The following is a 51401-nucleotide window of genomic DNA, read 5'->3' as shown; positions in this document are numbered from 1 at the left end:
ACGACAGCACGGCCCTTCGAGCGCATGAGAAGATAAAGAATGAAGAGAAAAACACCGGCACTAACGGCTGCAACCGACCCAACCAGCATGCGGGACACCTCCAGTTCGGGAGTATCGCTGTCGATCAGCATGATTGAACCCAGCACAAAGGCGGTGGCGCCACCCAGTCCGAGTACGCCAAAGCTGGGCGCAAACGCTTCACCGACCATAAGACCAAGTCCGACAAGAATTAAAGCCAGTCCGGCATAGCTGACTGGTAGCAGCTGAAAGGCGTAGAGCGCTAAGAGCAGGCAGATTACACCTGTGATCCCGGCGATGAAAATGCCCGGACTGTAAAATTCTAGGACAATGCCGTAGATGCCGATAAGAAATAGGATATAGGCAACATTCGGATTGGTGATGACAGAAAGAAACTTTGTTCGCCAATCTGGCTCCAGCGGAATAATCGTCACACTATCAGTATTGAGGCTAACCTGTCCTGCCGGCAATTCCACAGACCGCCCATTTATTTGCCGCAAAAGATCGGTTTGATTATCGGCAATCAAATCTATGACCCCTTCGTCAAGAGCATCGACCGCGGTTAGGCTGGCAGCTTCGCTGACCGCCTTTTCCGCCCACTCTGAGTTTCGGTTCCTAAACTGAGCGAGGCTCTTGATGTAGGCCTTCGCATCACTGATAGCTTTGACGGAGGAGGAAGGGGCCGTACTTGTCTCTTCATCCTCTTCGTTGTCGGAGCTTCCAGATCCGGGAAAACCACCGCCTATTTGAACCGGTGTTGCTGCACCTAGATTGGTCCCCGGTGCCATGGCAGCAATATGGCATGCGTAGAGAATGTAGGTTCCAGCACTGGCCGCACGTGCACCGCTTGGTGCAACATACCCAACAACTGGAACCGGAGATGCCAGAATGGCATGAACGATGGTGCGCATCGCGGTGTCGAGGCCGCCAGGGGTGTTTAAGGTGAGGATGACAAGCGTGGCCCCATTTTCCTGAGCGGATTGGAGGCTACGTGTCACATAGTCAGCAGTGGCCGGTCCTATAGGCCCTTCAATACGGATGAGCGAAGCTGTCCGATCCGTTTGGGCGGCACCGTAGCTCGTGGTGCAAAGCGCAAAAATGAAGAAACCGCCAATTAGAATTACCTGAAAAAAGACACACCGAATACACGCAAATCCTAAATCTTTAAGATTTGCAATCTGCCATTTCGTTCTTGTGGCCGTTAGTAACATTTCACGGTGCGTTCTGCTTTTAGATGGTTACATTCAGATACCTACGCCACGTACATAAGGAAACGTGGTAACGACATAATCAAGTAAGAGTTGCTGGTATGGTGCTCAGCAAATTATCTGCACCTATACTGACATATAACGCAGAGAATAGAGAAGTTGGTGAATATGACAGTTTCTGAGGACTTAAGACATCTCCAAACTGTTTGCATTTGAACGGTAATTTATTTGTTCTCAAATCAGTTTGATTAGGTGTCAGAGGAAAGAGTTTCAAACTTCCAAGCATCGACCAAGCCCGTCCAAATGATAGGCATAGTCCAGCACTTGCCTAAATGAGGCGTATTCAAGAGACGTATAAAATAGCCCAGACTTCTGCCAGAGCAATGAAGCCTCAAACTTATTAGGCGCCTATTGATCCCCAAAGTGAACTCTCTATGAGGTGCGCTTGAACAACTGTTCTGCAGACTTTGTTGCCGTTCGCTGCGACGCAGAAAACCAGTTCAACCTCAAGCTATTGCTGACTTTAGGGCTATGAGCAGACATCTGAGTATTTCGATCAAGGGTTGAGGCGACCGTTATAGAGGGTGCTGTTGTTTCTTTCGTATTTGGAAATAACTTACTTTCTATCTTGAATGAATGTGAGAATTGTCCGCTCCAGCTCTTCTGCTGCTGGGGATGAAGGTGTTTCTGATTTTCTGATAAGTTCAATTTCTCGTTGAAAGCCTGCTCCTGGGAGCGGAACAAAACTGATCTCGTTTGTGTTGAGTATCTGAGCACTTGTCTCAGGTAGAATAGTAATGCCGACCTTATTACGGATCATTGCTATCAATGATGTTATGTTATGGACTTTTAGACCAGATTCAGCGTGTAGCCTCTGACAAGCTGAAACCTGAATCGACTGAGACAGATTGTTTGCAATCAAGCGTTCCCCTTTCAAGTCTTCCCAACTCAAGTCTTGATCTTTTAGAAGCAAATTACTCGACTTGTGACACAGAATACCAAAGCGGTCAGAGAAGAGAGTTTGAGTGTGAAACGAAGTGGCGTGGCCCTGTGTGGAGGCAATGCCCAGATCAAGACGGTCTTTTGCCAGCTCGCGTAGGATGGAAGCAGAATCCATATCGCGGAGTTCGATGTGAACATCAGGGCGCATAGAAAGGAACCGTGCAATGACTTCCGGCATGATTGTGTTTGCAACAGATGGAACGGCGGCCAACCGCACTTTTCCGCTTTTTGCTTTTGCGAAGTTCACAATGTCCTGAACCATGCCGTCAAATTGATAAAGTTCCCGCTCTGCCTGCTCCAGAACGAAAGATCCAAGCGCTGAGAGCCGGTTCTTACGATCAGTCTCAAACAATGATTGTCCCAGATTTTCTTCCAGTTGTTTTAGCATCATGGAGAGTGCTGAAGGTGTGCGCCCAAGAACCTCGGCTGCATCACTAAGGTTGCCGGTTCGTGCAACAGCGACGAAGCAACGAAGCATCTCAATTTTGATCTGCATTTCAATTTTCCTGAAACAAATTACAGAAATTTGATTTTGACTGAATTTGAGTCATGTGTCCATAGTCTGCTCAGTAATTCTACGGGTGAATAGGCAGCAGATCACATGGTCGACACAAAACTGAATCTCATTGCAGGAAACTGGACCGCTGGCACAAGCGAAGTTGAGAACCGGAACCCATCGGATCTGAGTGATCTTGTTGGTCTGTTTGCGCAGGCATCTGCTGATCAGCTGGAAGCGACCTTGGACCAGGCACGCATTGCTCAGGCGGAGTGGGCCGCTTATGGCATTGAGCGCAAATACAACGTGCTGAATGCGATTGGTACAGAGATGATGGCGCGTGCAGAGGAACTCGGCACTCTGCTTTCTCGTGAAGAAGGTAAACCGCTCGCCGAAGGTAAGGGCGAAGTCTACCGAGCGGGCCAGTTCTTCACCTACTATGCAGCTGAAACACTGCGTCAGATCGGTGACAACGCAGATTCAGTGCGGGATGGTATCGAGGTTGATGTCCGTCGGGAAGCTGTTGGCGTTGTTGTGATCATCTCTCCGTGGAACTTTCCAACAGCAACGGCTTCCTGGAAGATTGCTCCAGCGCTTGCATTTGGAAATGCTGTTGTCTGGAAACCGGCAAATTTGACGCCTGCTTCTGCTGTCGCTCTGGCAGAGATTATTGAGCGACAAGACATACCCAAAGGCCTCTTCTCATTGGTCATGGGCTCTGGTCGTGACATTGGTCAGCGTTTGGTTGAAAGCCCAAAGGTCGATGCGATTTCCTTTACGGGCTCTGTTCCGGTTGGTCGCGGCATAGCATCAGCAGCTGTTCAGAATTTCACACGTGTTCAGATGGAAATGGGCTCCAAAAATGCTCTTGCAGTCATGGATGATGCCGACCTTGATCTGGCTGTATCTTTAGCAATCGGAGGGGCGTTTGGCGGAACAGGGCAGAAGTGCACCGCTTCTTCCCGTCTGGTTGTCCACGAAGCCATTCATGATGCATTTGTTGAGAAGCTCATTGCTGGCACAAAAGCCATGAAGGTTGGCCATGCATTGCAGACGGGAACTCAGATTGGTCCGGTCGTTTCTGAACAACAACTCAACGAAAATCTGGCTTATGTTGAGCTTGGTAAGTCCGAAGGTGCTGAGCTCGCATGTGGTGGGCAGCGTCTGGAGATGCCGACACAGGGTTTCTATATGTCTCCCGGTGTCTTCCTGAACTCGAACAATTCCATGAAAATCAACCGTGAAGAGATGTTTGCTCCATTGGCGGCAGTCATAAAGGTTGGCAGTTATGATGAAGCGCTCGCAACCGTTAATGACACCAATTTCGGACTGACATCAGGCATCGTGACGCAAAACCTTGCAAGGGCAACCCATTTCCGCAGAAACGCACGTACAGGGTGTGTGATGGTTAATCTGCCGACAGCTGGTACTGACTATCACGTTCCATTTGGTGGTCGTGGAGACAGCTCGTATGGCCCACGAGAGCAGGGCTCCCACGCGAAGGATTTCTACACCATCGTCAAAACTTCCTACATCTCATCCGGAGTTCCTGTGTGATGTGGATCGACAATCTTCAATATGCCAACTGGTCTGAGAAAATCTTTCGGCAAATGCGGGCAGGGGGATTAGACGCTGTTCATGTAACGATCGCGTATCATGAGAATTTTCGCGAGACAGTGCTCAATTTTGAGCAGTGGAACCGCTGGTTTGAGCAATACTCTGACCTCATTATGCCCGCTTATGTGGCCGCTGATATTGATGTTGCACGCGAAACCAACCGCACAGCAATCCTCTTTGGGTTCCAAAACCCAAGCCCGATTGAAGATGATATCGGCCTCGTTGAGATTGTGCACCGCCTTGGTGCGCGGTTCATGCAGCTGACATACAACAACCAGTCGTTGCTTGCCACAGGTTGCTATGAAGCTGAAGATACCGGCCTTACCCGGATGGGCAAACAGGTTGTGAGGGAGATGAACCGGGTCGGGCTTGTCGTGGATATGAGCCATTCTGCCGACCGGTCGACGATTGAGGCTGCGGATTACTCTGAAAGGCCAATCGCAATCACGCATGCCAATCCGTTTGATTGGGCACCTGCGCTGCGTAACAAGAAAGATGATGTTATTCAGGCCGTTGTGCAAAATGGCGGAATGCTGGGCTTCTCGCTTTACCCGCATCACCTCAAAGACAAATCGGCGTGCACGCTTGAAAGCTTCTGCACGATGATTGCGCGGACTGCCGAGAAGTTTGGTGCACAGCATTTGGGCATAGGCTCTGACCTTTGCCAGGACCAGCCAGATAGCATCGTGGAATGGATGCGTATGGGGCGTTGGACAAAAGAGACGGACTACGGTGAGGGATCGGCGAGCGCGCCGGGCTTCCCGCCAATGCCTATATGGTTCGAGAGCAACAAAGATTTTGGCAACCTTGAAAAAGGTTTGAGAACTGTCGGTTTCAATGAGGAGGAAACTGCAGGGATCATGGGCCGAAATTGGTACTGCTTTTATGAAAGCAGTTTTCACGCAGCGCCAGCCGAAAAGAGGCTGCTTAACTCACCCCCATCGGAGTTGAAGAAGAACTGTTCAGCTTAACTGAACATGCTGCATTGCCGTCACCAGGGAGGGAAACATGACGGACATTACCAAGCAATCTGTAGAGGACGCTAACGATACCAATATGCCGCTGCTTGCGATTACAGGTGGCTTTATCGTGCTCTTCTGCTTAGTCGCACTTATCAATCTCGATGTATTATCTGCATTTGTTGATTGGGGCTTCAATATTTCTGCAACATACTTCGGCTTGTTTTGGCAGGTGCTGCTTCTGTCGACGTTTCTATTGGGCTTGATCCTTTGTGTATTGCCGGGCGGCAAGGCAATTATGGGCAACCTGGCAAAGCCAGAGTTTACGGTCTTCCAGTGGGGCGCAATGATCATGTGCACCCTGCTGGCAGGTGGCGGTGTCTTCTGGGCTGCGGGTGAGCCAATGGCGCACTTCCTGTCATCGCCTCCACTGTTTGGCGCAGAAGCCGGCACGGATGCTGCCGTGGATGCAGCCATGGCACAAAGCTTTATGCATTGGGGCTTTCTGGCCTGGGCGATCCTTGGCTCTTTGAGTACCGTGATGCTGATGCATTATCACTATGAAAAAGGATTGCCACTCGCACCGCGGACCTTGCTTTACCCAGTGTTTGGCGACAAAGCGATCAACGGTCCAATTGGTCTCATAGCAGATGCGTCAAGTATCATTGCTGTGGTTGCTGGAACCGTGGGTCCGATTGGCTTCCTCGGGTTGCAAGTCAGTTACGGTCTGAGTGATCTGTTTGGCATTCCAGATGGGTTTACAACACAAGCCGTTGTGATTGCTGGCCTGGTCGCGCTCTATACGATTTCAGCCATCTCCGGTCTTTCCAGAGGTATCCAGCTTCTCAGCCGCCTGAATGTCATTCTGGCTGCCGGTCTGCTGCTTTTCGTCTTGCTCGCTGGCCCAACAGCCTTCATCTTCAACAGCTTCTTTTCAGGCTTTGCAACATATCTTAGCAACTTCTTTGGCATGGCGCTTTACCGCGGTGAAGCTGGTGTCTTTGGTGAGCCGGGTTGGCTTGGCTGGTGGACTGTGTTCTTCTGGGGCTGGTTTATGGGATATGGCCCGTTGATGGCAATGTTCATCGCGCGTGTCTCTCGTGGCAGATCCATTCGCTCTATCGTGATCATGCTGTCCATTGTCGCGCCGATTGTCACAAACTTCTGGTTCACGATTGTTGGCGGTTCAGGAATTGCATTTGAACTTCAGCAGGCTGGCTCTATTGCGACTGCTTTTGAAGGTTTCAACCTTCCAGCTGCACTTTTGGCGATTACACAGCAGCTGCCGCTCGGCTTCTTTGTCTCTATCCTCTTCTTGGTTTTGACAACGATTTTCGTGGCGACAACAGGTGACTCTATGACCTACGTCATCTCTGTCACCATGTCCAAGAGCGGAACACCATCTATGGCAGTTCGTGTGTTCTGGGGCATTGCAATGGGTATGATGGCAATAATCCTGATTTCAGTAGGGTCTGGCGGTGTCTCAAAGTTGCAAAGCTTTATCGTCATCACCGCAGTACCAGTATCCTTGCTACTCATTCCGTCACTTTGGGATGCATTGCGCATCACAATAGCGAAAGGAAGAGACAGCTAAGCAAATTGCCCGAGCACATATATCCAATATGGCTCGGGCAATTTAAGCTTCGGATTGTCCAGAGGATGAGATGATTATGAGTGTTTGCGAAACCGATGTAATCCAACTGCGTTCACCTGATAAGGTGATGAAGTTGAGCCGGCTCGGTTCAATCCATCAATCGCGCCTATCCTTCATGCGTATTCTTCTAAGACGCATGCAGAATGAAAATTGGCGATTTGACCGACCTGTCTTTGAAATGGATGAATGCGGTGTTGGGCACGCTGTCTATTGCGCTCATGGTCCGGACCGAACCTACTCTCTTGTTGCCTTCTCGCATGATCTTCCAGCTGAGAAACGATCAGATCGCGTGATCGCGGATGCCTGGGACGCTACGTTCACTCTTTTTGACGGTATTCCAACCTCTGAGGATATTGAACGTCTTTCTCGTAACGTACCTTTGCAAGAGGCTGGGCGCATTTGCGAGACAGAACTATCACTGTCACGCGCCAACCGTTCGGCGCGATTGTGGGAGCATATTGTAACGGCTCTGGCAAAGGGAGAGCAGCCGGATCTCCAAAAGATCGAAGCCGTCGGCTATCTCATGCGCACCACCGCTGTTTATGGGTCAGGCAAGTTCGGGGCGGCGGATCGCGAAATGATCGCGGACCGTCCTGAGTTTCAAAGTCCGTTCCAGGTGGAGATGCTTTCCGTCTTTCTGACGCGCGCTTTTGTGCGCGACCTTGTCGAGTATATGGCGCGAATGAAGGGGGGAGAAAAAGCTGTAAAGTTGGATCCTGCTATCGCCCGTTCTATGGGCATCGGAAATTCAACTGGCCTCGGAATGGCGCCATTTCTGCTCAATCACCCTGTACTGTTTAACAACTGGATTGCCGCGCGGGAGCAAGCTGCTGCACGCGTACGTGCGCTCCCTCAGGCAAGTGAACAAGAGATTGAACTCTTTCGTGAGTTGTTGGCGCGCAGCATTTTATTGACCGCGTCCTGGACAACGGACCATCAGATCCAATCTGAAAAGACTGAAGGGCTGAAGCGTGACCTTGTGTCGTTGCAGCAGCAGGCAGAAAGCGTCTCTGACGCAAGTGATCACCCTTGGAACCAGCTTAACACCTGGGCAGAAAAGGAACTGTCTCTGGAAGGGCAGGAGTGCCTGACTTCCTTGATGCTGGAGCCTTATGGGGCACTTGTTGATGATCTCGCGAACACCATGGCCGCTGACAACACGCCAACATTCCGCATTGCTGGAGCGATGACACTACAGGATCTGCGAGAAGTTCTCAAACGGGTCTATGGTTGGGCATTGGAAATTGATTGGAGTGATCAGCAGAACAAAGCTAAGGCCTGGTATGTCTCAGAGGAGAAGCTGGAGCCACGTCTGGGTGAACGCTTTGAAGAGCCGATTGAAGAATACGAGCAACCTTTAGCGCCCGGACGAGATGCAGCTGCGCTTTATCATGCTCTGGGCCACTGGCCAGAAGACAAAAACATCGCTCAGTTTCTGCTGAGGCATCCTGAATACCGTCACATCGTTCGCCGCGCTCAGATTGTCAATCAGGCACCCTATGCTGAAATCCGCGACAATACGATTGCAAGCGATGTTCTGCCGATCGATATGCTGAGATGTAAACTCGCCTTTTTCGGCGCAGTGCAATTCGATCCGCGCTCTGATCGTTGGGTACGCATCAACATGTATGCAAACGCGCCTTATCCGGAGGAGTTGGCGTCACAATCTGATGATTTCTGGGTCTATCCAGCACTGAGCAGGGGCAACTAGATGAGTTATTCTCTCAATGAAATCGAAGCGATGTGCAAGCGTGCTTCTCGCGGTGCAGGGTTGCCATGGGGCTTATGTGAGGAGGCCGCCAAAGGAACGCGCTGGCTCGCGTCCTTTGGATTCCCTGGACCGGATTTACTGGTCTCGCTCTTAGAGTTGAACGACAGGTTGCCAGCGGTTGATCTGTCTCCAGTGGCACTTCAGGGCATCTGGCGTGCTCCAGCGGGCAGGCTAAGCCCACTCATTGCGGGCGCAGCGATGAGTGACTGTGCGATCAAAATGGAGCTGGGCAATATCATAACAATGCTGGAAGTTGACTATCCGTTGCTGGTTGTTCCTTTCGCCTCCGGTGCAGCCCTTCGTCTTGGTCAGCCAGTTGCTGTGGAGTGGGAAGGCACGCGCATGGTGACCAACGGCAAGGAACTCTGCGTTCAGGGCAATTCTGAGGCAATTTTATCTTCTCACGCCAAACGAGTTGAATGTTCAGCGCCAGCACAAATGCTCTCGCAAAGCAAACCTATCCATAGAGCGGTTGTTGGGGATGCATGTTGGGTGCGGCTTGGAGCATTTGCACAGCGGACCTTTGCTCCGGCGACAGAAGCATCCCGCCTACGTGGCGCTGGAGCTGGTTTGACAGACAACGACTAACCAGCCGTTGCTCCTAAATCTCAAAATCACGAAATCCAATGCAAGAGATCAGGTGTTTGATGAACACGCTGACTGATAAAAACTGGAGTAAAAATGAGCTCAGAACTCAAAAAACTAGGCGGTTCCAAGCGCTTTTCTGCAATCGCAATTCACAATGATGTTGTTCATTTGGCAGGGCAGGTGTCTCAGCTCGTTGAGGGCGATATTACCGAACAGTCGAAAGATGTTTTCGCAAAAGTCGACAGCCTGCTCGCTGAGGCAGGAACAACTCGTGAAAATGTGTTTTCCGTCCAGATCTGGCTGGCGGACATGCGCGAATATGATGAAATGAACAACGTCTGGGATGCGTGGGTCGCTGATCTCAACGCAGCCCCAACACGAGTTTGCGTCGAGGCCCGCATGGCAAAACCTCACTACAAAATCGAGGTTCTGGTGCTCGCAGCGCTTTAACTGACTTGCAAGGTTGATCAGTAGGTAGTCAGGCCTGCTGATCAATCATCATGTTTAGAAAAGCCCAACCGTTGACGACAATATCTGGTTTAATGGACATGAGCCCCACGTAGTGCTGTCACTGTTACCATTGAAGGTAAGCACCTTAGCTCTGTTAATAAGCAAAGATCCGATTTTGTGAAATGCGAGCGGATTCGTTTGCTTGAAGTGACTTTGGGTTGAAATATAGATATGCCCGTGATTGCTCAGAGATAAAACGAATGCAAGCAATGGCTCATTATTGAAGAGAGTTCTTCCTCTTTGCATGGGCTTCTTCATACTTACAAACGTGTATTGAAATTGGCATGACAGATGGGGAGTGAACTGGCTTGTCTCGATCTCACTAGCTATAGGTCCCTCCTCTGGTTGAAATGCTGAAAATCTGCACAAATGGTGAGTAGGTTCTGCAAATCAGGTTGGCACAACGGTTTGCATGAGAAAGACACTTGCAAATCATCGCGTGACAGTTTTTGGATTTGGGCTCGCCTCCGCCATTCTGGCTTTTGAACCTGCGCTATGGCTGGTTCGAACATGGCTTGATCCCTCTTATTCCTCTTCCGGCGCTTTCTATCTGGTCGCAGTCGCGGTCTTATTGCTCCGGTCGCTGTCGAGCCCCGTTGACCACTCCGCAAATCATCATCGTCAAACTGCAGCTTTGCTTCTTGTTGCTTCCGCTTTCATTCGCCTGATCAGTCAGGTGTTTGCAATCAATGTTATTGGCGGTTTGGCTCTGGCTTTTGATATCTTCGCTATTGCCACGCTTTTGAGGGTAGGGGAACGCAAGCGTGCAATCTCTCCCTTTTGGCTCTCTGTGCTTTTCCTGTTTTCCCTGCCTATTGAGCGGATTGTTCAGAGGCTATTGGGTTACCCTTTGCAGGAACTGTCTGCGAACGCGTCTTGTTTTCTTCTCAGCGGGGTCTCTCAGAACCTCTCCTGCGATGGCGTACGGCTGACACTTGAAGGCAAAGAGGTGTTAGTCGATTTGCCTTGTTCTGGCACGTCTAGTCTTATGCTCAGCATGGCATTTATCGTGGTGTTGAATGCCATTTATCGCCCACGATTGAGTACTGCTCTGCTTTGGGTCGGTATTACGCTTGTTCTCAGCATCTTAGGCAACTCTTTTCGTATCAGCACGTTAGCGCTTGGCATAGCCTATCCGCATTGGATTTTTGATGTAAACGTGATGATGGAGCCATGGCACGGCGTGATTGGGTATATCACTCTCGCCCTTACCCTTCTGCCAATCCTGAGGTTGTATCGGCCTGAGGCACGCTTGATCGTTGCTTCTCCTCATACGGTTAAAGCTCATGAACTTCCTAAGTCATTTCAAAAGTATCTGGCTCTCACCTTTGTTGGTCTTACTGTTGTCGTTGTCAGTCTACCCAGACAGGCAGTTGATGTAACGAGAACCTCTGAACGCCCTGTTTTGCCTTTGTTTTTGAATGGGCAATCCGGGCAGGCCGTTCCATTACTTCCCGTCGAGAAGAAGTATCTCGAAGAGTATGGAGGGTATGCAGTCAAAAAGCGCTATGGAGAGCATGCGCTTACTCTTGTGCATACGAGCTCCCCGCTTCGCCATCTTCATGCGCCGGACGACTGCTTGCGCGGTCTGGGCTACCGGGTTGAATTTCTTGGTTCTCGTTTTGAGGTAATGCCTTCAGCGCTTTATCGGGCCACTGCAGAAAACGGCCAGCAATGGCAGGTCTCCGTCTCTTTTTTCTCTGATGGCGGGCATGTCACGAACAACGTGGCCGAAGCGATTTGGATTTGGTTGCAAAACCCGTCGCTCTCTTGGACCAGCATTCAACGTGTTTCGCCATGGCAGGTTGCACCTTCCAACCAAAACCATTTTGAGGCTGCGGTTTTTGCTGCCTTTGATTTTCCCAAGACCTGAAACTTAGAGGATATTCTTGATGTTTGAGATAACGCGCGTTCTCTCCTTGCTTTTCATTTTTGTAGTCAGCGCGAGCTCCGATGCTGGCGCCGAGCAGCCAGACCCATTGGGAAAGAAGGCAGGTACAATTATCGCTATGTTAGATGGACAACAGGTTGAGTTGCCCTTGCTCTCTTCGCACTACGATGTCGATGTAGTTGGAGATATCGCTCAGGTTACGCTTTCACAGACATTCCTCAATCCCAATGATGTACCGCTCCATGCGACCTATCTGTTCCCCCTAAATCAGAAAGCTGCCGTGCACGCCATGGAGATGGAGTTGGAAGGGCAGCGGGTCGTTGCGCAAATCAAAGAAAAACAAGAAGCAAGTGCTGTATTCAAGCAAGCAAAGGCAGAGGGTAAAGCTGCATCCCTTCTGACACAGCACCGACCAAACATGTTTACTCAGGATATCGCCAATTTGATGCCGGGTAAGCCAATTACCGTGCACCTGCACTATGTTCAGTCCGTGTCGAAAGTAGATGGGGCCTATGAACTGGTTGTCCCCATGGTGGTTGGTCCGCGGTACGAAGGAGCAGCCGAGCCTGTCCAATTAGATAAGCCAGATGTTATGTCTGGCAGTGATGAAGTTGACGTCGTTTCCGGCTGGGAAATTGATCGGTTACCGGCATATCCTCAGGTAATAGCCGTTTCAACATCTAAGGCCATCGATAGTCGGCGGGTCTCCTTAGATATGTCCATGACCGCAGCTCTGCCCATATCCGGCCTTTGGAGCACAACACATAACTTGAGCATCTCTGGAGATGAAAACAAAAAACAGGCGACCTTTGAGAAGACTAGGGAGGTTGACAATAAAGACTTTGTCTTGCGTTACGAACTGGCTGCTGAGACGAGTGTGACTGCCGGTTTAGACAGTTACTACGAGGATGAAAAAGGTGGCTTCTTTTCGTTGCTCATCGAGCCTCCTAAAGTTCCAGTAGAAGCGACTATTGGTAAAAGAGAGCTGGTGTTTGTGTTGGACACCTCTGGCTCCATGGGGGGAACTCCAATAGCTGCAAGCAAAGCCTTTATGCGTGCTGCAATTAATAATCTACGCTCAGATGATTACTTTCGGATCCTTCGGTTTGCAAATGAGACAACCGCATTTGAAGAGCAGTCTTTAATTGCGAGTGAGCATAACAAACAGGCGGGTCTTGAGTATGTCTCCGGTCTTTATGCTGGTGGCGGGACAGAACTGAATGCAGCACTCAAAGCTGCGTTTGGTACACAACAACCTAAAGACACAACGCGCATCGTTGTTTTCCTGACTGACGGCTACATAGGGAATGAGCGCAAAGTAATCCAAACGGTTTCCAATCGCATTGGAAATGCACGTCTTTATGCGTTTGGAGTGGGCTCGTCCGTCAATCGATTTCTGCTTGAAGCGCTGGCAGCAGAGGGACGGGGATATGCGCGCTATGTTGGAGCTGACGAGAGCTTTCATGAGACTGCAGAGGTCTTTGCAAAAGACTTGAAAACGCCTGTGCTGACCGATGTCTCAATTGATTGGAACGGACTAGCAGTTGAAGAGCTAAGTGCGACAAAGCTTCCAGACCTGTTCAAGGGGCGCGCACTTCGAGTTCTGGGCCGCTACCAGAAAAGCGGAAAGCATACCATTTTCATTAATGGCCGAGTCAATGGGCAGGCGGCGCGCATGCCGCTGGAGATTGAACTATCAGGGAGAACTCAGCAACAAAGCCCAGAAAAGAAAGCGCTTCCAATCATCTGGGCGCGTGAGCAGATCTTTGCAAAAAACCGAGAATATGCGATTGGAGGCAGCTCTAATCTGGCTTTAAAGAACGAGATTACCAAGCTTGGTCTGGACCACTCCCTGCAAACCCGCTTCACTTCGTTTGTTGCGGTTTCTGAAACGCTCGCAAATCATGATCCAAAAAGCACAGTTTCAGCGTCGGTCCCGCTGCCGCAAGTTTCTGGCGTAGCGACAAAAGCTTATCCAAACTTAAACCTCAGTGGAAGCTCAGCGCCAGAACCAGAAGGGATTATGGGGCTTTTGATCGTGATCATGGGTCTTGTCGCGCGCTTCCGTCAAAACCTTGTCAGTATGGTTCGGTCATTACGTTCCTTCATTACTCGAACGGGTCAACGCTCTGTTCCGCTGGAAGGCCTGGATCGCTCACTACCTTATACACTCCGCCGAGATGGTTGGTGGTTGGACTGAGCTGTAATCCGGGGCTCATAGCGGAATATGATGTCTTCTACCTCCAGCAAGCTAAGAGCGTCTCAACTTGTCCAGTTTTGGCGCTCTTTCTGGTAGCAAGCCGGAGCGATATCGTTGCAGAACGAACTGCAGGAATAAGCCAATAAGCAGCATGCGCATGTAGGAGGATCGTGTTGCCCATTCGGAGGGTAGGAAGCCTGTTAGGATCTCTGTCATTGACCAGATCGCCCAGACGATCAATGCCCCTGCAATGGCTCCTTTGTTGTTTCCACTTCCTCCGGCAATCAACATCACCCAAGCAAGAAATGTTATCAGAATTGGCTCTGTTGCGTCGGGGCTGAAATATTTGAAGTAGTGCGCACTCAGCGCTCCTGCCAACGCCATAAAAATGGCTCCGATCACAAACGTTTGCGTGCGGAAAGAATGAGTGTCCTTGCCGATGGATTCTGCTGCATCTTCATTATCGCGGATTGCTCGTAAAGCCCGGCCCCACGGACTTTTGTGAAGGCGATGAGAAATGAAATAAGTCAGCAGCACGATCATCCAAACAAAAAGAACAAAGACAATTTCCGCTGTTTGCCCTTTGAACACTCCTTCAAAGGGACGTGGAATGTTGGAAACGCCCAAACTCCCGTTAGTCAGCCACTCCTCATTGACGATTATAAGCCGGATGATCTCTGCAATTCCAATTGTTGCCATGGCGAGGTAATCACTTTTGAGAGAAACACAAAGCCGTGCAATGCCCCAGCCAACAAGACCTGCAATGACAGCTGCAACGGCCATGCCTACAAAAATGGATTGTTGGAACCCTCCAACATTGTTTGATGCCGCCGTGGAAGTGATAATAGCCGCTGAATATGCGCCGATAGCGTAAAAGCCAGCGATGCCTGCATTAAACAGGCCGCCAAAACCCCATTGGATGTTAAGCGCCAGGCAAATTACAGCATAAATGCCAGCCATAGTGAGGAAGGAAACGAAATAGAAGAACAGTCCTGAGAGTTCCATCAAAGCACCCTTCCTTTTAGGAGGCCTTGCGGGCGGAACAACAACAGAGCTAGCATGATGATGAAGGCAATCGCACTTTTGTAGCTGGGCGAGATGATCTCTATGTCCATGATCGGGAACGTACAAATCTCCTCAGCGACACCGATAATCAAGCCTCCCAGCATAGCTCCTAAGGGGCGGCCAATTCCGCCCAACAAAGCTGCCGCAAACATAGGTAATAATAAGTTCCAACCTAGGTTTGTGTGAATGTCCGTATCCAATCCCACAAACACACCACCAATGGCAGCAAGGCCACCTCCAATAATCCAAGTCCACCGAACGATCTTTTCTGTATCAAGTCCGGCAATTCGCGCTAACTCTGGGTCATCTGCAACTGCTCGCATGGATTTCCCTGTTTTAGAATAAGACAGGAAGAAATGCAGCGTAATGGCAATAGCGACCGTAAACGCAATGATTTGCATATGCCGAAGAGCGATGCGGAGACTATCAAAAAAGATCAGCGGTTTTTGAAAGCCGACCACATAGACTTGGGAGTCCGTGCCCCACAATAACTGGATAGCCGAGCGTAGGATAAGCGCGACGCCAAAGGAAGCGATGACAGTGTAGATGCTTGGTAAATCTCGCAGCGGCTTATAGAACGCCTTATCCAGAAACACGGCCACCAGTGCCGTTCCTACAACCGCGATCGGAATAGCAGCAAGTGCCGGAAGCCCAAGTGTCCAAACTGCTGTCAGAGCAATGTAAGCGCCGGTGGTCATCAAGTCGCCATGCGCGAAATGTGCAAATCGTAAAATGCCGAAAATCATCGAGATACCGACAGCACCCAACGCATATATACTGCCAAGAGTTATGCCCGGTATGAGATAGTAGTTGATGAAATCAATCATGCTGGCAGCCCCCCGCCAAGAAATGCATGCCGCACCTCATCATTAGCTAGAAGGTTCTTGCCTGTATCCGTATATCCGTTCTTTCCGTTTACCAGCACATACCCCATATCAGCGATGCGCAGGGCTTGTTTGGCGTTTTGCTCAACCAGCAACACAGAGATGCCGGCTTCGCGAATTTGCTGGATCAGATCAAAGATCCGTTCCAGATAAGCAGGCGACAACCCGGCTGTCGGTTCATCCAATAACAACAGCTTTGGATCGCTCATCATCGCTCTTCCGATAGCAACCATTTGTCGTTGGCCACCAGAGAGCTGCCCAGCTGGCTGGTTCAGTTTTTCTCGAAGGTCTGGAAAGAGTGTCAGGATCATATCCAATGTCGCAGCTGCATTTTTCGGTGGTGCTGCATACGTTCCCACCTGCAAGTTTTCACGTACTGTCAAATTTGCAAATACATTGCTGGTTTGCGGAACGGCAGAAATGCCCATGGGAACGAGGTTCGCAGTTTTGACGCCGACAATCGAATGCCCCATGAACTCTACGGAGCCAGAAAAATATTTATTGAGAGCAAAGACTGATTTTAACAAAGTGGACTTGCCAGCCCCATTTGGTCCCACAATTACCACTATTCCTTTCAAATGAACGCACAAATCAACGCAATGAATAATAGGCGTTGCACCATAGCCTGCAGTTAGGTTTTGGATGTTCAAAATCGGATCAGGCATGGGCACCCTCATATTTGCCGCCACCGAAGTAGGCCTCCACCACGCGCTCGTCACGTTTAATTTTATCGATGGTTCCTGTCGTTAAAACAGTGGCTTGTGCCAGTACGACAACCTCGTCGCAAAGCCGCGAGACGTAATCCAGATCATGTTCAATCAGGCAGAAGGTGTAGCCGAAATCGTCATTCAGCTGTTGGATCTTCACAGCGATCTTACTGAGTAGGCTGCGGTTTACGCCTGCGCCGATTTCATCCAGCAAGATGACTTTTGGTGTCTGCATCAAGGTTCTGCCAAGTTCCAGCAGCTTCTTTTGCCCGCCGGAAAGGTTTCCCGCCAGCTCATCCTGCAACTTCTCAATCTCCAAAAAACGCAGTGTTTCCATAGCTTTATCGTATGCCGCATGCTCATGCTTTTGAAAGATGGAGGGGCGGAAAATTGCATTGAACACATTCTCTCCGATGGAGCTATCCGCTGCGACCATCAGGTTCTCAACCACAGTCATACGTGAGAATTCGTGTGCCAATTGGAAGGTCCGATAAAGCCCTTTGCTCTGACGCTTGTGTGCTGGCAAGGAAGTAATGTCTTCTCCATCAAGAAAAATTTGCCCGCTGCTTGGCTGAAGTAGGCCAGCTATCATATTGAAAACAGTAGTCTTACCCGCGCCATTAGGCCCGATAACTCCCGTAATTTGGCCTGTCGGAATTGAAAATGAGCAGTTGTGAACGGCAGTTAATCCACCAAATCGTTTTGATACATTCTCAAGCTGGATCATTTGTATTCCCAAATTCTCATTGACTGCACCGTCATGACACGGTCCAACATGACCAGGCCCAGAAGAGCCCGGTCATTACTCGGCAAAATTCAACCTCTTGTGGTAGAAGTCTGAACTAATTGAAGATTTTGGTTTGCTTGTAGCTGTCGCCTTCGACGATATACTTGCCGATATAACCTGCGACATCTCCATTCGCATCAAACTCGTGGGCCCCAGAAACGCCCTCGTAATTGATGTCTTTGCCCGCAGAGATCAACTCACGTGCTTTCGCCCATTCACCCGGACCCACAATCTCACCTGGTGCATTTGCAACAGAACGAAGCGCATTTTTTACAGCGGTACGATCGGTTGAACCAGCTTGTTGAATTGCCAACGCAATCAACATGGTAGCGTCATAGGCCTGATCTACAAATGGCTTGTCTGACCCGCCGCCAAATGTCTCGTCAAACCGAGCATGGAACGCTTCTGTAGCTTCATTTGAGCTCGGAGAACTTGGTGAGGTAAAGAAGGAACTGGCAAGAGCTTCAGCACCAATTTGCTGAATTAAGATGTCATCCCGCAGACCGTCTGTACCAATGAACTTTTCGAAGAAGCCATTTTCCAATGATTGCTTGACGATCTTCGCACCACTGCCGGCTGCATAAGCAATGACGACAAGTGCATCAGCACCGCTGGATGCCAGGGTCGCCAACTCCCCGCGGTATGAGTTTTTCTTGTCTTCATGCTTGGAGAATTTGGTGACTACCCCACCCAACTTCTCGTATTCAACCTTAAAAGTATTACCTATGCCGACGCCGTAGTCATTGTTAACATATGTAATTGCAACCTTTTTAAAGCCTTCTTCCAGAACGGCGCGCGCGAGCACTTTACCTTGATAGTTGTCGCTTGGAACAATGCGGTAGACATAGTCATTGTCTTCCAAATTGGTCATGCTTGGTGCTGTCGCTGTTGGAGAAACCTGAAGCACGCCGTTTGGAATAGCAACCGCATTTGCCGCAGCAATGGTCGCGCCAGAAGACAGTGCTCCCATGATCGCCACAACGTTCTCAATGTTTACCAATTTACCCGCTGCATCAACTGATGGCTGTGCAGATGCCTGACTGTCCGCAACAACAAGCTTCATGGTTTGCCCGTCCAACAAACCACCGCCTTTGTTCACGTCTGCCTCTGCTAATTTTGCCCCGTTGAGGATTGGTGGAATAAAGTTGGCGAGAGGCCCCGTCACGCCCATCAAAGCCCCAACTTTAATATCTTCGGCCCAAGCCGAACCTGCAAATGTTATGCATGCTGCTGTCGTCAGCATCAAAAGAGTCTTATTCATAAATCCCTCCCATTGCATTGCACCGTCGGAAGGCTTTGGCCTCATTGATTTCAGCTATCTCCCACAATATCGGAGATTCTTACTGCTACAAACGGCGTAATACGTAAAAACACTTGCATATGCGCAAGATGCTGTCAATCACCTCTCCAGAAGCGCAAGTATCCTCATAGTCTGCTGTTTTCCTGTTTTGATGACAAAGAGATATCATCAGAAATTGCCCACTCGACCTAACTTCTTGGACAAATGTTATTTTATATTTCAATTATGAAATTCTCTTGCACTAATGAAATTAGTCATTCTATTGTGTGTCACAACAATTAAATGCACGAACAAGCAAGTAAGCTAATTGAGCGAGGCATTATCTATTTTGCGACGTGAAACAAGTAATACGGCAGCGATCTCTCGGAAGCCTACGAACTCGAAGAGGCAAGAGAAATTGCACATTGGTGAGCGTGTGAAAACCTTCCGTAAAGCATTGCAGTTATCACTCAGTGAGCTCTCCATACAGACTGGGATTTCAGAGGCGACATTGTCTCGTGTGGAGAATGATCAAACGCTGATGAGCGCTGCTAATCTTTATGTTTTATCGCAAGCTCTCAATGTAGATATGTCTGCATTCTTTGAAAATCCGGGCAGTCCGGCTCGCAGTGGCATTCGCAGCATTACGCGCAAAGGGCAGGGCGTTTTTCTGGAAACAGAACGCTATAGTGCTCAGGTGTTGAGTAACGACATCACCAACAAAATGATGAACCCAGCCATTGATATTGTAGCAGGACAAACTCTGGAAGAGGTTGGCGGATTACATGCTCATCCGGGTGAAGAGTTTTTGATTGTGCTGGAGGGAAACTTGCATTTGCATTCAGAACACTATGCGCCTCTGCTCCTGGAGGCTGAAGATTCCATCTATTTCGATAGTTCAATGAAGCATGCTTACGTTTGTGCAGGCGATACTCCGGCGCGTATTTTGGTGATCGCGACGATTGATGCCACGCACCTCAAAAGTGAGGGTGAATAAGCACCACCAACTCTATTTTGATTATCACATTTGAAATTCTGGGAGGGACGTCAAGTGGCACAGTTAGAAACCAACGTAGATCACATTGCATCTGCTGAAATACGGTTGCCAACCAACGATCTAAAGGAGGACTTGCCGTTTTTCAGCAAGATCCTCGGTATGAAGCTGGATATGATTTTCCCAGCTGACAATCCTGCTATTGCGGTGATGTCTGGTCACGGTCTTCGGGTGCGCCTGGAAAAAGGTGCATCAGAACAACCAGGAACACTGCGTTTACTATGCAAAGAGCCTGCTGATTTTGCTGAAGGGCAAACCGAACTAATCGCGCCAAATGGCACTAAAATTGAGATTATTGACGCCTCACCACCACTGGAAATGCCCAAAACTCAACACTCTTTCATAGTCAGGCATATGATTGACAATGATCCTTGGGTGATTGGTCGCGCTGGTATGCAGTATCGTGATCTGATCCCGGATCGGCTAGGTGGTAGTATTATCGCCTCTCACATCCGCATTCCAGATGCAGGTCCTGTTCCGGATATGGTGCATTATCACACCGTTGGGTTTCAGTTGATTTTTTGCTATCGCGGCTGGGTCCGGCTTGTTTATGAAGATCAAGGTGAGCCATTTATCCTCAAAGCTGGCGACTGTGTTATCCAACCTCCAGAGATCCGGCATCGCGTACTGGAGTCTTCTGGTGAGCTCGAAGTAATTGAAATTGGCGTTCCGGCAGAACATATCACCAGCATTGATCACGAGATGGACTTACCGAATGGAACCGTCAATCCAGAGCGTGAGTTTCAGGGGCAAAAATTTGTTCATCATCAATTAGATAGCGCCATATGGCAGCCTCATCGCCTTGATGGCTTTGAATGCAGAGATACAGGCATTGGCTTAGCAACTAAACAGGTTGCCAATGTACAAGTCGCCCGCGCAACGACGGGGCCAACTGGGGCTGTTACCAGTCACACTTCGGATATCTTGTTTTCTTTTGTCATGGAAGGCAACGTTACGCTGGTCAATGAAGAGGGTAAAGCCCATCAAGTCAAAGCTGGAGATGCGTTTGTCATACCACCGGCGATGAAATCATCACTGCTTAATGGTTCTGATGATCTCGAGATTTTGGAGGTTTCGTTGCCGGGAGGCTTTGAGACCAAGCTTCATGACGTTACCTCCTAAACGGCTTCGCTGCCTCCATACATCCTATTGTGAAGATTGGAAATTCAGTGAATTATCAAGATATTATAGCGCTTGACGACAATGATCCGCTCAAACACTGCAAGGAGTTGTTTGAAGAACGGCCCGGCGTCATACATTTAGACGCGAACTCTCTTGGATCTATGCCAAAGTCAGTTCCGGCGCACCTTGCACAGGTGTTTCAAAGTGAATGGGCTGATGAACGCAGCGCGAGTTGGGCAGCGGCCAGCTGGATGGCCCGGCCTATGCAAATTGGTGCTGCGATAAGTCGCCTAATTGGTGCTGCCCCAGAAGATACGCTTGCCTATGACAATACCACGCTAAACCTGTTCAAGTTGCTGACAGATGCGCTGAAGCTTAATCCGGATCGCCAAGTGATTTTGAGCGAGAAGACCACATTCCCTACCAATCTTCACGTAGCGCAAGGCTTGGAGAACGCTCACAGCGACCAGCTGAAAGTTGCCTATGCGGACCCAGATTTGGACATTCTTGATGCCATCACTGAGGATGTTGCAGTCGTTTATCTGTCACAAGTGGATTACCGCTCTGGGCGTCGTTTCAACATGGAGCAAATCAACGCCAAAGCCCGTTCTGTTGGGGCATTAACACTTTGGGATCTCTCTCATTCTGCGGGTGCTATTCCGCTGGATGTTGAGGGTACACAAACAGATTTTGCGGTTGGGTGTGGTTACAAGTATTTGTGTGGCGGTCCTGGTGGTCCTGCATGGCTATACATCAACAAAAAGCATCAGAATAAGATTTGGCCAGAGATCTCTGGTTGGATCGGTCATGCAAATATATTTTCATTTTCTGAGCAATTTGAACCAGCTGAAGGTGTTCTGCGCCACATGACCGGATCTCCGCAGGTGATTGCAAATGAGATTTTTTGGTGTGCAGCAGAGATCTGGAATTCGGTTGACCCGCATCAGGTTTGGGCCAAGCATCGCTCTCTAAGCGAAACGTTTGTTACGCTTATCAAAGAACAATGCGGCGATCTTGGTGTCGAACTTGCGTCCCCAGAGAATTGTGATGAACGTGGTGGGCACGTATGCGTTTGCATTCCGGGAGATGGGAGCAAAATCGTTGATGCGCTTAAGAAGAAAAACATAACCTCTTCTTTCCGTTCCCCGAATGCAGTGAGATTTGGCCTGTCACCGCTCTATCATTCACACGCAGATATGTGGGAGGCAACACAACAACTTCGTGCTGTTTTGGAAGAGCAAGTGATGACTACGCAAGCCTGATTTGTGAGAGATTTTTTCTGCAAGACGACAATTTCGTTGATTGCAGCTCTCCTCTGATCGGGTTTGCCAATGTTTGATTACTGAGAAGAACAGTGTTCAGGCGGTGAGAACAGGTTGTTATGATCAGCAAAGATCAACTCACCACAACAGTTATCTTGTTGGGTTCTAGCAGATTTCTTCATTGTCAGAGATTAGGCAGAGAGGCAGCTCTATCAGATCGCAGAGCTGCCTTTTCTTCTTAGCAGAGTAGGGGATTAATCAAATCCATACCAAGCGCAGGCAACGGGCGTTCAGCGCTGTCACCATATCCAATCTCAAAGCGTACTTTGTTGATACACACTCTGGGAATGGTCGGCGCAAACAGCTCAAATGTCTTAAAGCGTGCACTATATTCCGGGTTAGCGGCAGTATAGCTCTTCAGCGTATCTGCAAGAATTTGGTAGAAACATGTCTCAGTCATCTGCCCAGCTTGTGCCAGCGAAGATGAAAGAAATCTAAGCACCGTGACGAAATGAGCAGTTTGAATGTCATGTACAATGTAAGCTGGCGGCTTTGCTGGTAGTAATGCGCGCAGTTCGTCAGTTAGATCGCACTGTTCAGGGTAAATCTCATTTACGAGATCGACATCTCCTTGCAAATCCTTGATTGCCATACCGACAGGTACGCTGTCTTCTAGGACAACTGTTATATTCTGTCCGTGAGCAATAAAACCAAGCCCATATACGCAGAGCATGTGATAAAGTGGCACAACGGTAACTTCAAACAACTTTTGCAGCCAATCCGTTAAATTAAGATCTGCCTTTTGCGCGAGATGAGCAGCCAGGGGAACGCCTGAACCATCTTTGTGCAACAAGACAGCGTAAAGATAAGCTCGGCGATTTGGTCCCACTTTGTAGTCTGCAGGTTCCCGCCAGATTACACCCAGAGTTTCATCATGCTGATAGGGAATATCGCGAAGCTGCTGGTAAAACGGATGGCGATACCATACACCGCGCAGTTCTTTTAGAATGCTAACCTTATTCTTCAAGTGATCATCTGCTTGAACGATGCCATCTAACCACTCAGACAAGTCAGATCCATGAGCGATGTACTTGCCAGGAATTCCTCGCCAAGCGGAAGTATTCAGGATCGTCAGAGCAACCTTTACATCCGGGCTTTCAGGACGATCCAGACTGGTGAGTGTCCGTAAAGATGGGCCAGAAACATAACGTCCGCCAAAACTACCGAGCATGATCAGATCTGCTGTTTGTAGATCATTGATGTACGTTTGTTGGAGCACGTGATCCCATTGCCAGGGGTGTACAGGAACGAGACAGTAGCTTTCTAAGGTACCTCCTTTGTTTTTCAGAGTGTCCATTAGATGCGTCATTTCAGTTGCGCCTAAGGTGTCTTTTAGAAAGCTTTTTTCTGCATGGATATCGCTATCACTGATCTCGCAATGCTCACGGCGAGCAGCAAGCCATAATAACTCGATCGGTTGTCGGCTCTCCGGCGCAAAGCGGGCGACATCCTCTGCTCCCCAGCCAAGGCGCCCTTTATTCGCTACGGCTTTTGGGTGGCCTTCCAGCAGAGCGTGTAACTCATATGGCTGCATTTGTAGGAGTGTGTCAGCATCATAACCTTCGCAGGATTGCGCCAGAAATAAATCCTGACGCAGAGTGTTGGACATTTCACGCAAAAAGGTGGCCAGTGTTTCCGGTTTCATGCCAAGTTCGGCCTGTGCATCCACTGAGAATTGAAGAGGAGACAATGGAAGTGTCGATGCGGGAGCCCGGGTGATACTAGCTGTATCCACCCAGAGGTTCCCCCAGATCATGGTTTGCGCCTGAAACGTGTAGAGGACACCAGAGGCAAGGCGTAGTTCAAAAGATTCACCGCCAGTAAAAGTGGGGTCTAAAACCTCTTCATAAGTTAGCTCGCTAAGTAATTTTGCGAGCGCTGCCCTGCAGACTTTTGGCCACAAGAACGAGGGACTCGTCGCATCCGCCACCATTGTGCTGCAATACTGTTTGTCGAGGATCATAAGCGAAGCTCCTCAAAAAAACGCTCCCGCCGACAGCACATGAGTGCTGAGCGTTTATGCGGGAAATCGAATTCCATAAGTTTTTCATAAGCAAGAGAATCTGCGTAGGAAAGCAGTTTGGCGTTATCCACCCGAGGCTCACCCATTATGTTATCAGTCAACTGGCAGTCCAAGAAAAGATAGTGTGTCAGCCCGCGCAACCAAGCGCCGGTTTTCACTTTGCCTAGATGCCTGCGTTCGCCAATCAAGCCATGCCAGCCTCTATCGTAACTTTGAGAGGCGTAATAAGGGCCAAGACGGTCCTCTCGCACCCAGTAAGTTTCGAAGTAACCTGCTTCCTCACCATTAAAACAACCAATTAGTGGATAGGTGTGGGGTTTGGCCTGTAATGTTTCCAGGTATGCTTTCAGCTCATCTTTAGATTTTGCCAGCTCCCAGAAATATGCGACACGGCCATCGTTCATCCAGCGATGAAACCTGTCCAGATCACGGTCTATGTCAACGGCACGAAACGATACGACCACGTCAGCAACGGGGTCATAACGCTCGTAGCACAACCCGGTTGGATGTGGTGGTCTTAATGGATGATCCCGACCATCTGGCCCCTCGACCAAACCGGTGCGAAGACGACCTGTGGATCTGTGAAGGAGCCAGAGTTGTGGGTTTTGATAGAAGCCAGAGCGATACACTTGATAGTGCTCATTTGCTACTGCAAGAAATGGTAAGTCTCGTGGATCAATAGTATCTGCTGGCAGGCTGATTTTCAGAGTTTCTATCTCTGAATGCGACGAAAAGCAGGCCTCCAGACACAGCAATACTGCTTCTAGTTTTTCTTCTTGAGAACCTTCCAAATAGAATGAAAAACTCAGGTTTGCCTCTGTCGCATTCTCCAGATGAGCACAGGCAAAAGCTTTGGTGTCACGCAACACGGTTAGCTGTCCATTATTCCAATCTCTGGATGTAACAACTTGAGCAAATCTGAAATCAGAGGAGCCATCATGTGTTTCATGGGCAATCGAAAGTGATGAGCCAATAGGCATCCTATGCAATGTCATCGCTATTTCTCTTGTTATTGAATGGGTTAGCTATTTTGAAGAATGCTGCGAGCTGGCCAGCTCCGTCGCCCGATGCTTCGTTTACGTTGCTAAGGCTAGTGCGATAGTTACCCTTACTGACCAATGTTGGAGAGGTCAGCAGATAGTCATAAAAGGCTGGATCGCTGGTCGTACTTTGAGCTGCAGCTTTAAATTTTCTGCGGAGCGTGTCATAGGCGCGCGCCTCGTCCATCAAGCCATCAATCACCAGAGTGCTCACGGTGTGGAGTAGGTTATTGACAATCACATAATAGCAAAGAAGCTCATCACCAATCTCCGGGGGGACCACATTTTCAGCATTTTTGCCAATGTCAGGTAGGTATGCAGATAGGACATCATGATGGGTCGTTAAGTGACCTGTACCCTGACAATCCCTGACATAAAGATGAGCGGGCATGCCATCTTTCAGTGCAATCATCATATTTTGCTGATGAGAGCCGAACAGGAGGCCATGTCTGGCGCGAATATCAAGCAGAGGCAGGATAGCCACTTCCATGAATGCATCCAGCCAGTGTTCTGCCAATCCCTGAGGGGAGAGTGTTTTTTGCGCAGCCTGCCTATAAATTAAGTCACTAAGTGGGGATGGAGCACCAAGATGAGGTTCACATAAACTGGCGAGCATGGCAGGGCCGGTTTGTGTCGGTTCATGGAACGGGTTGTCCCGCAAGACTACAAAACTATCCTCCAATGCGCCGCCGTCTTCATCTTGCAGAGCAACATATCCAGGCTCAGTAAGGATGGTAAGATGTGGGAAATCATTTGCTAGCTTATCCCCCAAGGCACCTGAGAGCAGCTCTGCCATCTGCACACCGCGTTCAACTTCCTTGCGAGCAAGTACTCTTTTTGAGTTTGTCAGCCGCATGGAAAGTGAAAACTTAAGCATGTACGGCGCCTCAAAAGCGTGTACTCCGCGCATTGAGGCGGTCGCAGTAAATGCCTTGCCAACTGGCCCATAGGGTTTAAGAAAGCCCTGCTGTATCCATTGGATGACCTGAGGACGAGCTAATAAACGTTCTGCCTGCCATGGGTGCCAGGCAATGGGCACGTAACCCTTGTCAACTTTAGTCCGCAGTGTTTCCGGCAAGGTTTCATCGCTCTTGGCAAGTTCCAGGCACATATCAAAAGCAGTTCTTTGCACACCAGAACCTGAAACTAGGATCGAACGATCTGCCAAAACCCAGAATAAAGGAAATTGCCCCTTTAATTCAGGCGATAACAACAAGGCATCGTCTTTGGTCAGTTCGTCTCTGCTGCGCGGATTTGGATGGGTCGGGTGGCCCGAAATAAGCGCCTGCTCAGCTTCCTGAAAACTCCAGTTCTCTGCAGGATGAGAAGTATTGTTAGCGTCCAGCTCATAAGCTCGCATCTGAGCCTGATGGCTATCCAACACCCTCGATAAAAGCGTAAACTGCTTTTCGCTGTGCTCACCGCTGATTGTACTATCTGTAATAAGTGTAGTCAGCGCACTCATGAGGCTGACAGGCTTGCAACGCCCTTCGCTGTTCCAGAGGTAAAAAGGCAGCTGTATTTCATATCGAGCGGCCGTATGGTGAGGGACTTGCAGCAACAAGCGATCATTGTTTTGCAGAGGAAGACAAACTGTATCCTCACCAAAACATAAAAGCTCTTTTTGCGCGTGTGATAGAAATGACCAACCTGACCATTCGCGCAAGAGCGCATTTAAGAACGCACTTGCAGTGGCATGCTCAGCCCTTTGTGAAGGTGTTGGAGGGACAGACACAGGACGATTGCTTGCCTGAGTGTAAACTAAGGTTTTGTTCATGGCGAACCTGAAGAATAGAGCAATTAATGATATGACCAGCGGTTCAGGCTGGTATGACCTGATTTAAGATTTCCGCTCGTGGCACACTTGGCCAATCGATTAATTCATTGTCTTCTTCCAGATCGAAGAGAGGCTCTCCTACAACAGCATTCAATATGGTCGCACTCCTCCACGTCATGAGGCTCATTTGCGGATCCACAATGCCGTGAGAGGAAAGGCCGAGATTTAATCCAAAAATCTGAAGGTTTCTTGGTCCATCCCATTGCAGTCGGTAGGACGCATCCAATTCCGGCAGGCCATTTTCATCTAACGAAAGGCGCGGTAAGAGCGGTGTCATAAACTCCGGAAGCGCTGGCTTTGCCCCTGTCGCTAGTATGACCAGATCCGCTTGCTGCGTTTCTGTCTGACCGCTAATCGTAGAGTTTGAGGTCAACCGATAGCCGGTTCCCTGCTGTTCCATCGCTTTTACATCTCGTCCCGGCAGCAAGGTGATGGTGCAGGGATCGGCGCAAAGATGCTTGCGGCGATAGATTTCCGCATACAGCTCATCGACTGTGCTTGGGGTTAGGCCATCACTTGCTAGCTTCTGGTTTACCACTTCTTGTCGCTGGCTTTGCTTAGGAAGAGTCTGGTAGCTCTGAACATAAGCAGGTGTAAAAACCTGATCAACAAACCCACCTTCTTCGAGGGGGGAGAACCGGGGCAAATTGCTGATCCACTGGACCTCCAATGGAGCTGCTTGCTTGCTTGTCAAAAGGTCCAGAACAATTTCCGCACCGGTTTGTCCGCCGCCAATGACTGCAATACGTTTGTTCTTTATCTGCCGTGCTTTGTTGAGGTAACTGCTTGCGTGGAAACAATTCTCACCTAAGTAAGCGGTCGCCCACTGCGGTATAAAAGGCTTCATACCTGTGCCGATGACAAGATTGTGAGTGTGCTCAACTCGTCCGTCTTCAAACGCCACAGATAGACGGTTGTCTTTTACCGAGATTTCCTGGGCAGTGTGGTTCCAATGAAGATTGTTCATCTTGCCAGCAGCCCATGCAAGATATTCATTAAACTCCACACGGGTTACTCCGGTAAAACGACCAGCTAAAAAGTCATAGAACCTCTTCTTTTCAACCAGAAATGCCATAAAAGAGTATGCGCTGGTTGGTTGTACCGCTGTGACGAGGTCTTTCAAGAACGATGTTTGCAAAACAGAGCGCGAAAACATCAATCCCTGATGCCAGCTGAATTCTGACTTACTGTCAAAAAATGCTGTGCGAATGCGTGATGAGCTCTGTGCCAATGCGGCAACGCTCAGATTAAACGGCCCTATGCCTAATCCGATTAGGTCATAAACTGGTTGCGTATTCTTCGGCATCTTGACGATCTGGGACATCTCAAGGCTCCTTTGTGTTCTGTCAAATATCAGAGGGACGCAAAGGTCGCGCAACTGGCTTGTGGCTGATCACGAACCCGGAGCCACCTACGCAAAAAACAAGTGCGATTATGGTGGCAAATGAAAAAGTTAAGGTCAGGCTCGTCTCTCCACCAAAGCCGCCAAGAAGGGAGCCTGTGGCTAACCCGGCAAACTGAGAACAGGAAAGAGTGGTCGACCCTTTTGCTTTGAGTGAAGCTGGCAATCGTTTCAGCAAATATACTGAATTAGTAGCTGTGAGCAGTGCTGCTGAAGCGCCAATGATAGCTGCACTCATTGCAATAAAAGAAAGCGTATGCGCTATGCAAAGCAGACTGAGGCCTGCCGTAAAGCTAATTGCGCTGGTGATTTGCACAATGCTTGCATGCTTGCGAACGATTGGTAAGAGGCCCAACTGAGCGACCAACCCGCTTAGAACAGCAGCGGTAAGACAATAACTTGCAACAGTGGTTGCCTGAGTTGAGTTTAGCTGCATGCTGTCTTTTATGAGCGGGCCCAGCAGCACATATGTTGCACCAAGACACAACTGCAGAGCAAATCCAATCAAAAGCGCAGTTTTGGGAAGTGTGATCCGGTTTTTGTATTCGTTGCTCTTTTTGCATTTTGTCGTTGCTGGTGATGACTGCTTAAATGCGAAAAATAAGCAAACTACATAGACTGGAATTGGAGCAATAAGCGGAGCGACTCCCCCAAGAAGCAAGAGCGGAGCCACAGCTGCGTTTCCCGCAAGTCGTCCAAGACCTGTCATAGAACTCAAACGACCTATCGGAGCTAGAAGCTTGGAAGAATTTTGCGAATTTCTTGCGAGTATTGCTTGAGTAAGCGGAAGGAGAGCTGGAACTGAAATGCTATAAGCAATTCGTGCCGTAATGAGGACAGCCAATCCGAGGAGAGGTGAGATTATAGCATAGCTGACTAGCATAAAGCTGATTGCAATTGCAGACACGCTTAATACCGCGAAACTCAGTATGATCTTCAAGGCACCGAGAGCTCCGATATATGCTTCTATTCGTCCCCAAGCAGGCAAACTGATCGCAGTTGCCATCAAGCCTGTTCCTACTACAACCCCAATCATACTGAGTGTCAGGTCAAAGACATCTTGCAGTAACGGCACCATGACCACCAGACACGCCTGATGGAATGTACTCGCCGCAATAGCAGGCATAGTTATCGACGGTTTAAACACTGGAGACCACTATTCTCAATACAATCAGGAGGTGTGTATTAAATATGAGTCATACATTCAAGTATAATTTTGCGGCCGCTCTGTCAAGCTGATCCATCAAATATTGCAGGTCTTTAAAGCGAGCGCTTTTCTTGAAATACAGAAACTATCGCGGTTGCATTGTTGAGGCGCAGTGCGGGATATTTGGGTAGCAATTGACTAGTTAAAAGCAGTGAGCTTTAAGTGAGGTACAGAAAACTTAAGAATTAATCGTTGTTGTTGTTTGGTAAATCTGTGCGTGATAATACAGCGAGCCCGTAGAGTGGTTTTTAGGTTTATGAAGCCTTCTATAGCAATTTTTGCTTCTGTGGTGGCGATGACTCTGGAGCTCAGGCCACTGGCAAGCAAAGCTATACTGATAAGAATAAGTGCAAATCCGGGCCTTGAAAGAAGAGTGAGCAATCTCTGTGCGCCCTCTAAAGCTTCTACGCCGCAATCTCCGGAGTGATTGAATGTTGTGAAAAAGCGGATGGCTTCATGGCGTTCATTTGGACTGCTACCATGTGCTCGTGCCTGCACAATACCAGAGTGATGACATACATTATGAGGCATTGAGGTTGCGTCCGATGATGCCAAGTACCAAATAATGCATTTGTGGATCGGAGATAAATTTCACCATTGGAGCAAAGCTGAAAATGACGCTGTTCTAATCCGGTTTAGCGAATACAAGCTGCATCACAAAGCAACAGAGATTACCTCTAGAAGTGCAAGGATGAGTGCTTCGGTAAAGCAAATTTAGAGTGCTAACCTGGCACGCAAACTCAAAACTTAAGGTTCGCGCTCTAGGTGGAGGTTTGAAATGAGAGTTTTATTGTAAAATATTTTATATAACAATATTTTAACCTAGTTATGTTGCGGTGCAATGGCATTTTCATTCCCACTAAATGCGAACCGCGAACCCAGAACTTTCTTTTGTCACTGGCGACTTAGTGCGCAAAACCCCACTGCATACGATCGCGGCCCGGAAGGATCCCAAAGCCGGGGTAGGGGAAGCTTGGTATGGGATTGCGAGGAGGATATTGCGCTGCTTGACTGCAGATGGAAGGAGGGGACGCAGCTTCGCCGAACATAGCGATAAATTGCCCGAATGACCCCGATTCTGTCGCGCCAGAAGTGCAGGGTCATTTGTTGGGGAGTGCGGTGCAAAGCAGTTAAAGTCAGCTCAAGGCGGGTGCTAGACGATACCAGCCGAGACGAGAGGGCACCGGCAAGCAAGACGCCTCCTGTTCTAAAGCGCGGACCAGTCACACTTCGCAGGTATCGACACACCCACAAAACCAACGGTATGACACTTGTAAGCCCTTGATTGTTCAAGCTGGTATGGCATTGCGCGGTACCGGGCAACCCAAACTCAGGCCATGTGTAAAGAGCATAGGCGACGGGAGGAGCGAGCGCCATGCACGTGAACTATATCTACACAGAGCACCCTCAATGGGGGATGGAAATCCTACGCTACACAAACGAGGAAGTGCGCGAGGTCTTTGGCGACAAGAACGCCGAGGAGCTATGGGCGGGTAAGACCATCCTGCACCGAGGCGGTGCCTATCTTGACATGCTAAGCGCCGCCAGAGACAAGCTCGCTGCTGAACTCGACGCCTATTCTACCTAGCTCGCAAGGAATTTTAGCCCCGTCAGTAGTGCGGGGTTGCAGTCGTGAAGCCGGGCAAGGTGCCCGCTGAACGGAGGAAATTCTATGAGAACCAGCATAGTCAGGATTGCAGCACATAACTTTGCAAAGGCGGGGTTTGATGTAATTCGGCCATATGAGGCCTGCGATCCGATCGCTCACGCCCTCGATGACAAAGCTGCGGTCAAGGCGTGGGTTAACGCAGACAGCATGACACTCACGGTGGAAGTGAACACCAACCAGATCCTCGATGCAGCGACTACTTCGGAAAACCGCTGGAGGACCTAGGACGCTATCAGGTTACCAATAATCCGAAGGATGTGGGAGCCTTCGCAACACCAAGTTTGCGACACATCCGCAAAAGTGCTCCCTACATGCACAACGGTGTTATTTCATCCCTGCGAAAGGTTGTGTTGCTCTATAACTTCGGAGGTGGTCGCGAACGACCAAGAACGAGGGAAGAAGCATCTGATCCACTCTTCCCAAGGCATTCCGAACTTTTGCAACCATTGAAGCTAAACAGAACAGAAATCGAGGATCTGGTGAATTTCCTCGAAGCACTATGAGTCTTATCCTGGTTCGTTTGGCTACTGTTTATTTAGGTTGTCAGAGATTGTGGCGTTTCTCTAACGAGAATAGCCCAGCCCGAAGTTAAAAGTAAGCTTTGGAGAGGCAACAACGACATGGCGCTGGCTGTGATAATGCGTTGAGTGAGTTGCCAGTGCAAACTAAGCAATCTCAGAATCTAACTTATTTGAGAGCTGTTCATTGAAGACAAGCCGCACACCATAGTGTTTCGTAGTGTCATGGTGTGCGGCGTGTATTTTATTTTTGAAGTCAGCGATGTCAATCTGATAAAAGTTAGATGAAGAAGCTGTCGTCCAAGCCTGATGAGAAGCCTTCTACGGTAATCGTATCAGTTGTGCCTACCGCAGAGATAACCGCATTACCTGGGTCCGATGCGTAATCAATGATGAGATCGTCAAATTCGCTCACGCCGTTCCAGTTGCCGAGCACATCGATCAGATCACCTGCAGCAAGGTCAGTGATTACATCAGCGCCTGAGCCCGAGTTGAAGACAAATGTATCATTGCCAGCGTTGCCAGTAAGGATATCGTCACCTGAATAACTTTGGATGGTATCTGACCCTGAGCTACCGTTGATGACCAGATCATTGGCGTTAAGTTGAGCTTCCAGCGCTGTCGTGTCATTGCTCATGAGGCCATAGACAACGTTGTGTACCGGGTTACTTGAGCCCGAGCCAGATAGTCCTAAGCCGGAGATGTCAATGTCATTGGTCGTATGTGAGAAAGAGTCTGAGGATGAGACATAATCGAGACCATGACCGAAAGAGACACTATCAACCGCTCCACTAAGGATATGGTTGGTCAAGCTATAAGAGATGTCTCCGGCTGAACCAGAATCGACGATGAAGGATTGAGCGCTGTCACTGACAAATGGTAAAAGTGCTGAGCCGTTTGTTGCAGCATAATTGTTACCGCTGAAATCGAAAGGGTTTGAGGAGAAGTGTCCCCACCCAGAGCGATCAAAGTTTTGGTTATAATCCGCAAAATACGCAGGCATATTGATGCCGGTACCGTCGTTGTTTGCGTCACTCAAATTGATTGTTACAGCCATGATTTCCTCTTCCTGTGGAGGTTGTGTTCGTTCTCAGAAGGTTTGAGAGGGATCGCTCATGCGATCAGTCAGGCTGGCTGGCGTAAAGCTGGCTAGCAGGTAGATTAAAATGTGAAGTTCAAAGCAGCGGTAACGGTCCGGCCTGGAGATGGAAACTCTCCAGCGGTCAGTGCGTCGACATAAGCGACATCACCCAGATTATTTACGTCTACCCGCAGTGTCGCGTTTTCATTGAACTCGTAGGAGCCGTAGAGGTCGACGATGGTATAGTCATCTGTCTTGTAACCGCCACTAAAGAAGCCGAATTGGCCATCAGGCTCTACGTATGTGATACGTCCGCCCAATGTCAGTCTCTCATCTAAGAAACGAAGACCACCGTTTGCGCTAAGTTTGCTTTTGGGTGCAACATTGAGCAAGATAACCCTATCTGCTGCTTCCCCATGCTGCGTGTAGGGACTATCAAATGTGAAAGCATTGGGTAAGTCGACATAACTTCGGTTATATGCGACGCCTGCAAAGAAGCTACCTGCATCATAAAATGCTTCTAACTCAAAACCTTGCGTGTTTATTGGTTCATAAAGGTTGCCATATTGATAGTAGGGAATTTGTAACTCAAAACTGCCTAGATCAAGTGTAGCGCCAGCCACATTTGCCAAAGCGACGTAATTTTCAACCTTCCGATTGAAGTAAGAGAACTTGAGTCTCAATGTGTCATTCTCGATGAACTGATCATCAAGTTGGATGTTGAGGCCACCTTCCCAGGTTTTGGCTAGTTCTGGTCGCAGTGCCCCATTCGGAAGATATGGAAGTCCGCCACCAGTATGTTCGCCGCCCAGGAATGTTTCCATGACGGTCGGAATTCTGTAGCCCTCTGAATATCTACCGAAGAATTGCAGTCCATCTAATGGAGTGATAGCGAGAGCGAACGTTGGAGAGAACCTGTTTCCCGAGTTAGAGATATTCTGTCCAACAACTGAAGTGTTTCCAGAAAGGTCGTACTCAACCGTTTTTGGGGTGCCCTTCAAATTAAACTGATCATATCGTAAGCCGAAATTTAGCTCGACCAAATCCTTGTAAGAAAAGGCTAGTTGGTTGAATGCACTATAAACATTACGTTCACCACTTGGGTCGGCTCCAATCCATAAGCTATCCAGATCAACCGTTGATACATCTGGTTTTGATTTTGATTTTCCAACATCTTTGAACGCTTCAATCCCATAATTCCAGGAAATTGATAGCGCTGAAAGGTCAAATTGGCTTGTGTTTTGAAGACTAACACCCAACGAATTGAGTGCGAAATCATTATCGAAGCCGCCTCCGCTAGATGTGCGTGGTAAGCGGTATTGATCATTATGCGTACGGTTCGCCCAGAGTTTAGCTTCCAGGTCAAACCAACTGTCATCGGGCTGCCAAGTGTAAGTTGCTGTGCCTGTTATGTTGGTGATATCGCTATCGTTGCGAAAGTCACCACCGATTGTGCTGTTCGTGAATGCATCGTGGAAGCCAAGAGCGCCAAGCACTAATGTATGGTCATCATTGAGATCGATGTTTAATTTTGTAAGCCAGGATAGCGTTTCTGATCCGGTAAACACAACTGGTTGGCCAGTCTCACTAAACTCCAAACTACCATTGTTACCCGCTTGATATTTGCCAAGGTTCTTTTTGCTGATACCAGCTGCGAAACTGACGTTGTCAGTCAGTTTTATGCCAGCAGCGAGATTGCCGTTGAAGTTGTAGGCATTCGTACCAGCTGCCAGCTTTCCCTCAACGCCGTAGGATCTGTCAGGCTTGATCAGGTCTTTGGCTTCAATTGTTCGGAAATTGACCACACCGCCCATAGCGCCTGCACCACCCACACCCGATATGGCACTTTTTTCAATCTCAATCTGGCGGACAAAAGCAGGATCAACGTAAAAGCGTCCGGTTTCATCATGACCAGCTTTCTGGAAATTCTGGCGTGCTCCATCAATCATCACATTCACGCGGTTCTGGTCCTGAAGGCCACGAATATTGATGCTGATACCGGGATCTTGCGGGTTATCGGCAACCGTCACTCCTGGCACACCAGCAAAGAGGTCTGCTGCGGTGCGCGCATTAGAATTTTTGATTTCTTCTCGGCCAATAACACTGACTGCGCGAGGTGTTTCGTAAACCCATTCAGGTGCCCCTTGCCAGCCGACAGGGTCTCCGGAGGAAGCCGTCACTATGACTGGTAAGAGTGATGCATCACCGCTATCAGCTGAGATGGCATCTTGAAATCTAGAAATGATGATAATTCCAGATGGATCAATCTCGTATATCAGCCCTGTTCCATCTAACAGCATATCCAAGGCATCTTGAGTTGCCATAACGGCTTTGAAGCCTGATATGCGAATGCCTTTGATATTCTTGGCGTTAACAGACAACCGAACGCTGGCTTGCTGACCAATCTGCATAAGTGCAGCTGATAATGAACCTGCAGGAATGTTGAATGATGTCTGCCTGGTTAACTCAGTCGTCGTTGACGCAGATTGCGCATACACTGCGGGTAGTGATAACGCAGTTGTTTGAAACAATGATGCAAGCAAAACTGTTACTAGTAATTTGGTGTGACGCCCCCCCAGGCGAAATCCCACCTTATGCCCCGTTTCCATATATACCACTTCCAAACTCGCCACTGGATTATTACTAGGCGCTAATCTCACGCCCTATTTCCTAGAAGAGACGATCTGGAGAGGTTTATTTTCTGAGAAAAATACTCATATTTTTAAAAGTATGAGTATTTTTATTTTTTCAATAAATATATCAAAAGCTTAGATCATCGAAATTGCAACAAAGAAACCAAAATCTCTGAGTTGAACAGAGTGTGCTGCTGAGATTGCATCCAAACTTTGTCTCGGCTCGTTGAGGTTAAAGACACCAGTCACACGTTTGGACATGAGACGAGGATCCAACACTATCACTGGTATCTTCATGTAACGACGCAATTGGAAAAGCACATCTTCAAAGCTCTGATCTTCAACGTAGAGCTTATCTTGCCGCCATGCGGCTATATAGTCTTGGTTGACTGTCCTTACATCTTGTTTGCCGTGCTCATTCAGGCTTGCCCATTCAGATGCTCGTAGATCTAGCTTTTCCTGCAAATTAGAGGCTTGTGCTACCTCAACGTGCCCATGCTTGACGCCGACAGAAACCATTGAGCGCCCCTTGTTGATGTTGAAGCGGGTACCTAGCACTGTTGTCGTGGTATCGCCGGTTGTAACAACAAAAGGTCTGTCCGCATCCGGTGCTACATCAAATAGCACTTCCCCTCTCATCAGGTTCACCTTTCGCTGGTCTGCGGCAAAATTCAAGTCAACAGCTGAATAAGCAGAGAGGTAGATTTTCGAACCATCTTGAAGGCGTATTTCCTTTGACTGGGCAACATCTGTTTTATGGTCTGCATATATCCAAATCATGAGATGTGGAATCAAAGAGATGCTTGAAAGTAAGAGGAAAATGCAAGCAAAACCGGCGGCAAGATACGGTCGTATTTTTGCAAAGAGGCTTTTATGTGCAACGGCGAGTTGAGCTATTTCCGCCTTATTGACATTCGGCTCCAAGCTCTCTTGCCCCAGTTGACCAAGTAAAGAAGATGTTTGAGTTACCCTCTGCCAAACATTCGAATGTTCAGGATGCAGATTTAACCAGCTTTCAAATTCCTGAGTAACTTGTGGGTCTTCCGGGTACTCTTCCAAAAGGATAAACCAATCGATTGCAGCATCTTCCGTTGTTGAACGCCTTTCAATCCTTCGATCTGAATGTTTCATTGGCTTAATCCTGAAATGATTTTGGTACTCGGAATGGCTATGAAGTTGTCCTTCCTAAGAAGAGACGATTGGATGACTGTCTTTTTCGAAAAGAAATCAAAAGACCTCTTAAAACCCTCGATTACAAATGTCAGGACTGCTGTTTCATAAAAGCTCAGGTCTTTAAAGTCGGACTGGTAGCTTATGGCGCTATCTCTTTGCATTCAGCACCCTCATGCAGTGCTTAATACCAGTATGCAAGTGCTCATGTGTTTGCGTCACAGAAAGGTTTAAACGGCTAGCAATTTCTCTTAGCTTGAGTCCCTCCAGACGGTGCAATTCAACGACTTCGCGTGTTATTTGCGGTAATTCGGCAAGTGCTTTTATGACCAGTTTAAGCTCCTGTTTGTCGGCTAACGCACTCTCCTGAGTTGGCTTTTGCTCCGAATAAGATGTAATTGGAGTCTCATGATCAAATCTCTGAAGTTCCCGTTGCTGCTTGCGCAATTGATCGATGCAAAGATTGTGAACGATACGGCGAATGTAGCTGTCTGGTGCGTTGGGAGACTTTGAGTCAATTCGTAAAAAGGCATCCTGAACAATGTCCTCACTGAGCGCCCAGTCTTTGGTTATGGATGCAGCATAGCGGACCAGCCCCTCGTAATTTTTTATATGTATTTTTACTTGTTGTGAGGATTTGGTCACGAAACGGAGCTGTTCACTAAAACGAGTGTACGGGAAAATTGCAACCATCATATGATTTAATATGAGTATAATAGTCAAGTTATATTGCTGGTTGATTATCAGACAATTGCGCATGCTATTGACGTTCTTTAAGTGAAAGAGCGCGTGTGTAATGCCAATTTGAAGCTGGTTGCAGCAAACAGTATCAGGTAACAAAGGTAAGAAGCTATGATCGTCGTATTGAATGGCGATTTGCGAAGCACGGCTCCAACTCAAAAACTCCGTTAAAAGTATAGGATAGCCCCTCAAAACCGGGGTGAGGCATAGATACTGCTTCCAAACTCCACAGCATTAAATTGTGTAAGGTCATCCATATGTTGACCCGCACTTACGTAAATGCACTATATGAGGCGTTCTTGGTTCTTGTGAGATGACTCGCAAGCTAAGAGGGAAGCTGGTGAAAATCCGGCACTGCCCCCGCAACTGTAAGCAGCGAGCAGGCGTTCGCTCATACCACTGGAGATGTTCTTCGGGAAGGTAGAAGGCCTGTGTTGGAGCTGTGTAGTCAGGAGACCTGCCAAGAGACTTTTAACAACCACAGGCGGAGGGCCTGAGCGGGTTGTGAGCAGACCTGCCTTATGCGTGGGTCCTTGTCTCTCATCCCCAGCCTCTTCTCCTATGCTACGGGGACTAAAGCATGAGCATTACCGTATACTTCAAGCCTGCCTGTGTGCAGTGCACCGCAACCACTCGTGCGCTGGACAGCGCTGGAATCTCCTACGACGTGATTGACCTTTCTCAGGACACAGATGCTTTTGCTGCTGTGCAAGAGCTTGGGTACCGTCAGGTACCTGTTGTTGTCACAGGTGACCAACATTGGGCGGGTTTTCGCCCAGACAAGATAAGCGCGCTCGCCTGATACGTTGAGCGGGCTCGTCTATTTCTCAAGCCCATCTGGAAACACACATCGCTTTGTTGAATGCCTCGGCCACCCGGCGGAGCGCATACCGTATCGCAGGTCTGAACCTATGTTGCAGATGGCGGATCCCTTTGTGCTCATCACACCAACATATGCGGATGGTGAGGGGCGAGGGGCGGTGCACAAACAGGTGATCCGTTTCTTGAATGATGCGGCCAATCGAAATTTGCTGCGAGGCGTCATCGCCTCGGGCAATCGCAATTTTGGGGCGTTTTTCGCTCACGCAGGGACAATTATTGCCGCGAAATGCAGTTGCCCATGCCTTTACAAGTTTGAACTTGCAGGCACGGAAACAGACATTGCGCGGGTTCGTCAGGGGCTAGATTTATTTTGGAAGCAACAACATTAGAGCAATCGGTGAATAGTCCGCAGGGACTTGATTACCATGCACTGAACGCCATGCTGAACCTCTATGATGCAGAAGGCAAAATCCAGTTTGAGGCCGACCGTCAGTCTGCACGTCAATACTTTTTGGAACATGTGAACCAGAACACCGTTTTCTTTCACTCTTTGGAGGAAAAACTCTCCTACTTAGTGCGCGAGAATTACTATGAAGCGGAAGTTCTGGAGCAATACGACCCGGCGTTTGTGAAAGCCATTTTTGTGGCTGCGTATGAGCGTAAGTTCCGTTTTTCGACGTTCCTTGGAGCGTTCAAATTTTACACTAGTTATGCGTTGAAGACGTTTGATGGAAAACGTTATCTGGAGCGCTACGAAGATCGCGTCGTTATGGTGGCGCTGGCACTGGCACGCAGTGATGAAAACCTTGCCATGCGGATGATGGATGAAATCATTTCCAGCCGCTTTCAGCCTGCAACGCCTACTTTTCTGAATGCAGGCAAAAAGCAGCGCGGTGAGCTGATTTCCTGCTTCCTGCTGCGTCTGGAAGACAACATGGAGTCGATTGGCCGTTCCATCAATTCCGCATTGCAACTGTCCAAGCGCGGTGGTGGTGTTGCCTTGCTGCTGACCAACCTGCGCGAGTCTGGCGCTCCGATTAAGGGCGTTGAAAACCAGTCCTCTGGTGTCGTACCTGTGATGAAGTTGTTGGAAGATAGTTTCAGCTATGCCAACCAGTTGGGTGCCCGTCAGGGGGCTGGAGCAGTCTACCTGAATGCACACCACCCGGACATTCTGAACTTTCTCGATACCAAGCGCGAAAATGCTGACGAAAAGATCCGCATCAAAACCCTTTCCCTTGGTGTGGTTATTCCGGATATCACCTTCCAGCTTGCCAAGCAGAACGAGGAAATGTACCTGTTCTCGCCTCACGACGTGGAGAAGGTTTACGGCGTACCGTTCTCAGAAATCTCTGTGACAGATAAATACCGCGAAATGGTGGATAATCCGAAGATCCGCAAAAGGAAAATGCGGGCTCGTGACTTCTTCCAGCTGCTGGCAGAGATCCAGTTCGAAAGTGGCTATCCATACATTTTGTTTGAGGACACCGCAAACGCCGCCAATCCCGTGGCCGGACGTATCAACATGTCCAATCTGTGTTCAGAAATCCTGCAAGTGAACGAGGCAAGCACGTTTAAAGATGATCTGTCCTACGCCCATCTTGGCTCAGATATCTCCTGCAACCTTGGCTCGCTCAATATTGCCAAAGCCATGGATGGCGGGGATTTGGGTGCAACGGTTGAGACGGCCATTCGGGCACTGACGGCGGTTTCTGAAATGAGCGCAATCGACTCTGTGCCCTCCGTGCGCCGTGGCAATGACGAGAGCCACGCCATTGGCCTTGGACAGATGAACCTACACGGTTTTCTTGCGCGAGAGCTTGTTCACTATGGCAGCCCTGAGGCCATCGACTTCACCAATGTCTATTTCTGTACAGTGCTTTATCACTGCATTCGTGCATCCAATGAGCTGGCGCGAGAGCGCGGAGAGAGCTTTAAGGGGTTTGCGGAGAGCCAGTACGCCTCTGGTGTGTTCTTCGACAAGTATGTTGACAAAGACTGGGTGCCGGAAACGGAACGTGCGACAGCTCTTTTGGATAAGTTTGGCATTCACATCCCAACGCGCGCCGAATGGAAAACCTTGAAGGAGGCGGTGATGAAGGACGGCCTGTTCAACCGCAACCTTCAAGCTGTGCCGCCAACCGGGTCGATCAGCTACATCAACAACTCCACATCGTCGATACACCCGATTGTTTCCAAAATTGAGATCCGCAAAGAGGGCAAGATTGGGCGTGTGTACTACCCGGCACCGTTCATGACCAACGACAATCTGGAGTACTATCGCGATGCCTACGAGATTGGCCCGGAAGCGCTGATTGACACCTATGCCGCAGCCACCCAGCACGTGGACCAGGGCTTGTCGCTGACGCTGTTCTTCCCCGATACCGCGACCACCCGCGATATCAATAAGGCCCAGATTTACGCCTGGAAGAAGGGCATCAAAACAATCTACTACGTGCGCCTGCGCCAGATGGCGCTGGAAGGCACTGAAGTTCAAGGCTGTGTTGCCTGCTCTCTTTAAGGTTTGAGGAAATAAAATGACCCTACACAGTGCTATTCAGCCAGTTGCCAAAGCCGTGAACTGGAACCGTCTGCAGGACGATAAAGATTTGGAGATCTGGAACAGGTTGACCTCCAACTTCTGGCTGCCGGAAAAAGTACCGCTTTCCAACGATGTGCAGAGCTGGGCCTCGCTCACACCAGAAGAGCAACAGCTCACCATTCGCGTGTTTACTGGTCTGACTTTGCTGGATACCATCCAGAATACAGTAGGTGCGCCAGCGCTGATGGCAGATGCGATAACGCCTCATGAAGAAGCTGTTCTCACCAACATCGCCTTCATGGAAGCCGTTCATGCACGCTCTTATTCTTCTGTCTTCTCAACCCTATGCCGCACAGCTGAGGTGGATGACGCCTTTCGTTGGTCGGAAGAAAATGAGTTCTTGCAAGCTAAGTCGCGTTTGATCCTGGAGGAGTACAATGCAACGAGCAGCCCGCTTAAGAAGAAGATTGCCAGCGTATTTCTGGAGAGCTTCCTGTTTTATTCTGGCTTCTATCTGCCGATGCATTGGTCCAGCCGCGCAAAACTCACCAACACCGCAGATCTGATCCGTCTGATCATTCGTGATGAAGCGGTGCACGGCTATTACATCGGCTACAAGTTCCAGCGCAGTCTGGAACGTTTGCCGGAAACAGAACGTAAAGAGATCAAAGACTTCGCCTTTGCGTTGTTGTTTGATCTATATGACTTGGAGATCAAGTATACGGAAGAACTCTATGATCCATTGGGTCTGACGGAAGATGTGAAACACTTCCTGCATTACAATGCCAATAAGGCCCTACAAAATCTAGGCTTCGAAGGCCTGTTCCCAGAAGCCATTTGCCAGGTAAACCCAGCAATCATGGCCTCGCTATCCCCAAACGCCGACGAAAACCACGACTTCTTCTCCGGTTCCGGCTCCTCCTACGTCATCGGCAAAGCCGTGGCGACCGAAGACGAAGACTGGGATTTTTAGTCTAGCCAACTTTTGAGTAGTGCTAGCGATTCCAGAGCGCCCCACTTAATGATCGCTAGCAGTTCAGTTAAATGTGTGCTGCTATTCAGAAAATAAGGCAGGTACTTGCTGCGGGCACCGAAAAAGACATCTAGAAAATATAGCAATGAAAACCAACTTCAAACTTGCCTTCAATATCAATCAGATAGCTCTAAAATGAGGCCCATTGTTAGATCTGTTAGTGCAACTACATTGAGCGTATAGGCCCAGCTAAAATGCTCTCAGGAAAGCGTCAACAGTAACTCCCATACGGATTGTCTCAATCCTTAATGGAACTACCTGAATGGCAGCTCCTGGCCCGAACGTCTAGACATTCCTGACTCGTAGCAACTGAGCAATACCGGACATTCAACCTGAACTGGGTTATCCTTGTCGGTGAAATATTTCAACTTCTGATTAGTCTAAAATACTCATGGCGGCAAGAACTGTGAAGCTCATAGAGCTTCCAGGAAATTCACTAGATCCTCAATTTCGGGTCTGGTCAGTTTCAATGGCTTCAACAGATTGGAGTGCTTAGGAAAGAGTGGATCAGCTGCTTCTTTCTTGGTGCGGGGCCGCTCGCGACCGCCACCGAAATTGTAAAGCAACACCACTTTTCGCAGAGATGAGATGATACCATTATGCATGTATGGCGCGCTCTTGCGGATATGACGTAGGCTTGGCGTTGCAAATGCACCAACATCTTTCGGGTCATTAGTCACCTGATAGCGTCCCAAATCTTCCAGCGGTTTAGCGAAGTAAGTCAGGCCAAGGTTGTGGAACTTGCCGTCTGTTAGAGTAGGTCCGTTGTGGCAGTTCATACAGCGAGCTTTGGTGCGAAACAGATGTAGGCCACGGATCTGACTGTCGCTCAAAACGCTGTGGCGACCTTCCATAAACAGATCTAACCTTGTTTTCCGCTCTAGCCCGTGTTCAAAAGAGGCAATCGCGGTTGCCAGAAGATCCGCTGAGATTTGGTTGGCTGCAAAAGCATCGAAAAACATCTCGGGATAAACGTCATGGGTATTCAGCCGCTCAAGGACTTTATCAAGCTCAGCTGCCATCTCAATCGGGTTCTCAATTGGCCCGAGCGCCTGTTCCTCCAGCGTTGCAGCGCGTCCATCCCAAAAGAGGGAAGGGCGATGCATAGCAGTAATCACCGCCGGTGCATTTCGATTGCCCTTTTGGCGATCATGCCCAAACGAAGTTTTGACGCCGTCCGCCCAACCAAGTTCCCTGTTGTGGCAACTCTGACAGGAAATCTGCCCGCTCTTGGAAAGAATTGGATCATCAAACAACCTTGCGCCAAGCGCAGCAATCAGATGCTCTTTCGAGCCCTTTTCAGGTCTCTTGGGCAGTTGAAGCGGAGCCATCTCGCTCAACTCAACACCTTCATCGATGGTTGGTGCAGGCCATTCTGACACCGGCTTTTGATAGATGGCACGAAGCGGCTCTCCAGAAGGAGTTTGCGCTAAAACAGCACCCATAGTAGGCAACAGGAGCACCGCTGTAGAAACCGCAGCAGCTACTCTAGAAACAGTAATCTTCTTAAGCATGTTACTTTGCTTTTATTGTCATGAAAAAGAAAAAGGCCAGCTCCCCGGCCTAACCCCTAGAAACTCGTCTTCAACCCTAACCAGAACTGGCGGCCTTTTTTGAAGGGATTTGTGTCTGAAGCAGTAGCATTCCCGATCTCGTTGAAGACGTTATTTACCTTCGCGGTAACAATCGTTTCTCCGAACTCAGTCTTGGCAAGCTGGTAGGAGGCACCAGCATTTACATAGGTTGTGAAGTCATAACGGTGATCAACGTAGACATCATGCTTCTGCTCTGTGCCATCGACTTCAATATCGATGTTTTCCTTGCTGTCGATGACACCGTCATATGGTAGTGTAAATGAAGCACTGCTCCAGAGTTTCAAGCGATTATCAAGCAATCCAGCCTGTAAACGAAGGCCACCCCGTATTGGGATGTCCAGATTGCCCTTTACCCCATCAAATCCGGATTCCGTATAAGACTTGCCCTTGTAGTAAATGTAGTCTTCTAACTCGACTTCTTCGAAGTAGCTGTTATTCGTGACATGACGTTTCGCCCATGAAGCGCTGACACTGAAACCGAGTGTGTTGAGCGGTCCGAATGAAAGATCGCTCCAGGTCTTAGCGTACTCAACTGAAACACTGTCGTACTTACTGGAACCTTCATTGGTCAAGGTATCGCCAGCGTCATTTTTTGCGAAGCGATCTTCACCCATTCGATGTAAGTATTTGATGCGAAACACACCATCAATGAGTGGATCAGTTATGCTCACACCGACCGTGTACTCATCGTTGTAGGGCGTCCTCAGACCAAAACTTGCGTAGTTAATAGCCGTTTTGCTGCTTTTGTAATACCACCCGCCTTCAGCGTCTAATTCGTTGCTAATGTCGCCATTTTCAATATTTCGCCAGTGAGTTACACTTTTGCTGTCGCCAGACTTTAGAGCATATCCAAGCATGCTATCGTCATAGTAACGGTTAAAGCCACCTGAGATAATGACACGATCAGTTGCTTCCCATGACGCCTTTAAACGTGGAGCTACATTCACATTATTTAAGAAGTTTTCGTAATCCAAGCGCACACCTGGTCGGAACTGAAAGTTGCCAAAATTAAGTTCAATTTCAGCCCACAGATTTGCTTCAGTTAATGCTACGTTGGTTTCATACGGGGAGTAAGTGACGCGAGAACGAGCATACATTTCATCACCCCAGCAAGCTGGATCATCTGCTGAAATACAGTCGAACGTACCGGTTTTGGATGAGGAGTAAAACGTCAACTCCGTTGCCCGCTCACGACGAGCGAAGATACGATTGACGCCAGCACCTGCCGAGAACTTATGCTCGAGCCAGTCCCCGTCAACACTGAAGCTTGAACCTAAACTGGTTTCTGATTGAGTTTTTTCGCCGAGTCCTCCGTAGAAGCAGCCGATATGACTTTCACCAGGGAGGTCACGACAAATATTACTCAAACCATCGACGAAATCGCCATTTCTAGGCTTTGCTGTCAGCGCATAAAACTCGTTGTTTTTGTCAATACTTCCTTTCTTGGAAGTGTTCATGAAAAACTTTGACTCAAAGTTCAGATTGCTGATTTCGCCTATGTCACCGAAGTCTTTTTGGAAGCTAAGTTGTGTGGAAGAGCCGTCGCCGGTAATCTCAGCTGGGGCGTCCATTAAATAGCGATGAGATTCAAACTCTTGATCATAAAGCGTTGTTGTATTCGTAACGGATAACTCTCCCCAGTCACGATCAAGCTTAAGCTTGTTTAGGAAAGTCATAGAATGCGTGTTTGTTGAAACGTCTTTCTGGTCAGCAAATTGAGGTTCTCGTTCGCGTGTTGTGTTGGCGTATCGGTTAGAGAAGCTTGAAAGAATTGATAAGCCATCTGCAATTGGTCCGCTAACACCGATCGATCCGTTGAGTTTCAGGAACTCGTAGGGCTTAACGTCATATAGGTTATCGCCATCATCAGTTGCGATATTAAACTTTGCGAAAGCGTCTGCTGTGCCCTCAATAGATGCAAAACCGGACCAACGATCTGTAGTTGGATTGATTGTCTCAGCTTCAATGACGCCTCCTTGAAAACCGCCGTAACGTGCAGAAATATCGCTATCTTGGACGGTGAGGGTCTGTACGACTGCATCTGGGATATAGACTGTTTGAGAGTGCAGCCCATAGGTTGCTTTTAAGTCGATAGTCTTTTCGTCAAGGGGAAGGTCTGCTTTATCGTCGTATCCTGCTCCACGAGAGTTAACGCCAACTCCATCAAGCATAAAAAGATTTGTGTCTACATCTGCACCCGAAATGGAATACTGACCAGGACGTAAATCTTGCTCACTAGTTGAGCTATCTCCAGCATCAGTTGCAGTGTCATTTTGCCACTGAACATTTGGCAGTGTCTTGAGTTGGGAGTTGATATCGCCGCCTGCATCTCCTCCAGTTTCGATCAAGTTGCGGCTGATTGTTGTTTTGCCGATGGCGCGAGGGTCTCCATCCCCGAACAGGCTTTCTGTATTGGAAGGATTGGTGTTGGCATAAACAACAACCTCATCCAGCAACTCGCTGTCATCTGAGGCATCTGCTTTGCTTCCGAAAGGGAGCAGTGCGACGGAGGTGGATGAGTGCTTGCGAAGTTGCAAGCCGGTTCCGCTGATTAGCTTTCTCAGTGCAGCTTCTGGTGACATCTTTCCTGAGACACCAGATGAACGCTTGCCAGCAACCGCATCACTGGAGTAACTGATCTGCCAGCCGGTCGTTGCGATGAACTCTCTGATCGCTGAGGAAAGTGGCTGAGCGCTGATCGAAAATGAAACGGACTGTTCTTGAGCGATTGCCGCAACATGTTGGTTGAAAATGACTGAGCCAGTCGTAAGCGCAGAGCAACCTAAAAGAGCTGTAACCAGAAGATGTGAAACAGAGTTTCCGTTTAATCTCTGGGTATTTTTCTTTCCCAGAATATCAGCGAGCAAGTGCATATTGTCCCAACTTTTTGCCGTGCAGTTCACTCAGCGATGCTTCAAATATCGCCATCTAAAAAGAACGACGTTTGAAACATTCCAATCCGGCAAAAAAAAGTTGAGTATTTAATTCATAAAATAAATTCCGGTAGGAAGTCGATAGAGATCAGCCCCCGTTGCGAGCGCGAGTGTCTCTATTGCTTCAATCAGATTATCTGTTTTAAAATAACCACTTACCCGTGTATTGCGAAGTGCGGATGAGGTGATGAAAATGGAACTACTGTAGTAACGTTCGATTTCTTCAATTGCCTTTGAAAGGGGAACATCCTCAAGCACCAGCCGCCTCTCCCGCCAGGCCAGAACTTCAGCTGGATTAATCTCTTTGCTCTTTTCAATCCCATTTGAGGAGATCCGTCTCAACTCACCCGGCTTCAACTCTCTGGCCGCTTCTGCAGCATTTAACTGGGTGAGTTCCACACGTCCCCTCTCCAACACCACTCGGTCTTCCGTCTTGCTTGTCAGCACCGAAAAGGCCGTGCCGAAAACAATCACTTCTCCAAAACCACCGGTAACCTGAAACGGCCTTTGAGCATCATGTAAGACATCAAAATAGGCTTCGCCGCGAAGAACGTGAACGCGGCGCTGCGGTCCTTCAAAATCCAACGCAACAGCTGTTTCACTGTTCATGAGCATAGAAGAGCCATCCGGCAAAGAAATCTGCCGCATTTGCGCAGATTGAGTCGTATGATCAGCCTGCAAGTAGATCCACCAATCGGGAACTTGCGTCACTCCAACCATAAGAGCCAAAGCAGCAGCAACTCCAGTCAGTTTTCGGAAAGTCTTTCGCGGATGGGTTTCATTTGTTGATGGATGAGCTGAAACTGTCTTTAGCTCCCCCACCGCTTTCTTAAAGGCTGGTGCTCCCCAAATCTCTTCCAGTTTGGTGAACTCCTGTTGATGCCGCTCACTGGTGTTGAACCACGCTGAGAACTGCCTCCGTTGCTCATCAGAAGCATCTTCTTGCAACTTCAGAAACCAGTTTAGGGCCTCATCAGCAATGGGGTCAGAATGCCTGAAGCCTCTGGCTTCTTGGTCGTCTTTGGTGTTGTTGTCTTGGAATGAGTTCATAAGAAACAGCTTGAAATAATTATTGTTATAGGTTCAGAAATGACTTCTATTTTCGCTCAAGCCGATGAAGTGCATCCCGGCAATGAGCCATGGCCAACTTCAAATCGTTGAACACGGTTCGTTCAGAGACATTCAGATGCTTGGCAATTCTGTGATTTGGCCATTCTTCGATACGGCTCAAAACGATGACCGTTTGCGCCCGTGAAGGAAGACAGGAAAGCGCGTTACGGAACTCCCGGAACCGCTCGCGTTCTATCAAAGCATTTTCCAGGGAATAGACGTCTGCAGGAACGCTATCCAAAGCTTCTGGCGCACCGTTATCCATCTCGTAGGTTTGGCGCGTTTTGCTTCGGCGCAGATGATCTAACGCAAGATTTCGGGCAGTCTGATGTAAAAAGCCTTCAACATGGCTGATCTGCTGAGATTCTGAAGTTCTTTGTGCCCGGAGATAGGCTTCCTGAGAAAGGTCCTCAGCAATGCCGGGATCCTTCACAATCCGCAAAATACTGCCAATCAACGAGCGGCGCTCGTTCATAAAGATCAAAGCTAAGGTCGGCGACATCTTTAACTACCCGAAGAAAACTAAGTTTACTCCTCGGGCGTTGGCTAAAGGATTGAGCGCTGTATAACACAACCCAACCCACAGGGAAGTCCGCTATAGCACATCAACTACGGAAATTCCCTCAATACCATTGCACTTTCCTGATACAGATTGCATCAACCAGTAATTGATCTTCTCTAATGTCAGCTGTTTGCACTCTCAACGAGAGACTGTTTCTTGTCAGTTGTCAAAGCAGTAACTTGAAAGCTCAGAGCCCGGCAGTTGCAATGAGGGATCGCAGCTTGTCACCCACATCGACCGGATCTTCCGGCTCTGTCAGATCTGGCGGCCAGGTGATATCCCATTTGCTGCGTTACTTGACGCCCAGCGTCGGCTGAACTTCTACCTCGGTGAGGACGAATACGAGGTCAGCGGAATCTGATAGGTCTCGCAGAGATCTGCAACGGCCTCTGCAAGTGCTTGAACCTGAACTTGTGTGATCGGATACTCACCGGGATCAAAAGGCGACTCTATTGCGCCTGCCATGGCATCAAGGACTACGCCAATGGAGCCGGTGTTAAGCGCTCTGGTGTGAGCGGCATAGCGGCCATCGAGGCAATTGGCATTGGCCTCTGGTTCTAGAGTACCTGCATGTGTTCGGCCTGAGTGATCGATGATGAGGTTGTAGTGCTGTTGCTCCAGCTCAATGAGCCCATCAGCGCCAGCGGTCCAGTGCAGGATCCGGCAGGCACAGCGCATGTGGTCTTGCAAGGCCGTGATCGGCCTGAGCGCTCGTCAGATGCGCTGCATGAAGACCTGTCGGAAGAGCTGGAGATCCGGGGCTGTCTGGATCAGTTTCCCGGTCACCGCTTGATGGTCAAGCCCGGGGATCAGCCGCACAAGGAGATCTTCTGATGGTCTATCCGTTCGCGGAACAACGTATGGCAGCAGAGCTGATCAATCCACGCCAGGAAGAAGCTGTGGTGATGGATATGGAGCTCTTTGCGCAAGCCGTAGTGGACGCCCATCAAAGCCTTGGAACAACAAACGGCGGTGCCCTTGACCTGGCGAGCCTGCCAGTGCTGCTACGCGATATGAAGGGTGGTCAAACACTCTTAAAAGAAATCGGCCTGCAGGGGGCGCTATTACACCAAAGTGGTGAACGGCAGGACCTATGTGGTGTTTAAGGGATACTCCGCCCTGCGTGAGACCTTGAAGGGTACACGGTATCTGTCCACGTCCCCCAAAGTCGTCGCCTTTGGCATAGGCCCGGAGGCACTTAAGTCAGCTGGACGCTCCAACACAATCATCATGACCACTTGTTATGTGGTGCTCGATGTCATGCAGTTCATCATGAGTGATGAGAAGCTCTATCACGAACTGTTTGCCAACATCATTACAGATGTTGCCACTGGCACCGTGGCTTTGGCTGCAGGGACGCTGGCGGGCCGGTTGGTTGGCAGGACTAACTGTGATTGCGCTTCCCGCTCTTGCAGTTGCTGGAGGAGCGATCGTTGTTGGAATGATCGCTGGTATTGCTTTGACCGAACTCGATAAGGCATTTGGCATCAGGGAAAAACTTGGCCAAGCTCTGCATTGGACGGGTAAGGCAATTGCCCATGGAATTCAGGAGATAGAGCAGATCATTCGTGAAGCACAAGTTTCCATGCGCCAGAAGGTGGAAGAGTTTGAACGCCGCAGCAATAGTTTCTTGTATCGGCTAGAGCGTGAGATCATCTGGCACTTTGGCGGTTCAGATCTGTATAACCAGATCTACGGGAGGTAGCGATGTTTGACTGGTGTTTTGACCGCCTTGAGAAATCCGCAAATTGGCTTGCTGCTGATCTCAAACGGACACATGTTGCAATGCTGTTTTTGGATTGTCTGGTTGTCTTTCTGTGCTGGATCAACCTCTCTGACATCTTTCTTTTATTCGGACAGACACAGGACCTTCTGATTGTCCCACGCGGAAAGACCCAATGGGTTCTTGGAGGGCTTTGTCTTCCTGTTCTCCATTGCGCTCTTACCCCTTGGGGCCAAAGATGGGTTAAGAGCTCGGTTAAAAGCTTTTCGGTCGTGTTCTTAACCGTTGCTGTTGGCGGCGCCTCTCTTGGGGTTGTGGTCACCGACTACGCCCGTACTCAGGCTATCGCAGCTGGATACCGCTCCTGTGACCAAACTTTCCTGAATGACTTTCAGCGCGATGACGAAAAACTGGTTGCTCCCGGTGTGTTGTGTCCGCCGTCTTCCTCTACTGCCAAACCCTATCCGCCGCTAGGGGCAGACCTCAACTAAGTTCGCCTGATCACTCCTAATTCTTACACGTCCTTTGTTTTTCCTTTTGCCAGTGAGTTTGTTATGAATGCTATTGTCCAAATCCCGCAGCTCTTTCAACAACAAGACCTGGCCTTCACCTTTGCAGCGCCTGCGCAGCCGGAGGCCGGGTTGCTGGTCACGGGGTTCTCGGCAACAGAGCGCCTCAATGGGCTCACGCAGATCCAGATTGAACTGGCCAGCCCCGACAATGCGCTGGACTTGCATAGCCTGCTGGATACGCCCGCAACGCTGACCATTCATCATAAATACGAAGGCCTGCGTCATCTTTCCGGGGTGATTGCCGAGATTGCCCGGGGTAATGAAGGCCATCACCGCACCAGTTACTCGCTCACCCTGCTGCCCAGCCTGCATCGGCTGGCCCATGGTTCTGACTGCCGGATCTTCCAGAAGAAGAGCGTGCCCGAGATCGTCAAGATCCTGCTGAAAGAACACGGTGTAGAGGATGTAAAGTGGGATCTGACCGAGCCGCATGAGGCCCGTGAATACTGCGTGCAGTACCGGGAAAGTCACTTAAGCTTTTTAGATCGCATCACCGCAGAAGAAGGCATCTGGTACTACTTTACCTATGGCGCCAACGGCCAGCATACGCTGCACTTCATTGATAACCCACAGATTGTCTCCGAGCTACCAGACCAGCCCAAGCTGGAATACAACGCCATGGCCGGCGGGGCGGTCAAAGGCGTTTATTGCAGCAGCTTTGTCCTGCGCGAGCAGCTGCGCGCCACCAGCTTCATGCAGCGCGACTACTCATTCAAGAACCCGCCATACAACTAGCAACACACCCATCAACGCGGTGAAGACAACGGCTCTGCCGGAGATTATGCGCTCTATGAGTATCCGGGACGTTACAAGGCTGATGGTGTTGGCAAGCCGTTCACAAAGCACCGGCTGGAAGCTGCCCGTGTAGAAGCCACCACTGGTCATGGCGCCACCAATGCCATTCACCTGATGGTGGGCCATCAGTTTGCGCTGAACGACCATCCAAACAGCGACTACAACATCAAGTATCATTTGCTTAGCGTCTCGCATCAGGGCAGTCAGCCGCAGGCCGTGGCGGAGGAAGCCGGCAGCGGCACCACCACATACAGCGCCG

The 51401-nt window shown here is 49.1% G+C and carries 44 protein-coding genes, 1 pseudogene and 1 riboswitch; of the genes and pseudogenes, 23 read left to right on the top strand and 22 right to left on the bottom strand.

Going from position 1 to position 51401, the window contains the following annotated elements:
• Window positions 1-1016 (bottom strand): NfeD family protein (locus tag BM231_RS25860; RefSeq protein WP_159438002.1); only part of this gene is annotated, 1016 nt, incomplete at its 3' end.
• A gap of 826 nt (window positions 1017-1842) precedes the next feature.
• Window positions 1843-2724, bottom strand: coding sequence for a LysR family transcriptional regulator (locus BM231_RS25855; protein WP_093524184.1), 882 nt, complete (start codon window positions 2722-2724; stop codon window positions 1843-1845).
• Between the two features lie 105 nt (window positions 2725-2829).
• Here BM231_RS25855 and BM231_RS25850 point away from each other — a divergent pair, with 105 nt between their 5' ends.
• The 8 genes from BM231_RS25850 to BM231_RS25815 all read left to right on the top strand — a co-directional run bounded on the left by BM231_RS25850 (window position 2830) and on the right by BM231_RS25815 (window position 13914).
• Entirely contained in the window at window positions 2830-4281 is a 1452-nt protein-coding gene (locus BM231_RS25850; protein WP_093524182.1) for an aldehyde dehydrogenase family protein, read from the top strand.
• Complete coding sequence (locus tag BM231_RS25845; protein ID WP_093524180.1) at window positions 4281-5312, top strand: membrane dipeptidase; 1032 nt, start codon at window positions 4281-4283, stop codon at window positions 5310-5312. Before BM231_RS25850 ends, BM231_RS25845 begins: the two co-directional genes overlap by 1 nt.
• 37 nt (window positions 5313-5349) lie before the next feature.
• Window positions 5350-6894 (top strand): BCCT family transporter, encoded by a 1545-nt coding sequence (locus BM231_RS25840; RefSeq protein WP_093524178.1) that lies wholly within the window; start codon window positions 5350-5352, stop codon window positions 6892-6894.
• Window positions 6895-6970: 76 nt separating this feature from the next.
• Entirely contained in the window at window positions 6971-8665 is a 1695-nt protein-coding gene (locus tag BM231_RS25835; protein ID WP_244527217.1) for a hypothetical protein, read from the top strand.
• The gene (locus BM231_RS25830) at window positions 8666-9313 is read left to right on the top strand and encodes a DUF3726 domain-containing protein (protein ID WP_093524174.1); all 648 of its coding nucleotides are present in this window, start codon (window positions 8666-8668) and stop codon (window positions 9311-9313) included.
• A 93-nt stretch (window positions 9314-9406) separates the two neighbouring features.
• Window positions 9407-9763: a RidA family protein gene (locus BM231_RS25825; protein WP_093524172.1), complete on the top strand. Its 357-nt coding sequence runs from the start codon at window positions 9407-9409 to the stop codon at window positions 9761-9763.
• 472 nt (window positions 9764-10235) lie between these two features.
• Entirely contained in the window at window positions 10236-11696 is a 1461-nt protein-coding gene (gene xrtT / locus BM231_RS25820; RefSeq protein ID WP_093524170.1) for an exosortase T, read from the top strand.
• A gap of 19 nt (window positions 11697-11715) precedes the next feature.
• A complete protein-coding gene (locus BM231_RS25815) occupies window positions 11716-13914 on the top strand; it encodes a VIT and vWA domain-containing protein (protein ID WP_093524168.1) in 2199 nt (732 codons plus the stop codon).
• A 51-nt stretch (window positions 13915-13965) separates the two neighbouring features.
• Here the strand turns inward: BM231_RS25815 and BM231_RS25810 are convergent, their stop codons facing one another.
• The 5 genes from BM231_RS25810 to BM231_RS25790 all read right to left on the bottom strand — a co-directional run bounded on the left by BM231_RS25810 (window position 13966) and on the right by BM231_RS25790 (window position 18618).
• Window positions 13966-14919, bottom strand: a complete 954-nt coding sequence (locus BM231_RS25810; protein ID WP_093524166.1) for a branched-chain amino acid ABC transporter permease — start codon at window positions 14917-14919, stop codon at window positions 13966-13968.
• On the bottom strand, window positions 14919-15806 hold the full coding sequence (locus BM231_RS25805) for a branched-chain amino acid ABC transporter permease (protein ID WP_093524164.1): 888 nt from the start codon (window positions 15804-15806) through the stop codon (window positions 14919-14921). Before BM231_RS25805 ends, BM231_RS25810 begins: the two co-directional genes overlap by 1 nt.
• The gene (locus BM231_RS25800) at window positions 15803-16528 is read right to left on the bottom strand and encodes an ABC transporter ATP-binding protein (RefSeq protein ID WP_093524162.1); all 726 of its coding nucleotides are present in this window, start codon (window positions 16526-16528) and stop codon (window positions 15803-15805) included. Before BM231_RS25800 ends, BM231_RS25805 begins: the two co-directional genes overlap by 4 nt.
• Window positions 16521-17297: an ABC transporter ATP-binding protein gene (locus BM231_RS25795; protein ID WP_093524160.1), complete on the bottom strand. Its 777-nt coding sequence runs from the start codon at window positions 17295-17297 to the stop codon at window positions 16521-16523. The genes BM231_RS25800 and BM231_RS25795 overlap by 8 nt, the downstream gene beginning before the upstream one ends.
• Window positions 17298-17412: 115 nt before the next feature.
• Window positions 17413-18618 carry an ABC transporter substrate-binding protein gene (locus tag BM231_RS25790; RefSeq protein ID WP_093524158.1) on the bottom strand — a complete coding sequence of 402 codons (1206 nt, stop codon included), beginning with the start codon at window positions 18616-18618 and terminating at the stop codon, window positions 17413-17415.
• 436 nt (window positions 18619-19054) lie between these two features.
• On the opposite strand from BM231_RS25790, the gene BM231_RS25785 reads away from it, so the two are divergent.
• The 3 genes from BM231_RS25785 (at window position 19055) to BM231_RS25775 (ending at window position 22074) form a co-directional block, all read left to right on the top strand.
• The gene (locus BM231_RS25785; RefSeq protein WP_159438001.1) at window positions 19055-19633 is read left to right on the top strand and encodes a helix-turn-helix domain-containing protein; all 579 of its coding nucleotides are present in this window, start codon (window positions 19055-19057) and stop codon (window positions 19631-19633) included.
• Between the two features lie 105 nt (window positions 19634-19738).
• On the top strand, window positions 19739-20812 hold the full coding sequence (locus tag BM231_RS25780) for a cupin domain-containing protein (RefSeq protein WP_208860660.1): 1074 nt from the start codon (window positions 19739-19741) through the stop codon (window positions 20810-20812).
• A 47-nt stretch (window positions 20813-20859) separates the two neighbouring features.
• Entirely contained in the window at window positions 20860-22074 is a 1215-nt protein-coding gene (locus BM231_RS25775; protein ID WP_093524154.1) for an aminotransferase class V-fold PLP-dependent enzyme, read from the top strand.
• A gap of 238 nt (window positions 22075-22312) precedes the next feature.
• On the opposite strand, the gene BM231_RS25770 is transcribed toward BM231_RS25775, so the two are convergent.
• The 6 genes from BM231_RS25770 to BM231_RS25745 all read right to left on the bottom strand — a co-directional run bounded on the left by BM231_RS25770 (window position 22313) and on the right by BM231_RS25745 (window position 30174).
• Complete coding sequence (locus tag BM231_RS25770) at window positions 22313-24097, bottom strand: IucA/IucC family protein (RefSeq protein ID WP_093524152.1); 1785 nt, start codon at window positions 24095-24097, stop codon at window positions 22313-22315.
• Complete coding sequence (locus BM231_RS25765) at window positions 24094-25152, bottom strand: GNAT family N-acetyltransferase (RefSeq protein WP_093524150.1); 1059 nt, start codon at window positions 25150-25152, stop codon at window positions 24094-24096. The genes BM231_RS25770 and BM231_RS25765 overlap by 4 nt, the downstream gene beginning before the upstream one ends.
• The gene (locus tag BM231_RS25760) at window positions 25139-26932 is read right to left on the bottom strand and encodes an IucA/IucC family protein (RefSeq protein ID WP_159438000.1); all 1794 of its coding nucleotides are present in this window, start codon (window positions 26930-26932) and stop codon (window positions 25139-25141) included. Before BM231_RS25760 ends, BM231_RS25765 begins: the two co-directional genes overlap by 14 nt.
• 85 nt (window positions 26933-27017) lie before the next feature.
• Window positions 27018-28358, bottom strand: a complete 1341-nt coding sequence (locus BM231_RS25755) for a lysine N(6)-hydroxylase/L-ornithine N(5)-oxygenase family protein (protein ID WP_093524145.1) — start codon at window positions 28356-28358, stop codon at window positions 27018-27020.
• Between the two features lie 22 nt (window positions 28359-28380).
• Window positions 28381-29562 (bottom strand): MFS transporter, encoded by a 1182-nt coding sequence (locus BM231_RS25750; RefSeq protein WP_093524143.1) that lies wholly within the window; start codon window positions 29560-29562, stop codon window positions 28381-28383.
• Window positions 29563-29781: 219 nt separating this feature from the next.
• The gene (locus BM231_RS25745) at window positions 29782-30174 is read right to left on the bottom strand and encodes a divalent metal cation transporter (RefSeq protein WP_093524141.1); all 393 of its coding nucleotides are present in this window, start codon (window positions 30172-30174) and stop codon (window positions 29782-29784) included.
• Between the two features lie 844 nt (window positions 30175-31018).
• On the opposite strand from BM231_RS25745, the gene BM231_RS25740 reads away from it, so the two are divergent.
• Window positions 31019-31231 carry a hypothetical protein gene (locus BM231_RS25740; RefSeq protein WP_093524139.1) on the top strand — a complete coding sequence of 71 codons (213 nt, stop codon included), beginning with the start codon at window positions 31019-31021 and terminating at the stop codon, window positions 31229-31231.
• Between the two features lie 84 nt (window positions 31232-31315).
• Entirely contained in the window at window positions 31316-31537 is a 222-nt protein-coding gene (locus BM231_RS25735) for a hypothetical protein (RefSeq protein ID WP_093524137.1), read from the top strand.
• A 573-nt stretch (window positions 31538-32110) separates the two neighbouring features.
• Here BM231_RS25735 and BM231_RS25725 read toward each other — a convergent pair.
• The 4 genes from BM231_RS25725 to BM231_RS25705 form a co-directional block, all read right to left on the bottom strand.
• The gene (locus BM231_RS25725; protein ID WP_093524135.1) at window positions 32111-32887 is read right to left on the bottom strand and encodes a heme acquisition protein HasA; all 777 of its coding nucleotides are present in this window, start codon (window positions 32885-32887) and stop codon (window positions 32111-32113) included.
• Window positions 32888-32991: 104 nt separating this feature from the next.
• Complete coding sequence (locus tag BM231_RS25720) at window positions 32992-35520, bottom strand: TonB-dependent receptor (protein WP_093524133.1); 2529 nt, start codon at window positions 35518-35520, stop codon at window positions 32992-32994.
• A 159-nt stretch (window positions 35521-35679) separates the two neighbouring features.
• Window positions 35680-36675, bottom strand: a complete 996-nt coding sequence (locus BM231_RS25715; protein WP_093524131.1) for a FecR family protein — start codon at window positions 36673-36675, stop codon at window positions 35680-35682.
• Between the two features lie 189 nt (window positions 36676-36864).
• The gene (locus tag BM231_RS25705) at window positions 36865-37614 is read right to left on the bottom strand and encodes an RNA polymerase sigma factor (RefSeq protein WP_093524127.1); all 750 of its coding nucleotides are present in this window, start codon (window positions 37612-37614) and stop codon (window positions 36865-36867) included.
• 124 nt (window positions 37615-37738) lie between these two features.
• A riboswitch (cobalamin riboswitch) is annotated at window positions 37739-37934 on the top strand.
• Window positions 37935-38035: 101 nt separating this feature from the next.
• Between BM231_RS25705 and nrdH the strand changes: the two genes are divergently transcribed.
• From nrdH to nrdF, 4 genes are read left to right on the top strand one after another with little or no spacing between them, the layout of a single operon-like run.
• Complete coding sequence (nrdH, locus tag BM231_RS25700; RefSeq protein WP_093524125.1) at window positions 38036-38257, top strand: glutaredoxin-like protein NrdH; 222 nt, start codon at window positions 38036-38038, stop codon at window positions 38255-38257.
• Between the two features lie 4 nt (window positions 38258-38261).
• Window positions 38262-38666, top strand: coding sequence for a class Ib ribonucleoside-diphosphate reductase assembly flavoprotein NrdI (nrdI, locus tag BM231_RS25695; RefSeq protein WP_093524123.1), 405 nt, complete (start codon window positions 38262-38264; stop codon window positions 38664-38666).
• The gene (nrdE, locus tag BM231_RS25690) at window positions 38648-40798 is read left to right on the top strand and encodes a class 1b ribonucleoside-diphosphate reductase subunit alpha (RefSeq protein WP_093524121.1); all 2151 of its coding nucleotides are present in this window, start codon (window positions 38648-38650) and stop codon (window positions 40796-40798) included. The genes nrdI and nrdE overlap by 19 nt, the downstream gene beginning before the upstream one ends.
• A 16-nt stretch (window positions 40799-40814) precedes the next feature.
• The gene (gene nrdF, locus BM231_RS25685; protein ID WP_093524119.1) at window positions 40815-41792 is read left to right on the top strand and encodes a class 1b ribonucleoside-diphosphate reductase subunit beta; all 978 of its coding nucleotides are present in this window, start codon (window positions 40815-40817) and stop codon (window positions 41790-41792) included.
• A 473-nt stretch (window positions 41793-42265) separates the two neighbouring features.
• Here the strand turns inward: nrdF and BM231_RS25680 are convergent, their stop codons facing one another.
• The 5 genes from BM231_RS25680 to BM231_RS25660 all read right to left on the bottom strand — a co-directional run bounded on the left by BM231_RS25680 (window position 42266) and on the right by BM231_RS25660 (window position 48730).
• Entirely contained in the window at window positions 42266-43366 is a 1101-nt protein-coding gene (locus BM231_RS25680) for a cytochrome-c peroxidase (protein ID WP_093524117.1), read from the bottom strand.
• Between the two features lie 56 nt (window positions 43367-43422).
• A complete protein-coding gene (locus BM231_RS25675; RefSeq protein ID WP_093524115.1) occupies window positions 43423-46320 on the bottom strand; it encodes a TonB-dependent receptor in 2898 nt (965 codons plus the stop codon).
• 108 nt (window positions 46321-46428) lie between these two features.
• Entirely contained in the window at window positions 46429-47430 is a 1002-nt protein-coding gene (locus tag BM231_RS25670) for a FecR family protein (protein ID WP_093524113.1), read from the bottom strand.
• A 46-nt stretch (window positions 47431-47476) separates the two neighbouring features.
• Window positions 47477-47992 (bottom strand): RNA polymerase sigma factor, encoded by a 516-nt coding sequence (locus BM231_RS25665; protein WP_208860658.1) that lies wholly within the window; start codon window positions 47990-47992, stop codon window positions 47477-47479.
• A 381-nt stretch (window positions 47993-48373) separates the two neighbouring features.
• Window positions 48374-48730: a peptidoglycan recognition protein family protein gene (locus tag BM231_RS25660; protein WP_093524111.1), complete on the bottom strand. Its 357-nt coding sequence runs from the start codon at window positions 48728-48730 to the stop codon at window positions 48374-48376.
• On the opposite strand from BM231_RS25660, the gene BM231_RS25655 reads away from it, so the two are divergent.
• The 6 genes and pseudogenes from BM231_RS25655 to tssI form a co-directional block, all read left to right on the top strand.
• The gene (locus BM231_RS25655; RefSeq protein WP_167550335.1) at window positions 48731-48886 is read left to right on the top strand and encodes a hypothetical protein; all 156 of its coding nucleotides are present in this window, start codon (window positions 48731-48733) and stop codon (window positions 48884-48886) included.
• Window positions 48886-49158 (top strand): hypothetical protein, encoded by a 273-nt coding sequence (locus BM231_RS25650; protein ID WP_093524107.1) that lies wholly within the window; start codon window positions 48886-48888, stop codon window positions 49156-49158. Before BM231_RS25655 ends, BM231_RS25650 begins: the two co-directional genes overlap by 1 nt.
• Window positions 49151-49528 (top strand): hypothetical protein, encoded by a 378-nt coding sequence (locus BM231_RS26910; protein WP_139226409.1) that lies wholly within the window; start codon window positions 49151-49153, stop codon window positions 49526-49528. Before BM231_RS25650 ends, BM231_RS26910 begins: the two co-directional genes overlap by 8 nt.
• Window positions 49494-49757 (top strand): hypothetical protein, encoded by a 264-nt coding sequence (locus tag BM231_RS25645; protein ID WP_139226408.1) that lies wholly within the window; start codon window positions 49494-49496, stop codon window positions 49755-49757. Before BM231_RS26910 ends, BM231_RS25645 begins: the two co-directional genes overlap by 35 nt.
• A 2-nt stretch (window positions 49758-49759) precedes the next feature.
• Window positions 49760-50266 (top strand): hypothetical protein, encoded by a 507-nt coding sequence (locus BM231_RS25640; protein ID WP_093524103.1) that lies wholly within the window; start codon window positions 49760-49762, stop codon window positions 50264-50266.
• 63 nt (window positions 50267-50329) lie between these two features.
• Window positions 50330-51401, top strand: a pseudogene (tssI, locus tag BM231_RS25635) (type VI secretion system tip protein TssI/VgrG); the annotation flags it as partial.

Origin of the sequence: Pseudovibrio ascidiaceicola (assembly GCF_900114245.1) — a bacterium.
In the GTDB taxonomy this organism is placed as follows: Bacteria; Pseudomonadota; Alphaproteobacteria; order Rhizobiales; family Stappiaceae; genus Pseudovibrio; species Pseudovibrio ascidiaceicola.
The sequence above is the reverse complement of the archived record's forward strand: the minus strand, read 5'-3'. Positions and strand labels throughout refer to the sequence as shown.

Excerpts from the sequence above, each read along its gene's own strand:
- BM231_RS25735 (WP_093524137.1), top strand. The coding sequence starts at position 31,316 with ATGAGAACCAGCATAGTCAGGATTGCAGCACATAACTTTGCAAAGGCG.
- BM231_RS25810 (WP_093524166.1), bottom strand. The coding sequence starts at position 14,919 with ATGGAACTCTCAGGACTGTTCTTCTATTTCGTTTCCTTCCTCACTATG.
- BM231_RS25660 (WP_093524111.1), bottom strand. The coding sequence starts at position 48,730 with ATGCGCTGTGCCTGCCGGATCCTGCACTGGACCGCTGGCGCTGATGGG.
- BM231_RS25675 (WP_093524115.1), bottom strand. The coding sequence starts at position 46,320 with ATGCACTTGCTCGCTGATATTCTGGGAAAGAAAAATACCCAGAGATTA.
- BM231_RS25740 (WP_093524139.1), top strand. The coding sequence starts at position 31,019 with ATGCACGTGAACTATATCTACACAGAGCACCCTCAATGGGGGATGGAA.
- xrtT (WP_093524170.1), top strand. The coding sequence starts at position 10,236 with ATGAGAAAGACACTTGCAAATCATCGCGTGACAGTTTTTGGATTTGGG.
- BM231_RS25645 (WP_139226408.1), top strand. The coding sequence starts at position 49,494 with ATGATCGCTGGTATTGCTTTGACCGAACTCGATAAGGCATTTGGCATC.
- BM231_RS25765 (WP_093524150.1), bottom strand. The coding sequence starts at position 25,152 with ATGACATTGCATAGGATGCCTATTGGCTCATCACTTTCGATTGCCCAT.
- BM231_RS25845 (WP_093524180.1), top strand. The coding sequence starts at position 4,281 with ATGTGGATCGACAATCTTCAATATGCCAACTGGTCTGAGAAAATCTTT.
- BM231_RS25795 (WP_093524160.1), bottom strand. The coding sequence starts at position 17,297 with ATGATCCAGCTTGAGAATGTATCAAAACGATTTGGTGGATTAACTGCC.
- BM231_RS25745 (WP_093524141.1), bottom strand. The coding sequence starts at position 30,174 with ATGCCTCATAATGTATGTCATCACTCTGGTATTGTGCAGGCACGAGCA.
- BM231_RS25770 (WP_093524152.1), bottom strand. The coding sequence starts at position 24,097 with ATGATCCTCGACAAACAGTATTGCAGCACAATGGTGGCGGATGCGACG.
- nrdH (WP_093524125.1), top strand. The coding sequence starts at position 38,036 with ATGAGCATTACCGTATACTTCAAGCCTGCCTGTGTGCAGTGCACCGCA.
- BM231_RS25800 (WP_093524162.1), bottom strand. The coding sequence starts at position 16,528 with ATGCCTGATCCGATTTTGAACATCCAAAACCTAACTGCAGGCTATGGT.
- BM231_RS25665 (WP_208860658.1), bottom strand. The coding sequence starts at position 47,992 with ATGTCGCCGACCTTAGCTTTGATCTTTATGAACGAGCGCCGCTCGTTG.
- BM231_RS25670 (WP_093524113.1), bottom strand. The coding sequence starts at position 47,430 with ATGAACTCATTCCAAGACAACAACACCAAAGACGACCAAGAAGCCAGA.
- BM231_RS25815 (WP_093524168.1), top strand. The coding sequence starts at position 11,716 with ATGTTTGAGATAACGCGCGTTCTCTCCTTGCTTTTCATTTTTGTAGTC.
- BM231_RS25680 (WP_093524117.1), bottom strand. The coding sequence starts at position 43,366 with ATGCTTAAGAAGATTACTGTTTCTAGAGTAGCTGCTGCGGTTTCTACA.
- BM231_RS25805 (WP_093524164.1), bottom strand. The coding sequence starts at position 15,806 with ATGATTGATTTCATCAACTACTATCTCATACCGGGCATAACTCTTGGC.
- BM231_RS25790 (WP_093524158.1), bottom strand. The coding sequence starts at position 18,618 with ATGAATAAGACTCTTTTGATGCTGACGACAGCAGCATGCATAACATTT.
- BM231_RS25830 (WP_093524174.1), top strand. The coding sequence starts at position 8,666 with ATGAGTTATTCTCTCAATGAAATCGAAGCGATGTGCAAGCGTGCTTCT.
- BM231_RS25835 (WP_244527217.1), top strand. The coding sequence starts at position 6,971 with ATGAGTGTTTGCGAAACCGATGTAATCCAACTGCGTTCACCTGATAAG.
- BM231_RS25750 (WP_093524143.1), bottom strand. The coding sequence starts at position 29,562 with ATGCCTGCTATTGCGGCGAGTACATTCCATCAGGCGTGTCTGGTGGTC.
- BM231_RS25855 (WP_093524184.1), bottom strand. The coding sequence starts at position 2,724 with ATGCAGATCAAAATTGAGATGCTTCGTTGCTTCGTCGCTGTTGCACGA.
- BM231_RS25720 (WP_093524133.1), bottom strand. The coding sequence starts at position 35,520 with ATGGAAACGGGGCATAAGGTGGGATTTCGCCTGGGGGGGCGTCACACC.
- nrdF (WP_093524119.1), top strand. The coding sequence starts at position 40,815 with ATGACCCTACACAGTGCTATTCAGCCAGTTGCCAAAGCCGTGAACTGG.
- BM231_RS25650 (WP_093524107.1), top strand. The coding sequence starts at position 48,886 with ATGGTCTATCCGTTCGCGGAACAACGTATGGCAGCAGAGCTGATCAAT.
- BM231_RS25840 (WP_093524178.1), top strand. The coding sequence starts at position 5,350 with ATGACGGACATTACCAAGCAATCTGTAGAGGACGCTAACGATACCAAT.
- BM231_RS25640 (WP_093524103.1), top strand. The coding sequence starts at position 49,760 with ATGTTTGACTGGTGTTTTGACCGCCTTGAGAAATCCGCAAATTGGCTT.
- BM231_RS25825 (WP_093524172.1), top strand. The coding sequence starts at position 9,407 with ATGAGCTCAGAACTCAAAAAACTAGGCGGTTCCAAGCGCTTTTCTGCA.
- BM231_RS25725 (WP_093524135.1), bottom strand. The coding sequence starts at position 32,887 with ATGGCTGTAACAATCAATTTGAGTGACGCAAACAACGACGGTACCGGC.
- BM231_RS25755 (WP_093524145.1), bottom strand. The coding sequence starts at position 28,358 with ATGTCCCAGATCGTCAAGATGCCGAAGAATACGCAACCAGTTTATGAC.
- BM231_RS25715 (WP_093524131.1), bottom strand. The coding sequence starts at position 36,675 with ATGAAACATTCAGATCGAAGGATTGAAAGGCGTTCAACAACGGAAGAT.
- BM231_RS25850 (WP_093524182.1), top strand. The coding sequence starts at position 2,830 with ATGGTCGACACAAAACTGAATCTCATTGCAGGAAACTGGACCGCTGGC.